Raw genomic sequence first — 57,473 nt, forward strand, 5'->3', positions numbered from 1 at the left:
ATCGCCCTTCGCTCTCAGGTACGCCAGGAACAGGCACTGATGCGTCGCCGCGTGCGCCACCTGCGCCGCGCCCGTTTGGGTGTGCGCAACGCCGAGGACGAAGAGCTAAAGATTCCGCGCAATCTGCGCCGCCCAGGCGCCGTGGTTGTGGAAATCGACGATGAAAGCCCGGACTTCGTGCACCTTCCGCTGAGCTATAGCGATGGTGAGGACGGCGACTTTGACGGCCCGCACGCCGGGCCCGATGGTTATAGCCGCCGCGATGACCTAGCGGCCCGCCGCGCTGGATAAGCGCGCAAGGCGGACTAGCTAGCAGCGCCGTGAAGCTCGTCAGCGCTCGCTGTCTGCGAGTTCGCGAGCGCGTTGTATTCCTGCGCTAAGCCATAATTCGGCACACCGCTCTCCAGCCATACCCCGGAGGTACCGCGGCGATGGGAGCCGATAAGGTGGGTATCAATCATGCCGATGGCCTCCATGAGGGCGAAACAGGTAACCGGTCCAACGAAGCGAAAGCCCTTCTTCTTGAGTTCGCGGGACATGAGCTTGGACTCGTAGCTCTTTTTCGGAATATCTTCCATCACGGTGGGGTAGAGGTTCTCCGGAGGTTGGTAGGCCCAGATGAACTCCGCCAGCCCGCCTTCCTCGCGCAGAGCGATGGTCGCCTTGGCGTTATTGATCGCGGCGCGGATTTTGGTTTCGTTGCGGATAATGGAGGCGTCGCCAAGCAAACGCTCCACGTCTGCCTCGCCGAATTGGGCGACCTTGTCCGGATCGAAGTTGCAAAAGGCTGCACGGAAGGCCTCGCGCTTCTTGAGCACCACCGCCCACGACAGGCCGGACTGGAAAGACTCGAGGCTCAAGCGCTCGTAGAGTCCAGCTTCATCGAAAATGGGCAGGCCCCATTCGGTGTCGTAATACTCCTTCAGCATCGGCGAGGACATCGCCCAAGGCGGGCGGCCCAGGCCATCATCGTCATAGACCAAGGTGGTGCGCTCTTCGGACTGCGTAGTTGGTTCGCTCATGGTGTTCTCCTTTTATCTTTTGTGCGTGGTTCCCATTGAAACAGCCCGCGCGGCCGTGGTCTTTTCCTTCCCCCGCCAAAGGGCGAATTTCCCAGGAGTATAGGTGTAGTCCATTGCCTTCGCATCGGGCGAGGGGTTCAGGGTAATCTGTTCAGCATGAATAGACCTGCCGTACGCGATGCCGCACTGCTTATTTTTCGAGCGGTCCTCGGATTGATCTTTATCGCACACGGCGTGGACAAGATGTTTATGACCGGCATGGATGAAACCGTGGGGCAGTTTTCCGCCCTAGGGGTGCCGCAGCCACAGCTTTCCGGCTATATCGCCGCCATAGGCGAGATGGCCGGCGGTGCATTCCTCGTCGTTGGTCTGCTCACCACTTTTGTAGCCGGAGCACTCGCATTGCTTATGGGGTGTGCCCTGTATTTCGTGCACTTGGGCCACGGTCTATTTGCTGCCGATGGTGGAATCGAATACCCACTGGTATTGCTGTTATCCCTGCTGATGATCGTAATTTTTGGCTCCGGTAGAGCCAGCATGGACGGGGTGCTCAGCAATGTTGACGCATAGCCAGGTCCAAGCGGCTATCTCCGCGCACATGGATGGAGAGTACTCTGATTTGTCCCAGGACGTCATTGATGCTCATCTGGAAAGCTGCGCCGAATGCCGCGCTTTCCGTGACAAGGCGGCCGCGCTATCGCGTTCATTGAGCTTTGTGGAGCCCGTGGATTCCGGCATGGCTCCGCCCACGGATCTTTCTGATGTCATCTTGGCCGGCGTGGAGCCGGAATGGCGACGTACCTCGAGCGCTCGCCAAGCCAACCTCACGGTCGCGCGCGCCGCCATGGTTCTTATGGGGGCCATCTTTGCAATCTGGGCAGTGGTGCTCATCGTGCACGCCTCCGGGCTCGTACCGTTGGGTGCGGAAGGAAAAGTTCTAGATCCCACTGCGGATCCGGAGCGAGCCAACCTGCTGATGGAGGGCGCAGCAGTGCGCTTTGGCATGGCCTGTGGTCTATTCTTCAGCGCCTGGCGCCCCGCGGCGGTCACCGGACTGCTTCCGGTATCGGCCACGATGTTTGCCTTCCTCTTTGGCTTTGGCATGCGCGATATAGCGCTGGGTACCGTAACCATTGAGCAGGTGTATTTCCTTATCGCCACCGCGCTGGCGACTCTTAGCTTGGCGTGGGCCTGGGCGGCGGAAAAGGGTTACCTCGTGCGCGCGTGGTGGAAGTCTCTTAACGCACAGCCGCAATAAACTTTCGTTCAGGCGGGGTTAGGTCCAGCTCGGCAGCCACATCATGGAGTGGTACCAGGAATCTGGAATCTTGTAGCCGTACAAAATGGGGGAGAAGTAGAAGAACATTGCCACTACCAGGGCTAGGTAGAACACGGCGGCGATGGTACCCCAACGTACGGGGCCGCCGGCCAAGCTCTTCAGCCATCCCCACCGCACAGGCCTGCCATGCCCGATGAGCTGGCCTAAAGCTAACGCAATAAGCACGATGACAAAGGGGATAAAAGCCGTGGCGTAGAAGAAGTACATTTGGCGGTCAAAGGCCGCGAGCCAGGGCAAGAAGCCTGCCGCAAAGCCCACCAAGGGGATAAGGAAGGCGCGGTTGCGGCGAATAATGAGCGACCACAGGCCCCACAATACGGCCGGGATGACCAGCCACCAGATGGCTGGGGTGCCAAAGAGGTAGAGCATCTTGCGGCATTCGTTACTGCCATCACCGCACTGCAGGTCGGTGGAGGAGTAGTACAAGATGGGGCGGGCGGCCACGAGCCAAGCCCAGGGCTTGGAATCCCACGGGTGATGGTGGCCGCCGGAAGAAGTTAGGCTGGCATGGAATTCCAAGACAGAGGAGTGATAGTAGAACCAGCCGGCCAAGGAATCAGGCAGGTTTAGCAGCCACGATCCATCCTCGATGGTGCCATCCACCTTGGCATGGCGGTACACGGCGGTTTCGGAGGCAAACCAAGCCCGCCAGGTCCAGGCGTAGAGCAGTACCGGCACGAGCACGAGGGAGGCCAGGGCAGCAGGGGTATCGCGCACCAGTGTGCCGAGGATATAGCGGCGTACCCCATAGCGCTTGCGCAAGGCAAGGTCGCTAAAGACGGACATCAGGCCAAAGAACATAATGAAGTACAGGCCGGACCACTTGACACCCAGGGAAAGGCCAAGGCAGGCACCTGCGAGGAGGCGCCACCAGCGGAATCCAAAGCGCGGACCGAAGGCGGAAGAGCCCATCCGGTCCTTCACAAACGCGTTGTGGAGGCGCTCGCGCATCTGATTATGATCGCGGGCGAGCGCCCAGGCGGCGGCTACCACGAAAAAGACTTGGAAGATATCCAGCATGCCGAACTTGGAGGAGACCAAGAGCACGCCATCAAATACGGCGATGAGGCCGGCTAGGGTTGCTACCTGCCAGGATGAAGAGACTCGGCGGGCCAGGGACATCGTCAAGAGCACGGTGGCTGCACCGAAAAGAGCCGTCATAAAACGCCAGCCCAGAGGGGAGTAACCAAAGATCCATTCGGCAAGTGCCACGATCTGCTTGCCCAGTGGTGGGTGTACCACCAGCCCATAGCCGGGGTTGGTTTCAATGCCGCCGATAAATAGGTTATCCCAGCTTCGTACCATGTCCCAGGCTTGGGGAACGTAGTGCTTTTCATCAAAGACGGGCGTGCCCTTGGAAACGGGCGCGGTAAGTCCGACAAAGCGGGTAATGAGCGCAAGGACGCCGACGACGCTAGTGCTTATCCAGTCAGCCTTGCCCCACTGATAGGCGCGGGGAGCTGGCGGAGCCACGATGTCGTGCGTGGTGCGCGATGGGGCAGCGGTAGCAATAGTCACTTGGTTGAGTCTAGGCGACAACGTAGCGCGACCGCGCATTAGAGAGTATGGAATGCTAGAGGCATGTCTGTTTTAGGTCTGGATCCACTACCGCGCGGGGTAATCCTCGCCGCCACGCCGCTGGGAAACGTAGGAGATGCCTCCGCGCGTTTAATGCATGCCTTGCAGCATGCGGACGTCATCGCGGCCGAAGATACGCGGCGCGTGCGTAATCTGGCCCAGGCCTTAGGGATCGAGATTTCCGGGCGGGTGGTGTCCAATTTTGATCACAATGAAAAGGACCGAGCCCAGCAGCTTATCGACGCCGCCGCGTCAGGCACCGTCCTCGTCGTCACCGATGCCGGCATGCCGATTATTTCTGATCCAGGCCTGTCCCTTGTGGCCGCGGCGGCCGAGCGCGATATTCCCGTGACCTGTTTTCCTGGCCCCTCCGCAGTGCCGACGGCCCTGGCGCTTTCGGGCCTGGGCGTGGGGCACTTCCTTTTCGACGCCTTTCCTCCTCGCAAGCCCGGTCCCCGCAAGGCGTGGCTGGAGTCACTGCGTAACGAAAAGCGAGCCATCGTCTTCTTTGAATCTCCTCACCGCGTGGCCGAAACCCTGGCCGAGGCAGCGGAAATTCTCGGCGCCGACCGCCCGGCCGCGGTGTGCAGGGAACTGACCAAGACCTATGAGGAAATCCGCCGCGGGAATTTGGGCGAGCTTGCCGAGTGGGCAGTAGACGGCGCTCGGGGAGAGATCACCGTGGTGATCGAGGGCGGTACGGCCGCTGCCGCTACCGCCGCGGACTTGGTGCCCAAGGCGCTCGAGCTAGCGGAGGCAGGGATGCGGCTGAAGGACGCGTGTAAGCAGGTCGCCAAAGGCACCGAGGTCTCTAATCGCGAGCTTTATGATGCCGCTTTAGCAGCCCGCAAGGACTAGTCCCCACCGTTTATTCGATTACGTCACACCCAGTAGCACTCGTAGAAGGCTTCACTAACGGGGGCTTTGTAATTGAATTGTTATAGTACTCGGGCGTGTGGGCGACTTAAAGCGGTATTTACATGGGGAAACGAAGCGTAAAATCCTTTCAAATTATCGTGGAAAATCCCTGGGAAACGGTGTTGAGCAGCGAAGTTTCTACGTGCTTCGTTTGATAATTGAGTAGTTCCGCACCACTGTATAGCTCATGACAAACTCGGAAAACATGGGCACAGGCGTGCCAGAAGAAGGAAAGGAACCGGTCGGCGCCCAGGCGCAGCCGGCCTCTGCTTCTTCGAGCGGGCAGCCTATTGAGAATTATCAGACTGTAGACGAACAGCTGGACGCACAATCTGCCACCGGCCAGCTTCAGGATATGATTCACTCCGATGGTTTCCACCCGGAGCGCTATGACGATCCTGAAGTGGAAATCGCGGCCGATCGTGACAATATGCCAATCGATTGGTCCATCGTCGGCATTGCCGGCGTACTGATTGCCGCGATCGTCGTGTGGGGCCTGGCCGCCCCGGATAACTTTGCCAACTTCTCCTCTTCGGCCCTGACCTGGGTCGTGGATAACTTCGGTTGGGCCTATATCCTCTTCGGCACCGTCTTCGTGGTGTTCGTTGTCTTTATTGCCGCCTCCAAGTTCGGCTCCATCAAGTTGGGCCACATTAATGAGGAGCCAGAATTTTCCACCCCATCGTGGATTGCCATGATGTTCGCCGCCGGCATGGGCATTGGCCTGATGTTCTACGGCGCTTCCGAGCCGTTGGCCAACTACCGTGACGGCACCCCGGGCGAGGGCACTGGCAACGTGGGTTCGTCCATGGCCTATGCCATGTTCCACTGGACGCTGCATCCCTGGGCGGTCTACGCCATCGTTGGCTTGGCCATCGCGTACTCCACCTTCCGCATTGGCCGCAAGCAGCTATTAAGCCAGGCCTTCGTGCCGCTTATCGGCGAGCGTAACGCCAACGGTGCGGTGGGCAAGTTCATCGATGTCCTGTCCATCTTCGCCACCGTCTTCGGTACCGCCTGCTCCCTGGGCCTGGGTGCCCTGCAGATTCAGGCCGGCCTGAAGGCATCCGGAATCATCGATAACCCCACCAATTCCGTGGTTATCGGCATCGTGCTGGTCCTTACCCTCGCATTCCTCCTGTCCGCGATGTCCGGTGTGGGCAAGGGCATTCAGTACATTTCCAATGCGAATATGGTCCTCGCCGCAGTGTTGGCGATCTTCGTGTTCATTTTGGGCCCGACCGTTACCATCCTGAATCAGATTCCTGGCTCCATTGGTAATTACCTCAACTACTTCACCGAGATGATCGGCCGCACCGCCGAGTCCGAAAACGGCACCGCCGGTGAGTGGCTGTCCGGCTACACCATCTTCTACTGGGCATGGTGGGTTTCCTGGTCCCCATTCGTGGGTATGTTCCTGGCGCGCATCTCCCGTGGCCGTTCCGTCCGCGAGTTCTGCCTGGGCGTCCTGCTCATCCCAGCCGGCGTATCCACCCTGTGGTTCGCTATCTTCGGCGGCACCGCTATCCACATGGAGCAAAACGGCGAATCCATTACCGGCGAGTCGGCTGAGGAAGAGCTGTTTAATCTCCTGCAGTCCATGCCCGGCGGCTTCGTTGCCGGTATTGTTGCAGCGGTCCTTCTGGCTACCTTCTTCGTCACCTCTGCAGACTCCGCGTCCACGGTGATGGGCTCCATGTCCCAAAATGGTGCTTCTACCGCTAAGCCGTGGCTCTCCGCGGCATGGGGCGCACTGACTGCCTTGGTAGGCCTGACCCTGCTCTTGGCTAATGAAGACGCGCTGTCTAACCTGCAAAACGTCACCATCGTCGCTGCACTGCCGTTCCTGTTCATTGTCGTTGGCCTGATGTTCGCCATCTACAAGGCTCTGAGCGAGGATGTCATTTACCTCGAGTACCGCGAGGCACAGCAGTTCCAGCGCAAGATGGCCCGCGAGCGCCGCCTGCACCGCGAATACCAGCGCACGCAGGTACTTAAGAAGCGCCGCAACGAGCGTCTCAAGCACCCGATGAAGCGCAAGTAATTCGCGTCCTTTGCGGTTGCTTTCATAGCGCCCATCGTTTCCTCAGCAGTGGGGAAGCGGTGGGCGCTTTGTTCTGAAAATGCGGTTCACCTGCGGGGTAATTGTCTGCCCTAATCGTGTGGGCACGAGCTGGCTTCGATACAGTAGAACCCATGACTGAGTCTGTAGTAGTAAATGTTGCCTGGCCCTATGCCAACGGCCCGCGCCACATCGGCCATGTGGCCGGCTTTGGTGTTCCTTCTGACGTCTTCGCACGTTTCCAGCGAATGCGTGGCCGCAACGTACTCATGGTCTCCGGTACGGACGAGCACGGCACTCCGCTATTGGTTCAAGCGGACAAAGAAGGCGTGTCCGTTCGCGAGCTCGCAGACCGCTACAACCGCCAGATCGTCACTGACCTAGCCAACCTCGGCCTGTCCTACGATCTCTTTACTCGGACCACCACCCGTAACCACTACTCCGTGGTACAGGAACTCTTCAAAGGCCTGTATGCCAATGGCTACATGCTCAAAGAGACCACCCAGGGTGCTATTTCGCCGTCTACCGGGCGCACCCTGCCGGACCGCTATATTGAGGGCACCTGCCCCATCTGCGGCGCGGATGGCGCCCGCGGTGACCAGTGCGATGAGTGTGGAAACCAGCTCGACCCGGTGGACCTGATCAACCCCGTATCCAAGATCAACGGCGAGACCCCAAAGTTCATTGAAACCGAGCACTTCCTACTGGATCTGCCCTCCATCAAGGATGAGCTGCAAAAGTGGCTGTCCACCCGTGAGGACTGGCGCCCGAACGTCCTGAAGTTCTCCCTAAACCTGTTGGAGGATATGCGCCCGCGCACCATGACGCGCGATATTGACTGGGGCATTCCGATCCCCGTTGAGGGCTGGCAGGACAATAACGCCAAGAAGCTCTACGTGTGGTTCGATGCGGTCATCGGTTACCTGTCTTCCTCTATCGAGTGGGCATACCGCACTGGTCAGACTGAAGCCTGGAAGGACTTCTGGCAGAACCCGGAGGCCCGCCACTATTACTTCCAGGGCAAGGACAACATCACCTTCCACTCTCAGATCTGGCCGGCTGAGCTTTTGGGCTATGCAGGCAAGGGCAACAAGGGCGGTGAGCTTCACCAGTACGGCGAGCTGAATTTGCCAACGGAAATTGTCTCCTCTGAGTACTTGACCATGTCTGGTTCCAAGTTCTCCTCGTCCAAGGGCGTTGTCATCTATGTCAAGGATTTCTTGGCGGAATTTGGCCCAGATGCCCTGCGTTACTTCATCGCCGTGGCCGGTCCGGAAAACAACGACACGGACTTTACCTGGGATGAATTCGTTCGCCGTATCAATAATGAGCTGGCCAATGGCTGGGGCAATCTGGTCAACCGCACCGTTTCTATGGCGTTTAAGAACTTCGGTGAGGTTCCAGCACCAGCAGCGCTGGAAGAAAAGGATAAGAAAATCCTGCAGCTGGCGGAAGAGACTTTCGAGACCGCCGGTTCTTTGCTGGAACAGTCCAAGTTCAAGCAGGCGATTACCGCTATCATGCACGTCGTCGGCGAAGCCAACGCTTATATTGCAGACCAAGAGCCATGGAAGTTGGCTAAGGATGAGACCCAGCGCGAGCGCCTAGCTACCGTGCTGTGGACTGCTCTCCAGGTGGTTTCTGACTGCAATGTCATGCTCACGCCGTACCTGCCGTTTACCGCGCAAAAGGTCCATGAAACCTTGGGCCGCAGCGGTGTGTGGGCAGCCCAGCCGGAGGTCCATGATGTCAAGGACGATATCCCGGTAGAGCTCGTTGGTGCTGGCTTGCCGCCAGAGGGCCATGAGTATCCGGTCATCATGGGTGACTACACCCAGCAGCAGGCAAAGTGGGAGCGCATCCAGGTAGAGCCGGGCACTGCCTTGGCCAAGCCGAAGCCGCTCATCTCTAAGCTCGACCCAGAGTTGGGCGAGACAGGCCCAGAGTGGGCGCCTGTTACTAAGTAACAGCACCTAAAACGGCCGCGTTATTGTCTCTTTTCAACAAAGAAAAGGGCATAACGCGGCCATTTCTGCATTCCGGTCAAGAAAAGGAGCACGAAATACCCGAATCCTTGCCGGGAAGGGTGGTTTAGCGCTCGAAATCGCGCTGGAGGTGCACCAAGCCGAGGCGGACGCCATCCTTGGTATGGATATTCGGCATGCGGCCGGTCTCGGTAAAGCCGAACTTCTTGTGCAGGGCAATAGAACCCTCGTTGGTATCGACGATATAGGTGATCATCGTCTGCACGTAGGCATCGTCGGCGGCAAAGTCCATGAGGGCGTCGAGAAGCTCGGAGCCCACGCCCTTGCCCTGAGCGGAGGGGGCAATGTAGACGGAATCTTCCACGGTGCCGTAATAGATGGCGGGGGTCACGAACTGGAAGTAGGCCGCCCAGCCAATGACCTCATCATCGTGCACGGCTACAAAGACCGGCGAGCCGGCCTGAAACATCTCCTTGAGCCACTCTTCGCGGTCAGAGACATCTTCTTGCCACGTGACCAGGTTAGCGGCGGGTTTCGCTGCGGAGCCGGCGTTGTAGATAGCGGTGAGTGCGGGGGCGTCGGCAAGCTCAGCAGGACGGATATGCATAGAAATTCCTTTACACCAGAAGTTGTAGGTGGGTGAGGCTCAACCAGTGATCGAACTTGTAGCAAACCTCTTTAAGAGTACCCACGTTTTCAAATCCGAACTTTTCATGCAACTTTAGTGATGCCGCATTGGTGGAAACGATGAGGGCGAGCAAGGAATGGACCTTATCATCGGCGCGGGCCGTATTTACCAAGGCGCCAAGCAACGCAGTGCCCACTCCCTGGCCCTGAGCGGCGGGGGAGAGATAGATGGTCGTCTCATAACAGCCCGTCCACACCTGCGGATCGCGGTAAGGATGGTAGAGAGCCCACCCCAGGTAGGCGCCGGAATCGGACTCCGCGATGAGACACGGGCAGCCCTCTTCCCAGATGTGGCGCAGGTAAGCCTCGCGCTCTGCAATGCTGGCGGGGCTCGCGCGGAAAATGACGTCGGTGTGTTCGATGGCCCAGTTGAGGGTCTCGGTCATAGCGGGCACATCCGCAAGGCCAGCGGGTCTGATCAACATGGCAGCCAATATTACAATTGCCTACATGGCTAAAAAGAAGCGACGTCCCACTCCCGTTCCAGCACCGGGCCTAAGCGGCCTCATCGATGCGCATACGCATCTGTTTTCTCACAAGGACACCGATGAGGTGCTGGTCAATCGCGCGCGTACCGCCGGTATTAGCCGCATGGTGACGGTGGGCGATGACCGCCGTGAATCGGCAGCGGCGCTGGCTACTGCACATTCCTTTCCGGATGTTTATGCCGCCTGTGCCATCCACCCAGTGCGCGCCAACGAGTTGGATGCACCCACCAAGGTGGCATTGGAGGAAATGGTGGCGGATCCGCGCTGCGTAGCGGTGGGAGAGACCGGCCTTGATGCCTACTGGGTGCAGCACGAGCCGGAGACCACCGCGACCATGGCCCAGCAGGAGGAATCCCTGCGCTGGCATATTGACCTTGCGGTGCGCCATGGCAAGACGCTGATGATTCACAACCGGGAGGCGGATGCGGACTTAATGCGCATTCTTGCCAACGCCCCCTCACCCGACACCGTCATGCTGCACTGCTTTTCCTCGCCGCTGAAAGTGGCAGAGGAAGCCCTGGAGCGCGGCTACGTACTGTCCTTTGCCGGTAACGTCACCTTCAAGCGCAACGCCGAGCTGCGGCAGGCGGCGGCGAAGGCGCCGGCCGGCCAGCTTCTGGTGGAAACCGATGCGCCATATATGACGCCAGAGCCCTACCGGGGCCAGCGCAATGAACCGGCTCTTATCGGGCACACATATGAATGCATCGCTCGCGTTCGCCACCAGACGGTGCAGGCGCTAGCGGCGGAGGTAAACGATACTTTTGATCGCGTTTACGGCCTGCGCTAACGCCTAGGTGACGGTTTTCACAAAAATAAAACCCGCAGGTCAACGGTGGCGGGGGTGCTTGGTGTGGCGGTTGTGTGCCCAGTGAGGCGTGTGGTGGATTAGTCCTCGACTTTATCTTGCTGTTATCGTATCGTTATTAATCGTTCGTTTAGGTTCTAAGGTCGTGCAGCGCCACCCTCGGTGCGGCAGCAGCGGATCTGAGCAAGGGAATTGCCTGCGTGGACTTCTTTGCTGACCTAAACTCTTGTAATTGTTGAAACCTGCACTACCGGAGATTTATTCAGCATGTCACCTCATCAGATCAAGCGCCTCAATAACTCCCGCTCGCTGCCACTGCGTCTGGCAACGGGTGGCGTATTGGGCACCCTGGCCGTCGGCGGCGTGGTAGCCGTTGCGGCACAAAAGGACGTCACTGTGGACATCAACGGTGACAAGGTGGAGTTGGCTACCTTTGCCAAGGACGTCGACGGCGCGCTGGAGGCAGCCGGCGTGCAGGTGAGCGAGGAAGACATCGTCTCCCCAGCTCCGTCCGAATCCGTGGGTGATGGCGATGAGATTTCCGTGCGCACCGCCAAGCCGGTGGCCGTGACCATCGACGGTGTGCAGCAGCAGCTGTCCACCACCGACCTCACCGTTTCTGACCTGCTGGGTAACCTCAACGGCGTGGTCAAGGGTGCTTCTGTGAAGTCTGGCGATGCCGACGTGGACGAGGACGCCCAGCTGGAAGAGGGCATGGACCTTGAGGTTGTGTCCCCGAAGATCGTCAAGATTAATGATGGCGGCAAGGTAACCTACACCAAGATTGCCGCTAAGACCGTTGAGGACGTCCTCAAGGCCCGCAATATCGACGTTGATGACGATGACCGCGTCTTCCCGTCCAAGGAGACCAAGGTTACCGAGGGCATGTCCATCAAGGTGGACCAGGTTTCTACCACCGTTTATGACTCGGAAGAAGAGTTTGACGCCGAGCCCAACTTTGTCGATGACCCGGAGCTGGAAGAGGGCACCGAAGAGGTCCGCGAGGAAGGTGTTAAGGGCAAGCGCGTTATTACCCACAAACTGGTAATGAAGGACGGCGCTAAGGAATCCAATGACGTCATCAAGGAAAAGGTGACCGTCGAGCCTAAGGCTGCCACCATCGCCCGTGGCACCAAGAAGGCCGAGGAGGAAAAGCCGGAGGAGGGCGGCAACTCCGGTGCTGCTGCTCCGGCGGTGGCCGATGGCTCCGTATGGGATTCCATTGCACAGTGTGAGGCCACCGGTAACTGGGCTATTAATACCGGCAACGGCTTCTCCGGTGGCCTGCAGTTCACCCCATCCACCTGGGCAGCATTCGGCGGTACTGAGTACGCACCGGAGGCATGGCAGGCTTCCCGCGAGCAGCAGATTGCCGTGGCAGAAAAGGTGCAGGCAGCGCAGGGCTGGGGCGCATGGCCGGCATGTACTTCCAAGCTAGGCCTGCGTTAAACCGCAGCGCTTCTTGGCCGCACACCCACTGTGGTGTGCGGCCTTTTTGTCTCTTCTACTAAGTTAGAAGGCATGACTAATTCCACCGGCGCCGCGCTTTTGGGCCCCGTAGAGATCCGCGCCCTCGCGGAGAAGCTCGACATCGTGCCCACCAAGAAGCTGGGGCAGAACTTTCTGCATGACCCGAATACCATCCGGCGCATCGTCGCTGCGGCGGAGCTGGATCCCACAGACCGCGTCCTCGAGGTGGGCCCCGGATTGGGTTCGCTGACCCTTGGCTTGGTTGAGGCCGTGGGGGACGTGACCGCGGTAGAGATCGATTCCCGCCTGGCGGTGCAGCTGCCCGATACCGTGGCAGAGCGCGCCCCTGGGTATGCGCAGCGCCTGCGCGTAGTGGAAAAGGACGCACTGCGCGTGACGGATTCTGATGTCACGGAGCCGACTGCCCTCGTGGCCAACCTGCCGTATAACGTCGCCGTACCGGTTCTACTGCATTTGCTGGAGACATTTCCCTCCATTCGCCGCGTGCTGGTGATGGTCCAGCTGGAGGTGGCGGACCGTCTCGCCGCCCAGCCGGGCAGCAAGGTTTATGGCGTGCCCTCGGTCAAGGCGGGCTTTTATGGCAAGGTCTCCAAGGCTGGCACGATTGGCAAGAACGTCTTTTGGCCCGCGCCCAATATTGAATCCGGGCTAGTGCGCATCGATGTCTTTGAAAATGCTCCCTGGCCGATCACCGATGAGTCGCGGGCTAATGTCTGGCCGGTTATCGACGCCGCCTTTGCCCAACGCCGCAAGACCCTCCGCGCGGCATTGTCTGGCCACTTTGGTTCGGGTGCCGCCGCCGAGGAAGCCCTGCGAGCGGCGGACATCGATCCGAAGCAGCGCGGTGAAAAGCTTGCCGTGGAGGATTTTGTACGATTGGCAGGAATCTAAATGAGTGCACCGCTAGATAACGAACCATTCGTCTACACTGCGCGCGCTCACTCCAAGGTCAATATCCACCTCGGCGTGGAGGAACCGCGCGAGGATGGGTTCCATGAGCTCGCCAGTGTCTTTCAGTCTTTGGAGCTCCATGACACCGTGACGCTCACGGACTTGGGTAATCCCGAGGTGGATAAGCCGCGCATTCAAGGCTTAAAGGTTACGGGCCCTCATGCACAGGGCGTGCCAGAGGACTATACAAACTTGGCGTGGACCGCGGTTAACCGCATCATGCAGTACCTATACACCACCCATGGGCCGAAGGCGCTGCCGGAGGTAGCGCTGGAAATCCACAAAGCCATCCCTACCGCCGGAGGCATGGCGGGCGGCTCTGCTGATGCGGCCGCCGCGCTGCGCTTAGCCGAGCGCTGCTATGGCGGCTACTACAACATCGACTCGGTGGGTGAGCCGATCTTGGATGCGCTAGGCGCGGCGTTGGGCTCGGATGTTCCCTTTACCCTGCTGGGTGGCACCGCACTCGGTACGGGGCGCGGCGAGCAGCTGACCCCGATGATGGCGCGCGGTACCTACCATTGGGCGCTCATCGCCTCGGACCGCGGACTATCTACCCCGCAGGTCTTTCACAAGCTGGATGAGATGCGAGAAAAGGGTCGCGGCGGCGAACCACACATGGATACCGCGGCAGTATCGCAGGCGCTTATCTCGGGCGACCCGCACCGGGTGGCACAGCACTTGCATAATGACCTGCAGCCGGCGGCGCTTTCCCTGCGCCCGGACCTGCGCAAGACGCTGGAGGCGGGTGTGGCCGCCGGAGCCCTCGCGGGCATTGTCTCCGGCAGTGGTCCGACCTGTGCCTTCCTCTGCGCTGGGGCAGAGGAGGCTAGGGAAGTGGTCTCCCAAGTGACGGTAGAGATTCCCGGAACCAAAGGTGTGGCTACCCATGGACCCGCCAGCGGCGCCGTGGTGCTGTAGCTAGAGCACCGTCATCTCGGTGGGCTCAATGTCGAGGTCGAAACGGTTGACTTCCTTTTCTTGGAGAAGGTCGATGACCACGAGCTGCTTCTTTTGGGCGTCGGTAATAAAGGCGTAGCCATCGGCAGCCTGCAGGATGGGCCCCGGCTGCTGCCATTCCTTATTTTCCTTCCACCTGGAGATGACATCGATCTGCGAGGTGATTTCGCCGGAATCTGGGTCGATGATGTTGAGTTTGCCGTCGGTAGTGAGCACCAGTGCCTCGCCCAGCGGGCCGCGGGCTAGGGAGCGGAACCAATAGGAAGCATCGAGGTCAACCTTCTTCGCGGAAAAGTCCTTAGTATCCACCAGGGTCACGGAGGTGGGGCGCTCGAGTTCTGCATCCTCGTCGGTCTTATTATCGGCCAGAATGACATCGGATTCCTCCGAACCGGCAGCATTGCCCGAGCGCTGGTAGCCGCCTGCGCCGGCATAGGCGGAGGCGTCCACCTTGTGGAACTTTGTGCCATCGAAGATTACAGGGCCGTCCTCGCAGCCGAAGAAGATATTGCCGTTTCCAGCGGCGGCCTCGCCGTGCACGCCTGGGCACTCGGTGGTTTCAGTAAGGACCTTGCCCTCCTTATCCAGATGCTGGATAGTGTGGCGTTCGTCCTCGGTTCCCTTGGTGATAACTACCGAGCCATCCTTCAGCGGTACAGCCACGCCGTGGTGTGCGGCGCCGGTGTCTACGGTATTGACCGGCTGGGCATCGTCATTGCCAATGTCTTCGGTCTTGTAAATCCGTGCTACGCCATCGCCATCTGAAAACAGTGCGGTAAAGCCGTCGTGGTGGACCACGTGGCCGGCATGGGGTGCGTTAATAGTGGCGTCGCCAAGCGAAGGCTCAGCGGTGTAGTAGTGGTTGTGATCGCCGTGGCCCTTGGTGATGCGCCCGGTGTCGTAGGTGAGGAAGCTATCGCCTTTGGTGACCATGACGTGGCGGTCGTCGCCGGCATCGCTCAGGCGCAGGAAGGCATTCATTTTGTCCTCGCCGATTACCTTGCCGGTCTTGGCGTCATAAGCTCGCAGACCCTCCGCGTGGGAAATGACAATGCGGGTGGGCAGCTGGGCTACCTCGGTCTCGCCCTCCTCGGCTTCGAAACCTTCGTGCGAGTGCCCGGCGTGGTCATGGCCGTGCTCATGCTCATGGTCGTGCTCGTGAGCGTGGTCCGCCTCGCTGTGCGCGTGGTCGTGGGAGTGCAGGGAGTCCTTTTCCTCTTCGGTGGGGGCGGAACAGGAGGTAATGGCTACTGCCGCGGCAGAGAGCACCGCGCAGAGGGAAAGTGTGTAATGCTTCATACATAGGCACACTATTGGACGTGAAAATCAATAGCAATAGGTTGGAGAAATGCGGGGGTATGTGCAGGGAGGTATTAAGATGGACACTCGTTATGGCAAACCTGATTAACCTCGAGCAAGTCAGCAAAACTTATGGATTAAAAACCCTCCTAGACGGGGTATCCCTAGGTGTGCAAAGCGGCGATCGCATCGGCATCGTCGGCGTTAATGGCGGTGGCAAAACCACCCTGCTGGAGGTGCTCACCGGCATCGAGCCGCCCGACGCTGGCCGCGTATCCCATACCTCTGATTTGCGCATGGCTGTGGTTACCCAGCGCTTTGACTTGCCCGATGAGCTGACCATCGCGCAAGTGATTATTGAGCCGCTGGAATTGGAGACCTATGAGTGGGCCTCCAATGCCAAGGTGCGCGATGTCTTAGGCGGGCTGGGCATTGTAGATCTTGGGCTCGATACTCCGGTGGGTTCGCTCTCCGGTGGCGAGCGCCGCCGCGTGAACCTGGCCGCCGCGCTAGTGCAGGACTTGGACCTCGTGGTGCTCGATGAGCCGACCAACCACCTCGACGTGGAAGGCGTCCAGTGGCTCGCGGACCACCTGCTCAAGCGCAACCTGGCCGTGGTCGTGGTTACTCACGATCGCTGGTTCCTCGATACCGTGGCCACGTGGACCTGGGAGGTACACGATGGCGTGGTCGATACTTACGAGGGCGGCTACAACGACTGGACCTTTGCCCGCGCCGAGCGTGCCCGCCAGGCCGATGCCATGGAGCAGCGCCGCAAGAACCTCGCCCGCAAGGAGCTGGCCTGGCTGCGCCGCGGCGCACCGGCGCGTACCTCCAAGCCGCGCTATCGTATCGAGGCCGCTGAGGCGCTGATCGCCGACGTGCCGGAGCCACGCAATAAGGTCGAGCTCATGGCCTTTTCCAAGCAGCGCCAAGGCCGCGTGGTTATCGAGCTAGAGGATGCCACCGTGCAGTCTCCGGACGGTCGCACCTTGGTAGATCACCTCACCTGGCGCCTAGCCCCCGGCGAACGCATTGGTTTGGTGGGCGTTAATGGCTCTGGCAAGACCACTTTGCTGCGCACCTTGGCCGGCGAGTACGAGCTGGCGGCCGGCAAGCGCATCGAGGGCCAAACCGTGCGCCTCGGTTGGTTGCGCCAGGAGCTCGATGACCTAGATCCGCAGCGCCGGCTTATCGACGCCGTCGAGGACGTCGCCACCTACGTGCAGCTCGGCAAGAAGGAGCTTTCTGCCTCCCAGCTGGCCGAGCGTCTGGGATTTTCCGCCAAGCGTCAGCGCACCCCGGTAGGTGACCTTTCTGGTGGCGAGCGCCGCCGCTTGCAGCTGACCCGCGTACTGATGGCCGAGCCCAATGTGTTGTTGCTGGACGAGCCCACCAATGATCTCGATATCGATACCCTGCAGGAACTGGAGTCCCTCCTGGACTCCTGGCCAGGCACCATGGTGGTCATTTCGCACGATCGCTACCTCATTGAGCGCATCGCGGATAACACCTACGCGCTCTTTGGCGATGGCAAGCTCACCAACCTTCCCGGCGGCATCGACGAGTACCTGCGCAAGCGCGCCGCACTTGAGGCGCAGCAGAGCTCCGGTGTGCTCAACCTGGGAGAAAAGAAGGCAGACAACGCTGCACCGAAACCAGAAAAGAAGCTCTCGTCCCAGCAAGAGCGCGAAATCACCAAGAAGATGAACGCCCTCGAGCGCAAGATGCACAAGCTGGAAAAGGCGTTCGCGCAGATTAATGAGAAGATGGCCACCGCCGCGGAAAAGGTTGATACCCAGGCCTTGACCGAATTGGACGGAGACTTAAAGGAAAACCGCAGCGCCTACGAGGAACTGGAGATGGAATGGCTGGAGTTGGGGGAGAAGCTCGAAGGGTAGAAGCCCGCATCGCCGATATTGTCAGCTACCTCGACCTGTGGGGCATTATCGGCGCCGCAGCGCTTTTTACCCTGGGGCTTACCCCATCCATTCTGCCGCGCGATTGGCTCTACCAAGGGCTCGTCTCCGGCATCGCCGCAGGACTCGGCTATACGCTGGGCATCGCCCTCAAGCTCGTGTGGTACCGGCTGGTGGTGCGCTATGTGGCGCCTCGGCATGCCTGGCTCGATGCCGCCACGTGGCCAGCTCGGCGCTACCGCCTAGCCTCCCGCATCGCCACCGCCGCTTTTGTGGTCTGGATGATAGGCTTTGCGGTCTTTGCCGTGCGGTGGCAACGCCAACTCGCAGACGCCCTGTCCGCACCGGCGCCCACCATTGCCAGCTATGTGCTGGTGGTTCCGCTGGCACTGGCGGTATTTACCGCCTTTCTTTTCCTCCTGCGCCTGCTGCGCTTTTGCGTGCGCTGGCTTTCCAGCCACTTTCCCCAGCGCTTCCGCGCCGCCTACCGCGTTGTGGGTGCGGTACTCATCGTGGCACTGGTGGGCACGTATACCGTGGAAAACCTCATCCCCGGCGCCATTGTGGGTGTGGGGGAAAGAATCTTTACCGCCCAAAATGCCGAGCCCGATCCTGCAACGCAGCGTCCCACGTCTGCTGAGCGCAGTGGATCCCCAGACTCCCGCGTGGACTGGAATGGGGTAGGGCTGCAGGGCTCGCGTTTCCTCTCCTCCGGTGCGCACCGCGCGGAATTGGAAGAGGTTACCGGAAAGCCCGCTAAAGAACCCATTCGCGCCTATGCCGGCCTGGGCAATCGCGCCTCCAATGAGGAGCGAGCGCAGCTGCTTATCGACGAACTCGAGCGCACCCACGCCCAAGACCGCAAGGCGCTGCTGCTTATTATGACTACCGGAACCGGGTGGGTGTCTTCCTATTCCGCCCAAGCCTTCGAGCTGCTCTACGGCGGGGACACCGCCATCGCGGCCGCCCAATACTCTGCCATGCCCTCAGCCCTGCATTTCCTGTCCGGCGGCGGCCAAGTAGAGCGCGCCGGGGAGGAATTCATCAACCCTATCGTGGACTGGTGGAACGGGCTGCCGGAGGATAAACGCCCGAAGCTCTACCTCTACGGCGAATCCTTGGGTACCACGGGCATTGAGGCGGCCTTTTCCGGGGTGCGCGATATCGCCAATTCCGTCGACGGCATCCTATTGACGGGGCCGCCGCACTTTAATCGCTTGCGCACCCAGTTTGTGGAGCGCCGCGACCCTGGCTCTTCTGAGATAACTCCCGAGTACGCCGGCGGCCTCGTCGTGCGCTTTGCCAACGATGACGCGCAGGTGCGCCAATGGGGCACGGTGCCAGAAGAGGAGTGGGGACGCACCCGCATGCTCTATATCCAACACCCCTCGGATCCGGTGGCCTGGTGGTCACCACAGATGGCCTTTAAGGAGCCGGATTGGATGCGCGAGCGGACACCTTATTCTGCCAAGCGCGTGATGCAGTGGATGCCCCTCATCTCTTCCCTCCAAGTTGCCGCCGATCTGCCCGGCGCAAAGGACGTACCCGATGGGCACGGTCATAACTACGGGGCATCGGTGCTCGACGGCTTTGCCGCCATCGCTGGTCCAGACGTGGCAGGAGCCATTGACCCCGATGAGCTGCAACGCCAATTTGCCGCGCTCGACGTCGGCATATACTAAGTGCGCTTTAGCCAAACCTCATAGGTGGCGGCATTGTTATACACATTCTGTGCCGTAGGCAAGGCAGCCAGAATCAATGCCGCATATAACTCCACGCCGTTTAGCCCCAGCGCTGCGCCCACGGCCAGCGTGAAAGCGGGCATGCCCACCAACTTCAATACCGTCGCGGTAAGGGTGGGCAGACGGCCCTCCTCCAGCAGCCCGTCGCCCTTTAACGAGGCACCAAAGCTCATCAGGATCATAGGAATAGAGGCGCCACCTAATATCTCCAGCGGCTTCATCACTACATCCGGTACCTGCCACTGCGCCGCGGAGACAATAAATCCCGCCACCGCAGCCAACACCACAGGCGCGGTAATCCCTGCGAGCACGGAGTTCCATATCGATCGCAGGCTCGTGCCCTGCGCATTGAGGCCCGCGATGATAAACGGGGAGAGCACCGCCATCTGGAGAACCAATGCTGGGATGACGTAGGTGGCATCACCAATGGCATAGGTGGCAATGGGCAGGCCAATATTGACCGAGCTGCAGGAGCTCGCCGCCGCAGCGATCACGGCCACCACTGGGGATGCAAACGCGGAGGTATTGGATGTAGCCACGCTGGAAAAGACGAGTCCGGAGTAGCCGCCCAGAAGGCCGTGCGATTGAATTACAAGCACGCCTCGCCCTGCCGATAACACCCCTGTGAGCCAGCACAAACCTGACGCCGATGACTATGAAAATAAGCGCGAACCCGGTCAATACGTCCAGCAGCAGTCAATAACCTTTCGCAGTACTTCAAAAGCGCGGTGAGGATATAGTCTCACCATCCGTATTCCCTCAAGACCACAGGGAGCATAACAAAGTTGTATCGAAATACCTGCGCAGCCCGGAAACTCCTTCCAGACCGCCGGCCACCTATGGCACGGTGGAGGGCATGAAGCTTTCTCACCGTGCAACCGTAGCCGCCCTGTCCACCGCTTTTGTCATTACTGGTACATCCACCGTGGCCTCTGCTCAGCAGGCCTTGCCGCCGCAGATTCAGCAGGCTTCTTCGCAAGCTCAGCAGCTTTCTTCTGATCCTTTCGCCGCTGTGCAGGATTTCCGCCTCACCTTGCCACCGCAGGCCTATGAGCTGGCCGAGAAGTACAATATCTCGCTGCCAGAATTCCTGGCCAAGCCAGCGGGCCACACACCCAAGGTCGCTGGTGAGTTGGGGGCCGCCACCACCGCCCACCTCGAGAAGGCTGGGCACCGCAAGGACTCTCACGCGACCGCCATCGCCCAGGAATGGGCCAACCAGGGTGCCGCCGGCAAGCTCGACTACAAGGGCGGGGTAGCCCACGGCCTGAATCACAAGGATGAAGGCCAGGGTTCTGTTCACCGTCTCACCGAGCAGCAGGCACAAGACCGTCTGAACTGGTTTAACCGCGATGTACCAGTCAACGCTGGTTCCCCACACGGCTTTGGTGTAGCAACTGCTTATGACGGAACCTACATTTACGTTGCGGAGTTCTTCCTCAACTAAACTGCATTCCACTAGTCCCGATTTCACCGCATTCGTGGCCTCTATCTGCAGCGATGACGAGGCTGCACGGTGCCGGTAGGATCGGGGCATGATTTTGATCAACGTACAGTTCCACGTTAAGCCCGAATACGCAGAAACCTTCCTCGAAGAAATCAATTGGTACACCGAGGCCTGCAATGCGGAGCCGGGCTGCATAGACTTCAAGTGGTTCCGCGATCCAGAAGACCGCCAGCGCTTCCTGCTGCTGGAGTCTTACGCAGACGGCAAGGACGTAGAGCACGTCCAGAGCGAGCACTTCCAGCGCTCCTGCGAGGAATTCCCGAAGTACCTCGTGGAAACCCCGGATATCATTAACGTTCACATCGATGGCCGCACCGGTTGGGACAAGATGGGTGAATTCTCCGTCGATTAATCCCAACGAATAAAGCTCGCCCTCTACCGTGATGTAGGGGGCGAGCTTTATCTATGCCTAGGCGCACCAGCGCCCTTCGCGCTCACAGCGGATGCTGCTGCTAGCGGAGCACACCTTCCGGTGAGCGCGAAGGGCGGGAGGGGAGGGAGCTAGGCGCTTTCCGACGCCCCGCCCCGCGCCGGCCTGTGCTTTTACTGCGGCACGCACTGAGAGGACACAGTCTTGTCGCCATTCGAGTACTGCTTTAGAGCATCGTAGAAGGCGTCCGAGTACTCGCCGGTGCCTTCCGGCATCGGGTGGACGCCATCGGAGTAGAGGATCTCCGGGTTGCTCTGGGCATGTCCGCACCAGTCAGCGATATATACGTTGTCGTATTCCTTGGCGGCGTCGAGGACATCCTGTTGGGATTGGGCCATCCATTCGCGGTCACCATAGGGAACAGCCATGACAACGGTGTGGTCCTCGCCGATGATGTCCAGCGCTTCCTTAATTTGGTCCGGGAAGGCAGGGCCGTTAGTACCAAACCCGAGGAAGACGGTGTCGCGCAGCTGGCCGGAATCCTTGAGCTGCTGCAGAACCTGGATACCCGCAGTGTAGTGGCGGGATACATCTGCATCGACGTAAATCTGCGGGAAGCGCTGCTTGAGGGCGCCACTAGAAGCCAGCATCACTGAGTCGCCGACAGCGGTGATGTCTTTGCCCTGCGGCATCGGGCGGGTCTTCTTATCTTTCGTGGCAGCCTTATCATCGTTGTCCTCAGCAGGCGGCTGTGGGGCAGTGTTGTTCGGCTGCGCCGAGGCATTGTTGCTGCTCTGGTTCTGCTGCTGGAGCTGCTCCAGCTGCTGTTCCAACTCGGTCTTATCGCTGGAATTGACAACGCCGTAGACTACGCCGGCTACAGAGGCAACGACCAGGAATGGGACTACCGGCCACATGGTCTTGCCAAAGCCATCGCGCAATTCGCTAAATCCTGGGCGGGAGGACCAGTAGGTCTTCCATGTCTTCTTATAGCCGCCGCGGCGGAACGGATTCTCAATGAACTGATAGGAAATCTCGGACAGGAGCAGCGAAATAGGCACGGCTACAAGGCCTAGGATCCACGATTTATCGGAGTTCTGGTTGCCCTCGAAAAGCGCCTTGAGCATCATAATGACCGGCCAGTGCCAGAGATACAGCGAGAAGGATCGCTGGCCAAACCAGCGCATGACCTTGGTCCTAAAGAGCGGGGTCATCGGGCCGTATTCGCGAACCACGCCCCACACCATCAGGACGCCAAGCACGCTAGTGAGGAAGAGCCCACCCCGGTAGGTGATCTCCGCGTCATCCGGCATGAGGAATAGCTGGGCACCGTAGCCGATGAGCGCCACAGTGCCGATAATTCCGGCGATGCGCGATTCGGCTTTGCCTGCCGCTGCCCACGAATCCGCCTGCGGGTCGGACTTGGTAGAGGTCATCAGCAAAGACAGCACGGCGCCTGTGAGCAGGCCAAAAGCATGGGTATCAGTGCCGTAGTAGACGCGCGTCGGGTCTTCACCCGGCACGTAGATGAGCGCCATGGCCACGGCGGAACCGATAGCTAAGACTGCGGCTACGAGGATAGGAAGCCGGCGCGGCTTGCGGCGAGAAATCAGGAAAACGCCGGTAATAAGAAGCGGCCAGATGACATAGAACTGCTCCTCCACGGCCAACGACCAATAGTGGGCAAAGACCTGAATCTCATTGTCCGCAAAGTAGGACTGGGAGGTGGCGATCTGGGTCCAGTTATTGACAAAGAATAGAGTACCCAAGAACTGCTGGCGCAAGCCGACCGCTAGGTCCCCGCCTATCCATGCCACCAAAGCGGTACACATGACCAGGACGGATACAGCGGCTGGGAGGATGCGCCGGAATCGACGCACCCAGAAGTCCTTCAAGCTGATTGTGCCGGAGGTACGGAATTCGCGCACCAGCAACGAGGTGATGAGGAATCCGGAGAGGACGAAGAAGAGGTCAACGCCCAAGTAACCACCGGGAAGTAGGGAAGGGAAGAAGTGGTACAGCACCACGGCAATAACTGCGAGGCCGCGCAGTCCATCCAGCCCCTTGACCTGGCGCAGACGGGCGTGGCGCTTCTTCTTAACTACCTTGCTCTCTGGCGGCGTAGCCAGCGCTTCAGGATCCTTGGCCTGCTTTTGTAGCGGATACTTAGACTTAGTATCTACCTGCGTGCTCGAGGCTTTCTGTGATGCTGGCTTTTGCGCAGCTTGTTGTGGCTGGCGCGGTGCCGCCTTTGCCTGTGGCTTTTCAAGGGCTGGATGTTGCTTCTTCGACGGTTGTGCCTTCTCCCGCTTTTTCTTAGCGGCGGCAGCGGCGGCGGCCGTACCCGCTCCAGCTGCTACGGCGCCTGTCGCAGCGGACTTGTCTGCCTTTGCAGGCTTCGTCTTCGGAGCGGCTTGAGGCTCGGCCTTCTTCGGCTGGGGTGAACCAGGCTGTTGCTTTGCCTTGGGCTTCTGGGCGGCTCGCGACGGCTTTTGCTGAGCTGGGGTTGGAGTGCCCACCTGCTGCGATTTACGAGCCAATCCGCGACTGATATCGGAGGGCTTAACCTGCGGGCGGCGCTTGGTTACCTCCTTGGCATTGTCTTGAGGCGTCGCCTCCTTTGCCTTCGGCTGCGGCTGTTGTTTCTGTGCCTGTTGCTTGGGCAGTTTGCCCTTAGCGGGTGCGCCTTGCTGCGATTTCGGCTGGACTACCTTGTTTCCATTGTGAGCAGTCTGGTTTTGCGCCGCCCCAGCTTTCTCCTGGGAAGGTTTAGATGCAGTCTTTGGCGCAGCCACCTTCGGCTTGGGGGCAGAGGTGCCCTTCTTTGGCGCTGGAGCGCTAGGAGTCGAGACCTGTGGGGCAGCCTTCTGCTTTGCAGAGCCGGGAGTACGTGCTGATCCTTGGCCCTTGGACGGTTGCGAGGGCTTCGACGGCTGCGCGTTCTTCTTCGGCGTAGGTTGCGGCTGCGGTTGCTGCTTTGCCGAGTTTGCCGGCACGCGCTTGGGGGAACGTGGGTTCTGCGCTTGCTGCTGGCCGGTGGCCGGCTTGGATTTAGCCGGCTGGGATTTCTGCGGCTTTGCCGGTTGCGGGGAAGCCTTCTTCGCGCTGGAAGAAGAGGACGGCTTGGGCGTCTGCTTCGGCTTCTGGGTAGTGGGTTGAGTCTGAGGTGCGGGCTTTACCGCGCCTTTCTGAGAGGGTTGGGTGTCAGGCTTCGCGGCCGGCTTCGGGGAAGTACTGCGGGTAGACGGAGTCTTTGGGGAGGACTTAGACGGGGTGGTGCTAAAGCTTGCGCCGCGGCGTGGTCGCTGAACCGGTTCGTGCGCTTTGCGCTGTGGCTTCTTGTCCTGAGCAGGCGAGTCTTGTTGCTTTTTAACAGCTGTTTTGGGGGAGGATTCTGCCTTGTTTTGCTGTGTGGAGGATGGCTTGGCGGCAGAACCTTGGGCTGCAGGCTTGGTCTTTGGCGCCTTGGCTGCAGGCGATGGCGAGGCGGACTTAGCCGGCTGCGGTTTTGCGGAAGTGGCCTTGCTTGCCTGGGATTTTTCAGTGCTGGGCCGTGTAGTGTCCTTAGCCGCGGGCTTGGCGGCAGGCTTCGCGACTTTCGGCTTCGCAGCAGCAGGCTTGGATTCGGAAGCCTGTGCAGCTTTTGCCGGGGTGGGCTTGCGCGCAGGTGCCTGTTTAGCTTGGTTCTTGGACTCGCCGTCCTTAGCGGTGCGGCCCTGGGGCTTGCCCTTCGGCTCGGTGGATTGGGCACCCGTGGTGGATTCGGTGTTGGCCGATTTCTGGGGCGCAGAATCCTTGTTTTTAGGGGTCTGGGGCGCACTGGTTGAGCCAGCTTTGGGCGGTATTGGCTGATAGACCGGTGTGCGTGGTTCGTTCGAACGCCCAGGTTTCTTCTTCCCCAGCAGTGAGCGCAAAATTTGCTTCACAAAAACTCCCAAAGCACTACGTATATTTTCTAAACGGACTATTTTAGCCTGCGCACCAGCACTTCTCCCCATGCAGGGGAGTAACGGTGCGGCGCGCGGGGCGGAGGCGAAAATTCGAGTCTAAGACTCTTCGCTGTCAAAAAGCTGACGCAGAACTGTCATGACCCCATATTCGGTATTGGGTGGGGCAATGCGATCGGCGATTTCCTTCAACTTTGGGTGCGCATTTTCCATGGCGATGGCGGTGCCTGCCTCGCGGAGGAGCTCGTAGTCATTGAGGAAATCGCCAAAAGCGGCGGTACGAGGCATGGGAACCGAGAGGAGCTTGGCCATGGTTTGTAGTGCTACGCCCTTATTGACGCCAGTGGCCATGACATCGAGCCATACGGCGCCAGAGATGGCGATATTGTGTTCCGGTACGGCCGCAAGAAGGGGCTGGTGTAGGTGCTTTTCGCTGCCGTCGGCGCAGTAAGCGGCGATTTTGATGATGTCCGCATCCAGTAGTGCATCGAGGTCATCTACCCATTCCACTGACCTGTAGTACTTGGCAATTTCAGCACGGGCCTGTTCATCGGCGCCTTTGTGTACATAGGCGGTATCTGGCGTGCATAGCACTACGGTATGCGGGGTCTCGACAGACTGGAGTGCGGCCATGGCGGCTCGCACGGCTGCGCTGGGCAAGGTAGTGGCGCTAATGACGCGATTATCGTGGACGACCACGGATCCGTTTTCGGCGATGAAGGTGTCCTCGTGCGGAAACATCTCTTGCAGGGTGGCGAGCTGACGGCCCGAGGCGGGTACTAGGGTGACGCCGAGCTGGTGGGCACGGGTGCTGATCGCGGCGAAATCTGGTGGAAGCTGGCCGTTGTCGTCCAGTAGGGTGCCGTCCATATCCAGGGCGATGAGCTGTGGGAGCAAAATTCCGAACCTATCTGTGAATTGGCTTATGGTGGATAGGTGCATGCGTTCTGTGTCACACTAGGGGCTATGACTACTGCTGCACCTATCGTTTCCTCAATCCGTAACCATACCGGAGTCATTGAACTCAACCGCCCCAAGGCTCTCAATTCCCTCACCCCGGAAATGATCCACCTCATTGCGGAGTCGCTGGCGCAGTGGCGCGCCAACGATGAGGTGGAACAGGTGCTGTTTACCTCGACTAGCCCCAAGGCATATTGCGCCGGCGGCGATGTTCGCTATGCCCGCGATGCGGTCAAGGAAGGCAAAGTGGATGAGGTGGATGCCTTCTTCGCCACCGAATACACGTTGAACGGTGATATCGCGGAGTATCCCAAGCCCATCGTGGCGCTCATCGATGGCATCGCTATGGGAGGAGGTCTGGGCATTTCCGCCCATGGGTCCCACCGCGTGGTTACGGAGAAAACCTTTGCCTCCATGCCAGAGATGAATATTGGCTATGTCACGGACGTAGGCATGGCCTATGCCGCCCAGCGTGCGGTGGGAACGCGCGGGAAGGCCTCGGCCGAGTTGGCGAAGTTCTGGGGGATTACCGGCTACCGCATGTATGCCGCAGACCTTGTGTGGAGCGGGCTGGCCACCCACTATGTGGCGGACGGCGAAGCCTTTGCTAGTGCGGTTATCGAGCATGGACTAGCCACGGCGCTAGCCCAGCACGCCACCGCACCTAGCGGCGAGGCCCCCTTGGCCGAGCTTATCGACGCCATCGAGGACGCCTTTTCCCACAACACCTGGCAAGACATTTCTGCGGCCCTGGATAAGTACCCAGAACTAAAGCAACTGGTAGAAAAGCTGACCGCGCAGGCGTGCCCGACCTCCATCGTGGCGGCCATGGAGCTATTCCACGCCGAGCAGGAGTGCAGCAGCATCCGCGAAGCGCTAGATATGGAGACGAACCTGGGCGCTTATATGTACCGGCGTGGGGACTTTGCCGAGGGCGTGCGAGCGGTCTTGGTGGATAAAACCAACGATGCGGCATTTGAGCCTGCCGCGCTTGCCGACGTCGACGTGGACGCCCTCCGCAGCGCCCTACACCTCCACCCCGCGAAATGATCCATAGGCGGCGCGGGCGCGATCGGCGTTGATCCATGAGGGAGGGGGCACCGCCAAAGTAGCTTCGGTGGCGGCTGGGGTCGGCTCCGGGAGGTGCAGCTGTGGAGCATCGAGCAGGACGAGGCCCACGCGGGCGTCGGCAAGCGTAGTGCCCGCCAGCGTCCAGATCCCCAAAATGGGCAAAGCTAGGTGCGGTAGCTGGTGCTCGCGCGCCAGCTGAAGCGGAAGGTGCGGGCGCACCAGTTCGGGCACGGCCTCGTCGATGCCAAAGCGCGTTAGGTTTCTTGCCAACCGCGCCGCCGCGGTGTCTTTAAACACCGGATCCGCCCAGGCCCACGTGAACTCCTCGTCCGAAATGGTCGCGATAAGCACCGCATTGGCCGCAATCTGCCCGCCGCGATAAGACACCGTGGCGGTGGCCTTATCCACATCGAGTTCTACCGTGGCATCTGGGAAGTTGCCCTGGAAAAACATCTGGTTTTCGGTGCTTAAGTAAAAGGCGTCCTCCAAGACGCGCGCGGCAGCCAAGCCCGGGGTGATGCTGGAAGTCTTGTGTACCTCGGGGCTTGGCTGTTCAAAACGCACCGTGGTGCCATCAGAAAAATGCAGGTAAGGCTCTTCTGCGGTGGAATCCATGTCTAGGTAGCGGGCGAGTGCGAGGGCCGGCCCTTTCTCGTCCATGTCCGCGTTGCTGTGTTGGAGACCGCGCAGCAAGGTCTGGCGAAAGTCCAGGTAGGGATGGAAATCTACCGCAACGATGGCCACGTGCTCGCCCTGCTGGGCGCGCAGCACCGGCATATTTCCCACGATGAGGGAGGCATAAGCAACCATGCGGTCAATGTCTGCGGTGGCCGAGCCTGTCTGTGGCAGGTCAGCAAAGTGCTCGGTCGCAGCGGTAGTCCAGTGCCAGGTGTCTGCGGCGATGACGGCGAGGCGCACGCCACGAAAATCTGCCACGTGTTGCGCGGAGCTTACCCGTACCTCCACGAGCTGGTCGGTGGCATAGCTTCCTTCGCTATCGCCAGCCGAGGGCCCGAGGAAATTGAATTCCACGTCGGTCGCCTTCCCGATGTGTTCGCGAAAAGCAGCGTTGATTCCGGCACGGATAAAGCGGGCGTCGGCCGCGGCGCGTTCAATGGAGTGGTAAGCATTCATGGTTGTTCATGATGATACGGGTGCCGGCAGGCGTATTCATAGGCGGCTACCAAAGCCTTAGTTGATTCCCGCCAAGAGTAGCGCTCCGCTTCTTCGCGCGCGGCGCGGTCCGAGTACTTCTTGGCCACCTCTTCGACCTCGTGGAGTAGGCCTTCAGACAGCGTGGTGGGATTAAGGCCGAGACCTAGAAAGGTGTCATTGGATACGTGCAACTCGTTCTCAGTCGACTCTTTGCGCGGTTTAGGAACATAGGCTACTTCGGCGCCAGAGATGTCAGCGATGAGTTCCGCATAGGCGAGAAGATGCTGGTCCAGGACCTTCGTCATGCGGTAAATCGAGCCCGGATTGGAAGGGTAACGGATTGTGCGCAAAAACCTGTGCAGTGGACCATAGGAAGCTGCTCGTGAGATACAGGTCTGGTGCCCTCGGGTGTATCGGCGATGGCGGCATGGGGCGGTAGACTGACCGGCATGCTCCACGCCGTTAGTTTTGCCCTCCTGGATTCCGTCAATGCCTTACTCATCGGAATCCTCGTGGCCATTGGCATCATTTTGCCCCGCGGGAAGTACCGGCGCATTGCCTCTTTAGTGGTGATAGGAGACTGGATGGGAGTCCTCGTCGCGGCGGCCGTGGTGATGTTTGTTTTGCTAGGGGTAAAAGACCAGATCGAGGCCATTTTGAGCTCGCCCGTTGCCGGCTGGGTACTTGTCGCAGTCGGTATCGCGGTGGGGTTCGGCTCGTGGCGCTCTCAAGGCCAGCCCAATGCCTTAGTAAATCGGCTGCTCGAGCCGTTGCGTACCCCATCGCTGCTTACCGCGATCATCGGTTTCATTATGGGCGTGGTGCAATCGTTGACCTCGGTGCCGTTTTATTACGGGCTCATGCACCTGGCTACCGAAGACATCGCTCCGGCCGCTCAGTACGGCGGCTTGGTGTGGTACGCCAGCCTGGCTCTGTCCCTGCCCACTATCTGTGGTCTTTTTATTGCGGTGGTGCGCGCCCATCCGGAATCGGCCGCCGGCCGTCTTTTTGCTGCGGCGCGCGCCAATAGCACCCAGGTGGCGCTCTTCGGCGGCTACCTCGTGGCGGTCTTCCTCATCCTTATGGGCGTGCTTTCCCTTTAATCAAAGGTGACCTCATCCAGACTCAAAGCCACATCGGATTGGCTGCGCGCGCAGTCCACGTAGCGGGCAGCATGCGCAATGAAGGCCTGTGACTCTTCTGGGCTGAGCTCGCGGCGCACCTTCGCTGGCACGCCGGCGGCAAGGCTGCGCGGTGGAATCGTGGTTCCTTCCAGCACCACGGCGCCTGCCGCGATGAGCGAGCCGGTGCCAATAGCGCAGCGCGAGAGCAGCGAAGACGACATTCCCACTAGGGAACCGGCCTCCACATGCGCGGCATGGACCATCGCCATGTGTCCCACCGTTACATCATCTTCTAGTACGCACGGCGTGTCCTCTTCTACGTGGAAGACGCAATTGTCCTGGATATTGCACCTAGCGCCAATGCGAATTGCGCCCACGTCGCCGCGCAGCACACTGCCATAAAAAACGGAGGAGTCCGGGCCGATTTCTACATCGCCAATGATGGTGGCATTAGGGGCAATCCACGCACTGCGATGGATGCGCGGCTTCTTTCCAGCACAGGGCAAAAGCAGCATGTTAGTCCTTTCCAGGCAACTATTCGACCACTACGGCTAGGGCGGGGGAAAGTTCATAGTCGCCGGGGTAGGGGAGGTTGTCTACGAGGGCGTCGGCAAGCGCGGGCGTAAGCGGAATGACCCAGCCGCGCCGGGGATCTTTGATGGGCAGGGCTTCCTTTTTCACGGCGGGAAAGTGCACCGTCGTGGTGGGGGATTCCAGCGTAGCCGACTCGCGGGCGCGGGCTACCTCCAGCAGTACCTCGGCGCCGGGCTGGTCAGTAACGACGATGATAAGCGGCCCTGCGGTGTGGATTTCCAGCCGGTCAATGTGGGCAGTGAGCGCCGCGGAATCTGGGCGGGCCAGGCGCGGGGACTGCGCGCCCGTCAGCCGGGCAAGTGCATCTTTTAATCCCATGGGAGCCCAGTCTAGTGAGCGCTCACGGTGATGGTGCGGCAGCGCTCCAAGTCGAAGTACGCACGCTGCCCGGTAGTGGCAACGCGCTCGCGGGCCACGGACTCATTGTGGGTCACGGCCGTGGCGAGGAAGACGAGCGGGCCATCCGGCTGGCGCCATGTGCCGAGATACCGCGCGCCGTGTTCCTTGGCTAAGGCCAAGGCCTTGCTCACCGCGGCTGGGGTAGGCTCCGTCACCCGCAGCAGCGCCTTCCCGGTGGGGTTATAGGCGAACCCGGTGCGGGGCTGTTGGCCGGTTTCGATATCGAAGGTGCCTTCTTCGTCCGCGAGCAATTGCCGGAAAATGCGCTTCATTGGGCCCAGCGTAGTATGGGGCACCATGATTGACGCCAGCAACACCGCACTTGTTATTGAAGGCGGCGGCATGCGCAATTCCTATACGGCTGCCTGTATGGTCAAGCTCATCGAAGAGGGCGTGGGCTTTGGCTGGGTAGGCGGGGTATCCGCCGGGGCATCGCACACCGTTAATTACTTGTCGCGCGATGCCTGGCGCGCAGAAGAGTCTTTTACGGACTTTGCTCAAAGCCCCAGCTTCGGCGGCGTGGGTTCGCTGGTGCGTGGTAGCGGGTATTTCAATGCTGAGTACATCTATGAGCGTGCCGCGGACAAGGATTTGCCCTTTGATTGGCAGGCTTACCGCGAGCATCCGGCCGATATGGTGCTCGCTGCAGCGCGCGCCGATACTGGCGAGTCCGTTTACTGGACGCGCGAGGACGTGCATACCCCCGAGGATCTCTTTGTGCGTGTGCGCGCTTCCTCCACGCTGCCGTTGATTATGCCGATGCGATTTATCGACGGCGCGCCGTACGTGGACGGTGCTTTGGGCTCTTCCGGTGGCATTACCATTGCGCAGGCAGAAGAGGCTGGATACGAGAGGTTTCTGTTTATCGGCACTAAGCCGCGTGGGTATGTGCGCCCTGAGGTGGCGCGCCCAGCCTTTGTCCGGCGCGTCTTCCGCAGGTACCCCGCTATTGCCGACGCCCTCATAGCCCGCCCCGCCCTCTATAATGCGGCCAAAGACCGGCTTTTGGAGTTGGAGCGCCAAGGCAAAGCGCAATTATTTTTTCCGGAAGATATGCAGGTGACCTCCACTGAACGCAACGTACACAAGCTGCGGGCGAACTATCAGGCGGGGAAAGCTCAGACCTATACGGAGTGGCCACGGTGGAAGGAGTTCCTCCTCGATTAGTTCACTATGTGCGTTTGCTGTGAGATGTGCCGCTGCTGGGGGTGGGTGGCCCCTGACGAAAAGGGTCTAAGCAGTAGCGATGCCATTGGTGGTCGTTAAAGAATGTGCCTTTCACGTGGCACTTTGGGGGAAAATGCCTAAAATACTCCAGCGTGTTAGCAATTTTTGATGGAAATATATGGCTGAGCATCTTTTTCATAGTGCTGCTCGGCACGCTATTTGGCATGATCCCCTTCGGTCCGCTGCGCTTTGGCGCGGCGGGCACGCTGTTTGTGGGCTTGGCCTTCGGCTCGTTTATTGACCTAGATAAAGACATCTTAAGCTCCCTACAAGAGCTGGGCTTGGGACTCTTTATTTATATGCAAGGCCTGTCCGCCGGTGAGCGCTTCTTCAAGGGCTTTTCCAAGCAGATGAAGCACATGCTCACCGCAGCCATTGCGATTGTGGTGGCCGCGGGCGCAGCCCTCCTCTTTGGTGGCATGCTGGGGTTGGATACCTTGGCCTCCGTTGGCGTATTCGCCGGCGCCACGACCTCGACGCCGTCGCTGGCCGTTGCCCAGCAACAAACTGGTGAAGAGCTACCCGCCGTGGGCTACTCGCTGGGCTATCCCGTGGGTGTGGCGGTGGCCATTTTGGTTGTGGCATTCCTGCTCAAGCAGAATTGGCCCGCCAAGCACGATAAGGACAATTCGGCCTCCAAGATCTTCCGCTCCCGCACCATTCGCGTTACCAAAGACGTGAACTACGATGATTTGGAAGAACAGTTCAAGGATCACTTTGTTATCGCTACAATTCGCCGCGGTAATAAGGTCCGTGTTGCCGGCGATCGCCCCGAATTGCACAAGGGCGATATCCTGCGCGTTATGGTCACCAAGGCTAAGGCTCGTGAACTGACCCAAATGCTGGGCAAGCGCCAGCCGCAAACTCCGTTCGTGGATAAGCGCCTGGTCATCGAAACCGTGGCTATTTCTAACCAAGATATCGCCGGCCGCACCGTTGAGGAGCTCAACCTGTTCTCCCGCTATGGCGGTCGCATCGTGCGCGTGCAGCGCGGCGATGAGGAATTCTTGGCCAATAATGAAACCCACTTGGCTTCTGGCGATATGCTGGAGCTCATCGTGAAGTTTGACCGCTTGGGCGACATCAAGGATTACTTCGGTGACTCAATTAAGTCCTACTCCGAGCTCAACTGGGTGGCCTTGGGTGGTGGCCTGTTCCTGGGTTACCTGCTGGGCCAGGTCGTGGTTCCGATGCCGGGTGGCGCTTCCTTCGAGCTGGGCTTTGCGCTTGGCCCGCTGATTACGGGTCTTATCCTGGGCGCGCTGCACCGTACCCGCCGCATTCCGTGGCAGGTGCCGGCCTCCATTAATACTGCCTTCCAGCAGTGGGGCCTCGTCATCTTCTTGGCCTCTGTGGGCCTCTCGTCCGGCGAGGCATTCCTGTCCACCGCCTTCTCCTGGATGGGTCTGAAGTGCATGATCCTCGCCGCTATTGTCACCGTGGTGGTTGCGGTCCTATTCGCTGTAGCGAATCGCTTCATGGGTCAGTCCGAAACCCGTACCTCCGGCGGACTCTCTGGCATCTTCGCTCAGCCCGCCGTGGTCAACTACGCCACGGGGCTGAGCTCCGACTCGCGCATCATGACCGGTTATGCCGCCACCATTGTGGTGGCGCAGGTGGTCAAGATTGCCGTTGTCCCTGTGATGTTGATGGTCTAACACTCAACGGAAAAGGCCGCTTCCCAGAACGGGAAGCGGCCATTTTGTTTGCCGTGTGAAACTGTGTGGTTTCTAATCCGCCACGAGGGTTTCCATGGTCAGCTCTGGGTGTTCCTTCTCAATGAAAGCGAGCTTCCACTTATCGCCAAAGAGCGCGATGAGCTCGCCATCTTGGCGGGTAAAGATTTCCACGCCACGCTGACGGCCGAGCTCTGGGGCGGATTCGGCATCGGTGCGGCGAGCCACGGAATAGGGGATTGGCTCGGTGACAGTTTCCACGTTGTATTCGAACTCCATGCGGGCCTGCATGACCTCGAACTGCATGGGGCCCACCGCCGCCATGACCGGGGAGGCATCGCCACGCGCCTCGTTCTTGAGGATCTGGACCACGCCTTCGGCCGCCAGTTGCTCCAGTCCCTTACGGAAGGCCTTGTACTTGCCCAGCGACTTCGCTCGCAGAATACGGAAGGCCTCCGGCGCGAACTGTGGCATGGGTTTAAATTGCACCTTCTTGCCGGAATAGATGGTGTCACCAGGGGCAAGCGAGCCTGCGTTGACCAAACCCACGATATCGCCTGGATAGGCGGTATCCACGGTATCGCGCGTGCGGCCAAAGACGGTCAGGGCGTACTTGGTGGAAAAGCTGCGGCCGGACTGGGCGTGGTTGACCTGCATGCCGCGCTCGAATTCACCGGAGACCACGCGCATAAAGGCCAAATTGTCGCGGTGCTTTTGGTCCATGCCCGCCTGGACCTTAAAGACGACGCCAGAGAAGTCATCGCTAACCTCGCGGACCTCATCAATGGCGCTGGTGGCAGCCTCAACTGCCTTCGGATCGGAGTCGCGCGAGTGCGGAGCCGGGGCAATGGCGCACAGAGTGTCCAAAATCTGGTGCACACCAAAGTTCAGCATCGCAGAGGCAAAGATGAGTGGGGAGGTAACGCACTGTTCAAAAAGCTCCTGGTCATGCAGGGCACCATCGGCGGCAAGTAACTCGGCTTCCTCGACAGCGGTCTCCCACACGTCTTCTTCCTTCTCACCGGCGGCATCCGGATCGAAGTGTTCCTCCGGGGCGATAGTGGAACCACCGGCAGTGCGGATGAAGTGGATATACTCATCGGCCTCGCCGTCATCGTTGATATGCGCCAGACCGCGGAAGTCACCGGCAATGCCGACCGGCCAGTACAGGGGAGTGGGCTGCAACTGGATTTCGTTGACAATTTCGTCGACAAGCTCCAAAGGCTCGCGGCCCACGCGGTCCCACTTATTGATGACGGTGACGATAGGCAGGCCGCGGGCCTTGCACACGCGGAAGAGCTTGAGCGTCTGGGGCTCGAGGCCCTTGGCGGCGTCGATAAGCATGACTGCCGCATCCACCGCGGTGAGTACGCGGTAGGTATCCTCCGAGAAGTCCGCGTGGCCCGGGGTATCGACCAGGTTGATCATGTAGGGATCGCCCTCGTGGCCCTCCGGTGCATACTCGAACTGCAGCGCCGAGGACGCCACGGAAATGCCGCGGTCCTTTTCCATATCCATCCAGTCGGACACGGTGGACTTGCGGTTGCCCTTGCCGTGGACCGCGCCGGCCTCATTAATAACGTGTGCGTGCAGCGCCAGCGCCTCCGTCAGCGTGGACTTACCAGCATCCGGGTGGGCGATAACGGCAAACGTGCGGCGGCGCGAGGCCTCAGAAACGACAGAACTCATGCGCCATAGTCTAGTGGTTTCGCGCTACCACTCCACATTGAGGCGGCGCCCCAAATCATCAAAGACGCGGCGAGCCACCGATAGCTTCTTCGCAATGGGGCGCTGCAGGCCAGGTTTGCGCTTGTCGTTGTAGTATTCGCCGGATTCAAAGTGGATTCCCTCGGTGCCGGTCAAATAGTAGGCGAGGTTTTCGCCGCCGTCGGCAGGCTTGCCAAAGGTCTTGCCAATCAGCCCGGAATACAGCTTGGACATCATGCCGGTTGAAGACTTGGAAAAGTCAGTGGCAAGCACGCCAGGGTGGAAGGACACCGCGGAAAGCCCGTGGGCATCAAAATAACGGGTGAGCAGGATATCGCCCAGCTTGGCGTTGCCGTAGGCGCGCTCGGGGCTGAAGTGATCCAGAGTATTGGGATCACTGGGGTCGAATTGAGACATAAGGAAATTGGCTAGGGAAGCTGTTTGCACCACGTTCGCGTTATCCGCGCGCAGCTTGTCCCGTAGCAGCGAGGTTAAGAGGAAGGGCGCGACCACGTTGACCTGCCAGGTGCGCTCAAAGCCATCGGCGGTGGTGGAGGGGCCGTCGAAAATGCCGCCAGCGTTATTGCCTAGGGCGTGGATGTGCTCTAGGCCCTCCAAGTCCTGTGCCAAGCGGCGTACCTGGCCCAGGGATTCGAAGTCCGCCAGGAAGTACTGGCCGCCCACTTCCTTTGCCACCGCGCGAGTCTTCTCCGGATTGCGGCCGATGATAACCAGATTGTCCTGAGGCCGAGTGCGGTGCAACTGGCGTGCGGCCGCGGCGCCCAGCCCGCCCGATGCGCCCGTAATCACAATCGTCTTGGCAGTGCTATGTGGCGAAGTCATAGCTCCAATCTTAACTTCGTGGCGGGGGTAGTGCTCGCTAGCAGTTTCCTTGTACCCCAAGCAGGTCTATACTTCCGCTCGTGAAACATCTGTTTTCCATACGGCAGTGGGGACCGGCGCGCTTAACCGCAGCCGGCTTTCTTTTGCTCATTTTGTTGGGAACGGTTTTGCTCATGCTGCCGTTCGCTGAGGCCGGCACCGCCCGTGCATCATTTCTGTCTGCCCTTTTTACCGCTACGTCTGCGGTATCGCTCACCGGACTTATCGTGGTGGATACCGGTAGTTTTTGGAGCCCGGCCGGCCAAGTGGTCATCTTGGCACTCATCCAATTGGGTGGCTTGGGCATCATGTCCCTGGCCTCGCTATCCGGCCTGCTTTTTACCGGCCGGATTAGCTTCAAAGCACGCAAGACGGGGGCCTATGAGGGGCGCCCCATTGCTCCTGGCGGAATCCGCAAGACGCTGCTCTTTACCTTTGCGTTTACCGCGGCAGCAGAGACCATCATTGCCATCATTGTGGCTGCGCGGTTGATGATTGGCTATGGTCATTCCTTTCCGCGTGCGGTATGGGAAGGCATCTTTCACGCCATTTCTGCATTCAATAACGCGGGTTTTAGCACCAATAGCGATAACCTGGTGCCCTTTGTTGCAGATGCCTGGATTCTGCTGCCCTTAGCCGCCGCGCTGATCGGTGGCGGCTTGGGATTTCCGGTATGGGCGGAGTTGGTACGCCTCGTGCGCCGCAACCGTTTCGTGGTCCACCGCATCTCCATTACCGCGCGCATGACTTTGGTTGCTACGACCGTGCTTTTGGTAGCGGGTGCGGTCTTTTTCGCCTGCATGGAATGGACCGGGCTGTTGTCGTCCATGTCGCTGGGAGAAAAACTGCTCAACTCTTTCTTTGCCAGTGCATCCCCGCGCACGGCCGGCTTTAATGCCATCGATTACGGGCAGGCTCACCCCATTACCCTGATGGGCACCGATATTTTGATGTTTATCGGCGGCGGGTCTGCCGGTACCGCCGGCGGCATTAAAGTCACCACCGCGTGCGTGCTCTTGGCGGCGATGGCGGCTGAGTTCACTGGGCGCGAAACCACGACCATCGGGCACCGCAGCCTTCCGCGCTCGGTAACCCGCCAGGCCCTAGCCTTGAGCTTTGCCGGAGTCATGGTGGTCACGCTGGGAGTGGCGGCCCTGCGCTTTTTCGATCCGGAGTTTAGCGGTGACCAAGTCTCTTTCGAAGTACTCTCTGCATTCGCTACGGTGGGCTTGTCCACCGGAATTACCGCCAGCCTATCTGCACCCTCGCAGATAGTGCTTTGCCTCATCATGTACCTGGGCCGTGTTGGCCCAACCACCTTGGTAGCGGCGCTGGCTGCAAAAACCGTAAGTCGGCGTTTTAGTTATCCCGAAGAAAGGCCGTTCCTTGGCTAATATTCTCAAGGCGCTGGGACGCTCCCGCGCCGGCATCGATATTCCACCCGTCGTCGTTATTGGATTAGGCCGATTTGGCTCCTCGCTTGCTCATGAGCTGATGGCCAATGGGGTTGAGGTCCTCGGCATCGACTCCAGCGAAAAGCGCGTGCGCGAAGAAGCGCCCTACCTCACCGAGACCATTGCAGCCGATACCACCGACCCAGAGGCCTTGCGCCAGCTGGGCGTGGAGGAGGTCGAGCGCGTCATTGTTGCCATCGGCTCCCATTTGGAAGATTCCATCCTCACCGCGTCCAATCTGGTGGAGTTGGGGGTCAAAGACATCTGGGCCAAGGCTGATTCGGAGGCACACGCGCGTATTCTCAGCCAGATTGGTACCCACCATGTCATCCGGCCAGAGCGTGATACCGGCCGCCGCGTGGCTTACCTTTTGGGCGGGCGTTTCCGTGATTTTGCGGAGATTGCCACCGATTATGGCGTGACCCAGATGGCCGTTCCTAGCTCTTTGGTGGGCCGGCCGCTCGACCTTTCTGCCATCTGGCGCACGCACCGCGTGCAATTGGTTTCCGTGCGCCGCGCGGAAGGGGAGTGGGCCCCGCTTGCCGACGCCACCGAGCTCACCCCCACCGATTTCATCGTCGCCGCCGGCAGCCCCAAGGCGCTAGAAAAATTTTCCCAGTGCTAGCGCGAGTGGATCTGGTTCTGGGCCTTGCCTAGCCCGTCTGTCACGATGAGGCGGGCGGCCTCGGCCGCGGTGGCGATGGCGTCATCAAAGCCAGCGCCCGCATCCACGGGGCCCAATACGTAATCCGGAATGGACGAACCCTTTGGCGGCCGGGCAATACCAATGCGCACGCGCAGATAGTCGCGGGTGCCCAAGCGCTCGGTGAGCGACTTGAGGCCGTTGTGCCCGTTTTCATTTCCGCCCTGCTTGATCCGGATCTTATTGGCCGGAAGGTCCAGCTCATCGTGGAGAACAATGACGTGATCTGGGGCGATGCCTAGCTTCTGTGCCAGCGGCGCTACTGGATCGCCAGAAAGATTCATAAACGTGCCCGAACGAACGGCCAGCACGTGGTTGCCCTCCCAGCTAAGTGGCGCGACCTGTACATCCATCCCACGAACCGGCTCCAGCACGTCTCCGCCTGCGGCTAACAGATCATCGATGGCCATATAGCCCACATTGTGGCGGGTAGCGGCATACTTCGCGCCGGGATTGCCCAAGCCCACAATAAGCCACTCCGCCTCTAGCTCGTCCGGATTGAGGCCTGGTGTGGGTTTATTCTTCGAGCCAAAGAACCGCGCGAAAAAATCTCCTAAAGGTGCCACTGCACTAGCTTCCTCTCTCAGTAAGGTGGGGTGCTATGAGTCAGGTTATAAGCTCCCTTTCCCGTAGCGTAATCCCCGCGCCCATGGCCGGCGGTCCCACCACCCCGGAACTGGTGCGCGCCGCCCATGCCGCCGGTTCCTTTGGCACTCTAGGCTTGGGCTCTGCCAGCCTAGACACTGCCCGCACACAGATTGACCAGTGTGCCGGTATTCCGTTTGGAGTAAACCTCTTTTGCCCACAACAACCGCTTTCCGGGGTGCAACGTGCCGCCGCACGCGAGCTGGCGCAAGCAGAAAACCAGCCACTGCCTGATCCCGATTACTCCTTTGGCTTTGCAGAGAAGCTGGACCTAGCGTTGCGCGGCGGTGCCCGCGTGGTGTGGTCCATGTTTGGAACCTTTACGCCCGAACAGATAGAGCGAATCCACGCCACGGGCGCAGAGGCCTGGACCACCGTCACCACTTCTGCGGAGGCAACCGCCGCCGCACGTCGGGGCGTCGACGTGCTCTGCGTCCAAGGCCCCGCCGCCGGTGGCCATCGCGGCACCTGGGACTTAGCCGCGACTCCCGATTCCCGGGCCTTGGAAGAGTTGGTGTCCGACGTGCATACCGCAGCCCCAGAAGTTCCCCTCATTGCCGCCGGCGGCCTGCGCACCGCAGACGATATAGCCACCGCTATGTCCTGGGATGGCGTCGCCGCATGTTCCTGTGGTTCCGCATTTTTGCTCACTGAAGAGGCGGGAACGAGTGACTACAACCGGCAGCTACTGCGCCGTGGTGGGCAAACCGTGTCTACCCGTGCTTTCTCGGGCCGCTTTGCTCGTGGACTAGAAACTCAGTACACCCGCAGTCACCCCAACCTTCCACCGGTTTATCCGCTCTTGAACCCTGTGCTTAAGGAACGCCGTGCGCAGCACGATGATGCCGTAGCTTACTGCCTCGTAGGTACCGACGTGGCAAAAATTAACGGGGGTACTGTGGCCAACATCCTGAACGATCTATGCCAAAACCCACACTAGTAAGCGCTAATATTTATGTTTGAAGATTTAATGCCACCCCCGTGACAGAAAAGGAATGAATTACGTGACTGCGAACGCACATGTTGGCCATGATGATTGGAACGAGCGCCTCGAGCTGGCGCAGCAGATGATTCCGCTCATCCACCAGCTGCACCGCAACAATAACGTCGTCACCACCATCTTCGGCCGCCCACTGGTGGGACAGACCGATATCGACATCATCAAGTCTCATCGCTACGGCCGCCGCATTGCGCAGCGCCACCTGTCCACGGCGGAGACCCTGCCTATCTTGGTGGAATTGGCAGACATGAATCTGGGTGCCGCTAGTGTGGACCTCGGCCGCTTGGTCCTGGGGTGGGAAGAATCCAACGAGGAAAACCTCCGCATGTACTTGGAAGGCGAGCTGTGCGAGATCGTCGGTGCTGGCGTTGACCTAGAGACCACTGACGTCGTCCTTTACGGCTTCGGCCGCATCGGACGTCTGCTGGCACGTCTGCTCGTCGCCCGCGAGGCAGCATACGGTGGCGTCCGCCTGCGCGGCATTGTCCTGCGCAAGAAGGGCGATGGTGACATCCTCAAGCGCGCTTCCTTGCTGCGCCGCGATTCCGTTCACGGTGCTTTCAACGGCACCATCTCTGTCGACGAGGAAAACGAGGTTATCTGGGCTAACGGCACCAAGATCCAGATGATCTATGCCAATGATCCCGCCGAGATCGATTACACCTCCTATGGCATCAATAACGCCATCTTGGTGGACAACACTGGCGCATGGCGCGACCGCGAGGGTCTGTCTCAGCACCTCAAGGCCAAGGGCATCTCCCGCGTGCTGCTGACCGCACCGGGCAAGGGCGATATCAAGAACATCGTCTACGGCATCAATAACGACAACATCAGCGATGAGGATCAGATTCTCTCCGCTGCATCCTGCACCACCAACGGCATTACCCCTGTTCTCAAGGTCATCAATGACCGCTACGGTGTAAACCACGGCCACGTGGAGACCGCGCACTCATTCACCAATGACCAGAACCTCATCGATAACTACCACAAGGGCGATCGTCGCGGCCGCGCTGCAGGCCTGAACATGGTGCTTACCGCTACCGGCGCAGCCAAGGCTGTGGCTAAGGCTCTGCCGGAATTTGAGGGCAAGCTCACCGGCAACGCCATCCGCGTTCCTACCCCGGACGTGTCCATGGCCGTGCTCAACCTCGAGCTGTCCAAGGAAGTAGAGCGCGATGAGGTCAACGACTTCCTCCGCAACGTTTCCCTGCACTCGGACCTGCGCCAGCAGATTTCCTATATTGCCTCCCCAGAGGTTGTTTCCTCTGACTTCATCGGCAATACCCACGCCGGCATTGTCGACGGCGTTGCTACCATCGCCTCCGGCAAGCACCTGGTGCTCTACGTGTGGTACGACAACGAGTATGGTTACTCCAACCAGGTAGTACGCATCGTAGAAGAGCTGGCGCACACCCGCCCGGTTGTTCTGCCGAAGCGCGTATCTCCGTCTGAGCTTTAAGCTCATAAAGCTCTGGCCCGCGGTTTCCGCGGGCTTTTGCCGTTTTCCCTGCTCCAATCACCCAACCCCGAAAAGCAGCCACGCTATCGGCCTGGAAGCACGCCAATGGCGTTGAAACGTGGCCGCTTTATGTGGTTAATCCGTTGGCTGCAGTGCCTTTGTCCGCAGCAGTCGTTTCGCCGTCCATGAACCAGCAGCGGCGATAAGCAGTGTTAAGAATGCTGCGACAGCGTAGCGTGCAGGAGTATCGGCATTTATTGGCCACGCCGAAAAGGCAACTAGCCACAGGTAAGTCTTGGCGAGGACATCACCGCCGAGAGTTACGGAAACAATGGTGCCCATTATGGTGACGGCGAGTGCACTTATAATCCTGAAGCGCACTACGATGCACAGGGAAATCACCGCAATACTGAAACCCACACCTACGGCCAGCGGCAGTCGTCCCAAGACAGCAGGAGCAGAAGAACCGGCGCTGATTGAAGCGAGCGATGCAGCCGTGCACACGAGTACTATTGCCCCAAAGATCCAGATGAGAAGGGCGTTAGGGCTATGACGTGATTCGCTGTAGCTTAGCGGCCACGCCGCCTCTAGCAGTGGCCACACTAGGCAAGGGAGGACTCCCGCGCCCACAGGCAGGAGCGCAAAGACGAAGAAGCCGTGGACATAATCGGCAGGGTAGGTGAGGGCAATGACGGCTAAAGCCACGATGCTCAGCACTAGACACCCGATCAGCAAGGGGCTCAACGCCGCACGGTGCAGCCCGATCAGCGCGCCAGATAGTGTGGACCGAGCGGCAGCTCTCGGTGTAGCAGTAGGGATCCACACCCCACCAGTGGTGATTGCGGCCGCACCTTCAGCGGTACCGCCCTGGCGCAGACGCAACCTAAGAGGTCGTATGCGGCGAGGAGTAAAGATTGCCGCGCACGTACCTACAGCCGCAAGAACTAGGCATAGTAGTGCGGCGGGCAGTGGACCTTCTTGCAGTAGCGGATCACCTGGATCGAGAGGAACAGAGTTCTGATGAATCCGCAGGGCAGGAAGCAATAACCTCATCGGCCACGCAGGTGGGAACGCCCACCACGCGTTGCCCTCGACAGTGCTCGGTAGAATTCCAATTCCTTGCCAGACAATGCTTCCAGCCAACGCGGCGACGAGGCCGCAGCGGCGCGCACACCCTGCAGCGAGCCCGGCGATCCCTATAGCCCCTAGGAAGGAAAAGAGCCCAGCCACTACTAATAGCTGATGGTTGGCACGGCCCTGAAGAGCCACGATTGCCCAAGAAAGTCCGAAATTGAGGACATGGAAGATCGCCAGGCTAGAAATTATGACAAGAAAGCGCGAGGTCTGTTCATAGTGGGCGTTGATCCGGCGCCACAGGGTACCGCCGCCGCGCGTACGGGCTTCTCGACGCTCGGGAATGGCGGCAAAAAGCGCAATGAGAGGTGCATACATGCCCGTGATGAACATGGACTGCCATCCCAATACGCCGGTGGCGTCCTGCGTGGGAGAAGCAAGCGCGGAAAACAACGCTGTCATTACCACTAATGGTACGGCCAGTAGAGGGAGCCATTGCAGCGCGCTCCCGCGGCTGCGAAGGACTTCGGCGGAAAGGTAGCGATTAAACATGAGCCTCACCATCCGGGGAGGTCAAGCGGAAAAACTCGGCTTCTAGCTGACCACTGGGAGCCAAATTCTTAAGCGAACCAGAATAGCGAATGGTGCCCTCGGCAAGGATGGTGATGTCTTGGGCTAAGTGGACAATCTCGCCAAGCTGATGGGAGCTGACGATGACGGTATGACCGGCGCCAGCCAGGTTCTGCAGGAGCTCACGAAGCTCTACGATGCCCTGCGGATCAAGGCCATTTTGTGGTTCATCGAGAACGAGGATTTCGGGATCGCCAAGCAGTGCTTGGGCTAGGGCGAGCCGTGCCTTCATACCAGTAGAAAATGACTTAGCCTTTTTCTTCCCAGCCCCGTTGAGGCCCACGATGGCAAGCACTCGCTCTATCTCGGATTCTGGTAGACCAAGCAACCGCGTATGGACGCGAAGATTGGCTGCTGCAGAAAGGTGCCCATAAAAAGCTGGACCGTTGACGGAAGCCCCCACGTGGTCGAGAACCCCGCGTGACCAGGGCGCACCAGCCACGCGAATAGTCCCGGAATCGGCGGTAAGCAGGCCTAAAAAGATGGAAAAGAGCGTAGATTTACCGGCACCGTTACGCCCTAAAAGAGCATGGACGCGACCAGGGGTGATGCGAAAATCTACGTCCCGCAAAACTGTGTGGGAGCCAAAAGACTTCGAGACGCGCTCAAAGGAGATTTCATAATTCATACTGTGAAGTCTCGCGTGCCGGGGCGCGAAAATCTTCCGCCTACAAGACGGACTTCGCAGTGAATGTCTCCTACCGTCGTAGGAGACTAGGCAATTTCAGCGCGCTGGGCGAACAGCACCAGCGCCACGCGGTCGCGCGCCGCAAGCTTAGACATGAGTGAAGAGACGTGCGTCTTTACCGTCGTTTCCGCAATGACCATCTCGGCGGCGATTTCAGAATTCGTGGCCCCTCGGGCGATGAGCGAAAGTACCTCCATTTCGCGCCGGGTAACCAGGCTAAGCCCTTGGCGTTCCTGCGCGCTCAATTGTCCACGGGTAAGGGCGGTGCGGTAGGTCTCCAGGACCGGTCCAGTTACCTGAGCAGCCAGTACCGATGCGCCCTTGGCGACGTCCCGGACAGCCTCCGCCAGCACCTCCGGATCGGCATCTTTGAGCAGAAATCCATGTGCGCCAGCGGCGATAGATTGAGCCACCAAATCGTCTTCATTAAACGTGGTGAGCATGATGATTCGGCACTCGGGGACGCGGGAAAGGATCGCTTGGGCCGCAGCGATGCCATCCATGCCGGGCATTCGGATATCCAGGATGGCTACGTCAGTGCGGTGGCTCAACGCTGCGGTGACGGCCTCTGAGCCAGTAGTGGCGGTGGCCACGACCTCAATATCATCCTGAGCGTTAAGGATGGTAGACAATGCGGCAACTAGCATCGCTTGGTCATCGGCAAGCAGGACACGAATCTTAGACACGGCTTTCCTTCCACAAGGGTAGTTCGGCACGCAGGATGAACTTTTTTGCATCACCCGAGCGCTCTAGTCTTCCACCCAACGCGTGGGCGCGCTCTTCGACGCCAATGAGACCAACTCCGCTGCCAGTAACTTCGCTGGGAGTCGGGGAGGGATTGGTAGAGGTTAGGGTGATCCGGGCGGCGTCGACAAGCGCGAGCTCTACTTCGATGTGCGTGCCGGGGCCTTGGTGGCGCAGAGCATTGGTCAGGCCTTCAGAAATGATACGTACCAAGGCCAATTGCGTAAGTGCAGGCGCCTCATAGGTCTCCGGTAAGCCCGCTGTAATTTCTAGGCCCGCCGCGCGGAAACCATCGATAATGCCCTCGATGTGCTCAAGCTGCTCTGTCGGCTTGAGCGCGGAAGGACCGGTACTCCGCAGTGCCGTGACAATGCCGCGAACCTCTTCCAATGCAGAATCCGCGCCCTCACGAATAGTGGCAAGAGCATCCTGGGCAGCCTCACTATCTACACGCCCGGCAATGATCCCGGCATTCGCCTGAACTTTGATCAAAGTAAGAGAATGAGCGAGTACATCGTGCAATTCCCTAGCAATGAGCAGGCGCTCTTCTTCTTGGGCTTGGTGGAAACGCTCCTGGGCCAGCCGCTCCTGCTGGCGCGCCAAGTCAAAGTAGCGCGCGGCTATGAAATAGGTGCTGCCCAAAACTGCCCAGTGCACCACCAGCATGGCCAGGAAGCGGCGGTCTAGCTGGTAGTGCAGCAGGAAAGACTCCGGATCAATGCGCCACATGACGGGCGAGATGAAGGAGCCAAGAATCGCCAGCGCCAGTACCGTGCGGGGAATAACGCGGCGCGTGACATAGCGGGAGGTGGCATACACCGCCATGGGTGCAGTCAGGGCCCAAGGGGTAAGCCCTAGATTGGTGGGCAGCTGGCTCATCCAAGCCACGGCCCATGCCGCGAGCAGCACAATAAAGCCCGTGGCACTGAGCACGGGACGGCTCCGCCAGACCCACATAAATGGCAGGAATAGCAACGATAGACCTGCCTGAATAATCTCAATTATGCTGGGATTCTTCGCGGCAGAAATCACATAAAACAGCGCAATGAGCACCGCCACCGCGGTGAGGATTTTATCCCCTAAGCGCGCTCGCGCGGCGGTGTCAGTGCTCATAAAAGAAGATAGTAATACAGCCCTGACTGCTACTTCTTCTTATCCTTCTTCTTGCCCTTCTTGGACGTCTTCTTCGCTGTCTTCTGTTCGGACTTGCGCTCAAGCTTTGCAGCGACGTCCGGAACGTAGCGGAACTCTTCGCGGGCAGGGCGTTCATAGGTTTTGCCATCGGAATCCGGGCGCTGCGGAATTTCCGGCATCTCGTGCTCGAGCTTCTCGTACGGAATGGTGCTCAGAAGGTGCGAAATGACGTTAATGCGGGAGCGCTTCTTGTCTTCTGATTCCACGGTGTACCACGGCGCGGTTGGGGTATCGGTGTGGATGAACATCGCATCCTTGGCACGTGAGTAGTCCTCCCAGCGGGTAATGGACTGCAGATCCATAGGGGAGAGCTTCCAACGGCGCAGCGGATCGTTGCGGCGGGATTCAAAGCGCTTAATCTGCTCTTCATCGGAGACGGAGAACCAGTACTTGCGCAGCATGATGCCGTCTTCGACCAACATCTGCTCAAAGGTGGGTGCTTGGTGCAGGAAGCGGACGTATTCCTGATCGGTGCAAAAGCCCATGACGCGCTCGACACCGGCGCGGTTGTACCAGGAGCGGTCAAAGATGACGATTTCGCCCTTGGTGGGAAGCTTTTCCACGTAGCGCTGGAAGTACCACTGGCCCTGTTCGCGAGAGTTGGGAGCGGGCAGCGCCTCGATGCGGCAGGTGCGCGGGTTGAGGTACTGGGTGATGCGCTTGATCGCGGAGCCCTTGCCGGCGGCGTCGCGGCCCTCCATGATGATGACTACGCGGGCGCCGGTTTCAACGACCCACTGCTGCATGTCCACGAGCTCTGCTTGGAGGCGCTCGAGCTCCTTTTCGTAGGCCTTCTTGTTGAGTTTCTTAGGGGCTTTACTGCTTTTTGTGCTCATTAATCCAGCTTAACCGGTACAAGCGGCTGGGATGAAAACGCTACCGCCCACGTTGGAGTGAGAACCTCGGCACAGCTTAGGAACAAGTACAGCCGGGGCCGCAGCCGGGCTCGCCATAGCGGGTGGTATTGGAAATATGTCCCAAGCCTTCGATGGCGATGGTGACGTTCTGACCGTCCTCGATAAATTGCTGCGGGGTGCGGGCAAAGCCCACGCCCTCCGGCGTGCCGGTAACGATGACGTCGCCCGGATTGAGCGGATAGAGCTGTGAGCAGAATTCGATGAGCTCAGCTACGGAAAAGATGAGGTCATCGGTATTATCGCGCTGCCTTTCCTCACCGTCTACGGTCGTGGTGAGGACAGCTTCGGACCCCGGTGACCACTCATCCGCGGTGGTAAGCCAAGGGCCGAAGCCGGCGGTGCGATAAAAGGATTTACCGGCATGGAACTGGCTAGTTTGGCGCTGGAAGTCACGCAGCGTGTAGTCATTCATGATGGCGTAGCCGGCCACATAATCTAGGGCCTCGTCGCGGTTGACGCGGTGGGCGCGCTCGCCGATGATGACCGCCAATTCACCTTCATAATCCAGCTTCTGTGTGCCATATTCGGGAATGAAGACATCATCATAGGGGCCGGTGAGGGCATCGGCGAACTTGATGAACAAGGTGGGATGTTCGGGGAACTCGCGTCCCATCTCGCGGATGTGCTTGGCGTAATTGAGTCCCACGCAGATGACTTTGCCGGGAGTTGGTACGACGGCTTCCAAGTCGGCGTGGTCGAAGACCACAGGCTCGCCGGAAAGCTGGGCGGCCTTGCGCCAATCCTCGCTGCGCAGCAGCTGGCCCACGTCCTCATAATCCAACTCAACGCCCACGTTATCGCCGTCGATGCGGATAGCGGAAGTGCCAAAGCCAGTGCGTAGGGTAGCCAATTTCATGGCGACTATCCTACGCGCAAGATTTCCTCGACCGCGTCGGCGCAAAGGATGGGGATTTCTGCCTTTTCCTGTTTTGCCCAAGGCTTGAGCACAAACGACGCCGGGTCCATGCGCCCCGGTGGTCGCCCGATTCCTACCGAAAGGCGCTGATAGTCTTTGGTGCCCAGAGACTTTGTGGTTGAGCGCAGTCCATTGTGGCCATGATCGCCTCCGCCTGTGCGGAGCTTTATAGTGCCGAAATCGAGCTCTAGCTCATCGTGGACAACGATGATGTCGGCGGCGGAGAGATGAAAGTATTGGGCCAAAGCTTTGATCGGCCCGCCGGAAAGGTTCATAAAGGACCGTGGCTTTGCGCAGATAATCTTGCGGCCGCCAGCTATGCCCTCGGCGACTTCGGTGTTGGTCTTTTTGTGTACCGAAAAGACGCTCATGAGCTCTCCCGCGAGTTCATCTGCCACATCGAAGCCGATATTGTGTCGAGTGCCTGCGTACTTGGGGCCGGGGTTGCCAAGGCCTACAACGAGAAGTGGAGTCACGCGCTCAATTGTCTCATAGGCCGAGAGAAAAACGGCAAGGCCGCCGTGAGAAGCGAATCTCACGGCGGCCTTGCGTGTGAAGGGGAGGGGATTACTCCTCGGAGTCGGAGGACTCTGCGCCCTCGTCGACGGACTCGGCGCCAGCGTCAGCGCCGCCTTCCTCAGCAGCCTCGGCTGCTTCCTCGAGCTCTTCATCAACCTCAGGCAGGGAGATGGAGACGATAACGGTGTCTTCCTCTGCCACCAGGGTGGTGTCTTCCGGCATGGTGATGTCGGCAGCGGTGACAACTGCGCCGTCCTCGAGGCCCTCGATGGAAACCTCGATCTCCTCCGGAATGTTCAGTACGTCTGCCTCAACCAGCAGTACGTCAGCATCCTGGATGTGCATGGTGCCTGGGGCCGGCTCGCCGGTCAGGGTCAGCGGAACCTCAACCTCAACCTTCTCGCCGCGCTTAATAGCCAGCAGGTCAACGTGGTCGATGTCGAAGGTCAGGACGTTCTGGTCAACGTGCTTAACCATGGTCAGGTACTGCTCGCCGTCAATCTCCAGCTCCAGAACGGCGTTGACGCCGTTGTTGCGGACGAGGGACTGGATGTCCAGCAGCGGAACTGCGAAGTGGACCGGCTCCTGGTGGGAACCGTAGATGACGCCTGGAACCTTCCACTCGCGGCGCAGGCGGCGTGCGACACCCTTGCCAAATTCGGTACGTGCTTCAGCCTTAATTACTGGGCGCTGTGCCATGCTTCATTCTCCTTAGTTAAAGTAGTGCGGCGCGGCCAACGCGACAAAAACGACGAAAGCCTGCCGATGGACGTCTTGGACGAGTCATCGCAGGCGTATATAAAAAGCAACATGCTCTAACTTCAATCGCGTCGATAACGGCTTCCTCATCCTGAGGTCGCCCTCGCCGAGACTGAGTTAGATTAGCACGTGCACCAGAAGCAAATCAAAAGCCGCCGAGGGAAATCTCGGCGGCCCTGCGCTTAGGCGCGGTCGAAAAGGGTGGTCACGGAACCATTCTCAAAGATCTCGTGGATGGTCTGTGCCAATAGCGGTGCAATGGACAGCACCGTGAGGTTGGACCAGCCCTCGGTGGACTGCGGGAGGGTATCGGTGGTGATAACTTCCTCCGCGCCGCACTCGGACAGGCGCTCGCGGGCTGGGTCAGAGAAAACGCCGTGGGTGCAGGCGATGATGACCTTCTTCGCACCGGCGTCCTTCAGAACGCGCACGGCGCCGGCGATGGTGCCACCGGTGTCAATCATGTCGTCGAGAAGCACGCAGTCCTTGCCCTCTACATCGCCGACCACGCGGTTGGATACCGTCTTATTAGCCTCAGTGTTGGAGCGGGTCTTGTGCACGAAGGCCAGCGGGGCATCGCCCAAGTCGTGGGCCCACTTTTCTGCCACCTTCACGCGGCCAGCATCCGGGGAGACCACGGTGATGTTATCGGTGGCGTACTTGGACTTGATGTAATCGGTCAGGATGGGCTGAGCGTGCATGTGATCGACCGGGCCATCGAAGAAGCCCTGGATCTGATCGGTGTGCAGGTCCACGGACACGATGCGGTCCGCACCAGCAGTTTGCAGAAGGTCTGCCACCAGGCGGGCGGAAATTGGCTCGCGGCCCAGGTGCTTCTTGTCCTGGCGTGCATATGGGTAGAAGGGCAGGATGGCGGTGATGCGCTTTGCGGAGCCGCGCTTCAAAGCATCGATCATGATGAGCTGCTCCATTAGCCACTTGTTGAGCGGCTGGGTGTGAGACTGCATTACGAAGCAGTCGGCGCCACGCACGGACTCTTCAAAGCGAATGAAGATTTCGCCGTTGGCGAAGTCGCGGGCGGTGGTAGGAACCAGATCAGTCTTGAGCTCCTTAGCCACAGCCTCCGCCAACTCTGGGTGTGCCCGCCCAGAGAAGAGCTTCATGTTCTTGCTGCTACCAGTTACCTTGCCAGTCATGGGAGAATATGCCCCTTACTTTTCGTTGTCCTGCGCACGGGCTGCGGCCTCAGCCGCGGGAGTACCCGGACGCTTCTTTTGAACCCAGCCCTCGATGTTGCGCTGTTTGCCACCGGAGACTGCGAGTGCTCCCGCAGGAACATCGTCTTTAATTACTGTACCCGCACCGGAGTATGCGCCATCACCGACATTGACCGGAGCGATAAACATTGTGTCAGAACCGGTGCGCACGTGGCTGCCGATGGTGGTGTGGTGCTTGTTCACGCCGTCGTAGTTCACAAAGACGGAGGAGGCGCCGATATTGGACTGCTCGCCCACGGTGGCATCGCCGATATAGGTCAGGTGCGGAACCTTGGAGCCGCGGCCAATCTGGGCGTTCTTTGCCTCTACGAAGCCACCGAGCTTTCCGTCCTCTCCCACCACGGTCTTCGGGCGGATATAGGTAAACGGGCCGACCTTAGCGTTGGTACCAATGACGGAATCGCTGCCATGGGTGCGTACGACAGAAGCGCCCTCGCCCACCTGCATATTGGTCAAGGTGGTGTCGGGGCCAATCTCGGCGTTATCGGCGATGCTGGTAGTGCCCCACAGCTGCGTTCCTGGGTGAATAATGACATCGGAGCCCACGGTGACGTTGACACCAATCCAGGTGGTTTCCGGATCCACGATGGTGGCGCCGCCGCGCATCGCCTTTTCTACCATGCGGCGGTTGAGCTCTCGGCCGGCAGAGGCGAGCTGCACGCGGTCATTGACGCCTGCGAGTTCGTCCGGATCCGCTGCTACATGCGCGCCGACGCCGTGTCCTGCGGTGCGGGCAATCTCGAGGACATCGGTGATATACAGCTCGCCTTGGGCGTTATTGGAGTCGAGCTTCTGGAGGGCTGCGGCAAGCACGCGCCCATCAAACGCGAAAACGCCAGAGTTGACCTCGTCGACCTTGCGCTGCTCTTCGGTGGCATCCTTTTGCTCCACGATGGCAGACACGCTGCCGTCCTCGCCGCGAATGATGCGGCCGTAACCGGTCGGGTCATCGAGGCGCATCGAGAGCACAGTGACCGCGTTGCCCTGCTCGGTGTGGGTGGCGCGCAGGCCCTCGATGGTCTCTGGGGTAAGCAGTGGGACATCGCCGTTGGTGACAATGACGGTTCCCTCGAAGTCCGGAATCGGCTCCAAGCCGCAGGCCACGGCATGACCGGTACCTAGCTGCTCCTCCTGCACCGCCTGGAGTACCTCGCAGTCCAGCTCCTGGGCGATGGCATCCACGGCGGGGGAGACCTGATCGCGCTGGTGGCCCACCACCGTCACGATGCGCTCCGGGTTGATCCCGGCCGCAGCGTGCAGAGCGTGGCCGAGCAAGGTGCGCCCGCCAATCTCATGCAAGGTCTTCTGCTTGGTGGACTTCATGCGGGTGCCGGCGCCAGCCGCAAGGACGACGACAGCACACGAGGTTGTTGCTACCACGGGTTATTGAGCTCCTGGGGGTCGAGTCTGATTCTTATCCGGACTACATCCTATAGCCCAAGTGCGATTTATGTGTGAGAAACCTCTTTCAGGCCGCAGGCGCGCCACACGCCGAGGAAACCAATGAGGGCAAGGAAAAGCAGCGCTGCCTCGGGGCCGGCCAGTGCCACCACGGAGGAAATGCCACCGACGATGAGGAGGATAATGCCCATCATCGTATTGGCCGCACCTACATACTGGGTGCGCTTATCGCCGCCGGCCATATCCACCACGTAGGTCTTTCGCGCCACGCGAATGGCCGTGTGCGCCAAGTTCACAGCAAAGAAACCAATCGGCATGACCCAGGCATTGACCGCATCCGGTGCCCAGTGCGAGCTGGCGACCAAAAGCACCAGCACGACGGAAGCCACGGCCGCGCCCACGGCCATGGTGTTTTTAGAGGACTTATCCGAATACACCCCGGAGATGCGCCCGCCCACCAGGGAGGCTAGGCCTGAAGCAAGCACAAATCCGTAGAGCCCGGAAAGGTTGCTGCTGAGCAGCACAATAAAAGAGGTAGATAGCGCTGAAACGAGCAGCAGCGCGCGGACGATGACAAAGTTGCGAAATTGGCCGTCGCTAGTAAAAAGCTGCCAGGTATCTTGCCACCACTGCTTATCGATGCCCCCTTCGGTTTCCTCTGGCACCGGCTCATCCACGCCCGAAAAGACCCACGCGGCAATGGCCCACGTGGCCGCACCAATGGCGAGGACCGTGCCCATCATGGGAATGCTGAGCTCGCCCAAAAAGTAGAGGATAATGCCGGTCAGCAAAGTAGCACCGCCACCGAGGGCTGCCGCGCTACCGGTCACCTGGCCGCGCGCGCCCTTGGAAATGGTGCGCGCCTGCACGTCCTTGCCCGCAATCGAGCACAGCGCGCGGAAAAGCGAGAGCGCGGCCAGCGCCAGCAGCACAATGATGCCTAGAATTGCCCCGCGGGTAAAAAATGCCGCGAGCGCGATGACCGCGGCGGATACCGCTTGTCCCAGCGAACCGATAATCCATAGGCGCTTGCGCGCCCTATGCGTAGTCACCCACGGGGTCAGCGCCGCCTGCGGCAGCATCGAACCGGACTCGCGGATAGGGGTGAGCAGACCGGTAAAGAACGCAGGCACTCCGGCCGCACTAAAGAGCGCGGGCAGCACCGTCTTGGCAGCAACAATCTGATCGCCCAAATTTTGCAGGCCATTGGACCAGATGAAATACCGGGCATTGGATTTAGACATGAGAAATGCGATCTTTCAGAGAAACGAGTTGGTTAAATAAGAGCCATGCTGACGCGCCGGAGAGTAAAACACGGCCGCAGTCACGCCGAAATTCTACCCGCGCGGCAGGAGGCCTAAGAATCATGCACGATGTCGATCCCCTCATCAATTCGCTGTACCAAGCCTTCGATCTTCTCGGCGTGGTTTTGAATGGCATCATTGGCGGCACCCTTGCCCGCCGCCGTGAATTCGACATCGTGGGCTTCGTGTTCCTCGCCCTCTTTTCTGGGTTGGCCGGTGGCATGATCCGTGACATGCTCATCGGGGATGGAGCAGCGGCAGCGATCTCAGACCCGTGGTATCTCGGCCTTGCTTGCTGCGGTGCACTCATCGCATTCCTCATTGATCTCAAGGGCAAGGCGTGGGAGCTATTCCGCGAACACGGCGATGCCATCATCCTCGGCGTGTGGTCCACCACCGGCTGCGTTAAGGCGCTCACCCACGGCATGCCACTTATTCCCTGTGTCTTCCTGGGCGTGCTTACCGCAGTGGGCGGGGGAATGGTCCGCGATATTGCCTCCGGGGAAATCCCGTCCATCTTTGGCGGCAGCCCCCTGTATGCCGTCCCCTCTATCCTCACCGGCATCGTCATGGTTACCTTTGCCGATTACGGACAGTTTGCTCTCGGCATGGTGGTCGCACCGATCGTCGGCAGTGGCATGGCCATCGTGTCCTATTGGCGCGGCTGGGTCCTGCCCCGCGCCGGTGTAGCCCCCGTTAACTACACCGCCGCCCAAGTGGCGGCGATTGCGAAGAAGGCCGAGCTGAAAGGCTTTCGACGCGGCAGGAAGAAAAACTAAAAAAGCTTCCCCACCAGGACTCGAACCTAGAATGACGGTACCAAAAACCGTAGTGTTGCCGATTACACCATGGGGAACCACAGCAAAAGCTGTAGGCATAGCGTACCTGACGCCCCCGGGTAAATCACAAATTGCGGGGCAAAGGATAGGGTAGAGGGCATGGCTCGACAAAGGATGACCGGCCGGGAACGCCGCGAACAACTCATTTCCATCGGACGCGCCGCATTCGCTGAACTAGGGTTTGAAGGAACCAGCGTCGAAGAAATTGCGGCACGCGCCGGGGTATCCAAACCCGTGGTCTATGAGCACTTCGGGGGCAAGGAAGGCCTCTACGCGGTGGTCGTGGACCGCGAGATGCTAGCACTGGAAAAGGTTATTACTGATTCCTTGGAGACCGGAAGCTGGCGCGAGCGCATCGAGCAGGCCGTCATGGCCATTTTGACCTATGTCGAGGAAGAAACTGATGGCTTTCTCATCCTGGTGCGCGATGCCAAGCCCGGCGATGAACGCAGCTTCTCCACGCTGTTGAATTCCGCGGTGGGTCAGGTTTCCTATATCCTGCGAGAAGCATTCGAGCACCGTGGCATTGACCCAGATTTGGCGGATATTTACGGCCAAGCGCTGGTGGGAATGGTATCGACCACCGCGCAATGGTGGCTGGATGAGCGCACCCCGGACAAGGAAGTCGTCGCCACACATATTGTCAATCTATGCTGGAATGGTTTGTCCGGTATGGAAGTAAAGCCCAAGCTAGGAGGCAAATAAATGGCGACCCCAATGCTGGCCGGCCTGCTTAAGGTAGCGGCCTCAGATCCCAAGCTCAAGGGCATGATTTCTCATGTGGGCGAAGACCTCCACATCACAGGCTTGGATCAGTCCCGGCCGTGGGCCTTGGGCACCTTGGCTCATCATGCCCCAGTGCTCGTGGTAACCGCTACGAGCCGCGAGGCTGAGGACCTCACGGCGGAGCTTACGGCGATGCTGGGGGAGAAGGTAGCCATGTTCCCCGCCTGGGAGACCCTGCCGCACGAGCGCCTAAGCCCCGGCGTAGACATCATCGGCCGCCGCGCCGAGGTTTTGCACAACCTCGATAGCCTGCAGGTCATCGTCACCGCTGCCCGCGGCTTATCCCAACCCATCCTCAAAGAGGTAGAAGGCCGAGCTCCCGTCCACCTTGAAGAAGATCAAGAATATGACTTTGATGAGGTGGTCCGCGAGCTTGAATTCCGCGCCTACAAGCACGTAGACATGGTGGCTAAGCGCGGCGAGTACGCTACGCGCGGTGGCATTATCGATATTTTCCCCACCACGCTGGACTATCCGGTCCGCGTGGAGTTTTGGGGCGATGAGATAACCGATATCCGCCAATTCTCCGTAGCTGACCAGCGCACCATTCCGGAAATCGAGGTGGGCCGTGTAGACATTTTCCCTGCCCGAGAGCTGCCTATTACGGACGCCATTGCCAAGCGCGCGGCTGATCTCGCCGTTAAGCACCCCGGCAATCCCGCCTTGGTGGAGCTGCTGACCAAGGTAAGCGAGCACATCCCTGCCGAAGGTATGGAGGCGCTCCTACCCGCGCTTTCCGACGCCCCCATGATCACCCTCCCCGAAATCCTGCGCCCCACCACCCACGTGGTGATGGTCGGCCCAGAAAAAATTCGCCGCCGCGTGGCAGATCTAGAAAAGACCGATGCGGAATTCCTCGCCGCCGGCTGGGAGGCCGCAGCCATGGGTGCTGATGGCCCGCTGGCTACCGAAGGACTCGATACCGAGGCATCCAGCTACCGCTCCTATGAGTCGCTCGAGGTCTCCATTAGCGAGTCCGGCCTGCCTTTGTGGACTTTCTCCCCACCGGGAATGCTCGCCGCGCCGGAAGAGGAGACCCTCCCGCTCGAATTCGAACCAGGGCCCACCCCGCGCGGCAACATCGAAGAAATCGACGCCATGATGGCCCAGCTCCTCGCGCACACCAACGCCGGCGGCCGGGCAGCCTTCATCGCGCCGGCGCAAGGTGCTATCAAGCGCATGGTGGATCGCTTTGCAGAAAAGGGCATCCGCACCAAGGTAGCTACCCCTGGCTGGGAACCCACCGCCGGTGAAGTCACCCTCTACCAAGCACTAAGCCACGCCGGCCTGGTATTTCCCAAGGTGAAAAAGCCTAAGGATGCCGAGGCCCTCCCACTGGTCGTTGTGACCGAGACGGACCTGACCGGTAACCGCGTAGGCGATATCGCCGAAGCAAAGCGCCGGCCCGCCAAACGCCGCAATAAGGTTGATCCGCTTGCCCTCAGGCAGGGCGATTTTGTGGTGCACGAGACCCACGGCATCGGTAAGTTTCTCAAGATGGCGGAGCGCACCATCCAGTCCGGCGATGAAACCAGCCGCCGCGAATACATCGTGCTCGAGTACGCGCCCTCCAAGCGTGGTCAGCCCGCCGATCAGCTCTGGGTCCCCATGGACTCGCTGGATCTCCTCAGCAAGTACACCGGTGGCGAATCGCCTCACCTGTCCAAGATGGGCGGTTCCGACTGGAAGAACACCAAGAAGAAGGCGCGCGCCGCCGTGCGCGAAATCGCCGGCGAGCTCGTCGAGCTCTACGCCAAGCGCCAGGCTGCGCCGGGGCACCAGTTCTCCCCGGATAATCCGTGGCAGGCGGAGATGGAGGATAATTTCCCCTTCGTCGAAACCGAAGACCAGATGCTGGCCATCGATGCCGTCAAGCAGGACATGGAATCCACGGTGCCGATGGACCGCGTCGTCGTCGGCGATGTGGGCTATGGCAAAACCGAGGTGGCCATCCGCGCCGCCTTCAAGGCCGTGCAAGACGGCATGCAGGTGGCCGTCCTCGTTCCCACCACGCTGCTGGCGCAGCAGCACTTTGATACCTTCAGCGAGCGCATGACCGGCTTCCCCGTCAAGATTGAGGTGCTTTCGCGCTTTACCTCACAGAAGGAAGCCAAGAACATCTTCAAGGGCCTGGCCGATGGCAGCGTCGATATCGTCGTCGGCACCCACCGCCTCCTCCAGACCGGTGTGCACTGGAAGAACCTCGGCCTCATCGTCGTGGACGAGGAGCAGCGCTTCGGCGTGGAGCACAAGGAACACATTAAGGCGCTTAAGGCCAGCGTGGATGTGCTCACCATGTCCGCAACACCTATCCCGCGCACCTTGGAGATGTCCATGGCTGGCATCCGCGAGATGTCCACCATCTTGACCCCGCCGGAAGACCGCCACCCGGTGCTGACCTACGTCGGCGCTTATGAGGACAAGCAGGTAGCCGCGGCCATCCGCCGCGAGCTGCTGCGCGATGGTCAAACCTTTTTCATCCACAACAAAGTCTCTGATATCGAAAAGAAGGCCCGCGAGCTGCGTGACCTGGTACCGGAGGCCCGCGTCGTCGTCGCGCACGGACAGATGAACGAGGAGGTGCTCGAACAGACCGTCCAAGGGTTCTGGGATCGCGAGTATGACGTTTTGGTATGTACCACCATCGTGGAGACTGGCCTGGATATCGCTAACGCGAATACCCTCATTGTGGAAAACGCCCACCATATGGGCTTGTCCCAGCTGCACCAGCTGCGCGGGCGCGTGGGACGCTCCCGCGAGCGCGGCTATGCCTACTTCCTGTACCCCAAGGGAGCTACGCTCACGGAAACCTCCTATGACCGCCTGGCAACTATCGCTCAAAACAATGACCTTGGTGCTGGCATGGCCGTAGCCATGAAGGACTTGGAGATGCGCGGTGCCGGTAACGTGCTCGGTGCCCAACAGTCCGGCCACATTGCCGGTGTGGGCTTCGATCTCTACGTGCGGCTCGTTGGCGAGGCGGTCGAGACCTTCAAATCGCTCGCCCGCGGCGAAGCACCCACCGTTACCGATGAGGGCCCGAAGGAAATCCGCATCGATCTCCCCGTGGATGCGCATATTCCGGAAGGCTATATCGACTCCGAGCGCCTGCGCCTGGAGGTCTATCGCAAGCTTGCGGCTTCGCAGAATGACGATGATCTCAAGGCCGTTATCGAGGAAATGGAAGACCGCTTCGGCCCACTGCCACAGGAGGTGTTGCGCCTGCTGTCCGTTGCCCGCCTGCGCCACCAGGCGCGCCGCGCCGGCATTTCCGATATCACCGTGCAGGGCACCCGCGTCAAGTTCCACCCAGTGGAGCTGCCGGATTCCAAGCA

The 57,473-nt window shown here is 59.7% G+C and carries 51 protein-coding genes and 1 pseudogene (2 of these 52 only partly in view); 25 read left to right on the forward strand and 27 right to left on the reverse strand.

The features are described 5' to 3' along the window. Positions 1–291 carry the 3' portion of a divisome protein SepX/GlpR gene (gene sepX / locus QP909_RS08140; protein WP_284766857.1) on the forward strand. Its footprint begins 1,086 nt before the window's first position, so the window shows 291 of its 1,377 coding nt (coding positions 1,087–1,377); the start codon falls outside the window, past its left edge; it ends in the stop codon at positions 289–291. A 14-nt stretch (positions 292–305) separates the two neighbouring features. Here the strand turns inward: sepX and QP909_RS08145 are convergent, their stop codons facing one another. Next, positions 306–1,022 carry a DNA-3-methyladenine glycosylase I gene (locus QP909_RS08145; protein WP_005329130.1) on the reverse strand — a complete coding sequence of 239 codons (717 nt, stop codon included), beginning with the start codon at positions 1,020–1,022 and terminating at the stop codon, positions 306–308. 156 nt (positions 1,023–1,178) lie between these two features. On the opposite strand from QP909_RS08145, the gene QP909_RS08150 reads away from it, so the two are divergent. Both QP909_RS08150 and QP909_RS08155 read left to right on the forward strand, forming a co-directional pair. Then, a complete protein-coding gene (locus QP909_RS08150) occupies positions 1,179–1,592 on the forward strand; it encodes a DoxX family protein (RefSeq protein ID WP_049379053.1) in 414 nt (137 codons plus the stop codon). After that, entirely contained in the window at positions 1,579–2,280 is a 702-nt protein-coding gene (locus QP909_RS08155) for a zf-HC2 domain-containing protein (protein ID WP_284766858.1), read from the forward strand. The genes QP909_RS08150 and QP909_RS08155 overlap by 14 nt, the downstream gene beginning before the upstream one ends. 18 nt (positions 2,281–2,298) lie before the next feature. Here the strand turns inward: QP909_RS08155 and pmt are convergent, their stop codons facing one another. Then, a complete protein-coding gene (gene pmt / locus QP909_RS08160) occupies positions 2,299–3,918 on the reverse strand; it encodes a protein O-mannosyltransferase (protein WP_284766859.1) in 1,620 nt (539 codons plus the stop codon). A gap of 24 nt (positions 3,919–3,942) precedes the next feature. Between pmt and rsmI the strand changes: the two genes are divergently transcribed. The 3 genes from rsmI (at position 3,943) to metG (ending at position 8,886) form a co-directional block, all read left to right on the forward strand. Further along, on the forward strand, positions 3,943–4,797 hold the full coding sequence (gene rsmI, locus QP909_RS08165) for a 16S rRNA (cytidine(1402)-2'-O)-methyltransferase (RefSeq protein ID WP_284766860.1): 855 nt from the start codon (positions 3,943–3,945) through the stop codon (positions 4,795–4,797). 247 nt (positions 4,798–5,044) lie between these two features. Further along, positions 5,045–6,901, forward strand: coding sequence for a BCCT family transporter (locus QP909_RS08170; protein WP_284766861.1), 1,857 nt, complete (start codon positions 5,045–5,047; stop codon positions 6,899–6,901). Positions 6,902–7,053: 152 nt separating this feature from the next. Further along, complete coding sequence (metG, locus tag QP909_RS08175) at positions 7,054–8,886, forward strand: methionine--tRNA ligase (protein ID WP_284766862.1); 1,833 nt, start codon at positions 7,054–7,056, stop codon at positions 8,884–8,886. Positions 8,887–9,010: 124 nt separating this feature from the next. On the opposite strand, the gene QP909_RS08180 is transcribed toward metG, so the two are convergent. Together QP909_RS08180 and QP909_RS08185 are read right to left on the reverse strand one after the other, a co-directional pair. Beyond that, complete coding sequence (locus tag QP909_RS08180; RefSeq protein WP_284766863.1) at positions 9,011–9,511, reverse strand: GNAT family N-acetyltransferase; 501 nt, start codon at positions 9,509–9,511, stop codon at positions 9,011–9,013. 10 nt (positions 9,512–9,521) lie between these two features. Next, positions 9,522–10,016, reverse strand: coding sequence for a GNAT family N-acetyltransferase (locus tag QP909_RS08185; protein ID WP_284766864.1), 495 nt, complete (start codon positions 10,014–10,016; stop codon positions 9,522–9,524). Between QP909_RS08185 and QP909_RS08190 the strand changes: the two genes are divergently transcribed. The 4 genes from QP909_RS08190 to QP909_RS08205 all read left to right on the forward strand — a co-directional run bounded on the left by QP909_RS08190 (position 10,015) and on the right by QP909_RS08205 (position 14,250). Further along, positions 10,015–10,869, forward strand: coding sequence for a TatD family hydrolase (locus tag QP909_RS08190; RefSeq protein ID WP_284766865.1), 855 nt, complete (start codon positions 10,015–10,017; stop codon positions 10,867–10,869). The genes QP909_RS08185 and QP909_RS08190 overlap by 2 nt on opposite strands. A gap of 285 nt (positions 10,870–11,154) precedes the next feature. Then, entirely contained in the window at positions 11,155–12,336 is a 1,182-nt protein-coding gene (locus QP909_RS08195; RefSeq protein ID WP_284766866.1) for a resuscitation-promoting factor, read from the forward strand. A 72-nt stretch (positions 12,337–12,408) separates the two neighbouring features. Further along, positions 12,409–13,269 carry a 16S rRNA (adenine(1518)-N(6)/adenine(1519)-N(6))-dimethyltransferase RsmA gene (gene rsmA / locus QP909_RS08200; RefSeq protein ID WP_284766867.1) on the forward strand — a complete coding sequence of 287 codons (861 nt, stop codon included), beginning with the start codon at positions 12,409–12,411 and terminating at the stop codon, positions 13,267–13,269. After that, positions 13,270–14,250: a 4-(cytidine 5'-diphospho)-2-C-methyl-D-erythritol kinase gene (locus tag QP909_RS08205; RefSeq protein WP_284766868.1), complete on the forward strand. Its 981-nt coding sequence runs from the start codon at positions 13,270–13,272 to the stop codon at positions 14,248–14,250. Here QP909_RS08205 and QP909_RS08210 read toward each other — a convergent pair whose 3' ends face one another. Then, complete coding sequence (locus QP909_RS08210) at positions 14,251–15,588, reverse strand: hypothetical protein (protein WP_284766869.1); 1,338 nt, start codon at positions 15,586–15,588, stop codon at positions 14,251–14,253. A 92-nt stretch (positions 15,589–15,680) separates the two neighbouring features. On the opposite strand from QP909_RS08210, the gene QP909_RS08215 reads away from it, so the two are divergent. Next, positions 15,681–17,489, forward strand: coding sequence for an ABC-F family ATP-binding cassette domain-containing protein (locus tag QP909_RS08215; RefSeq protein WP_284766870.1), 1,809 nt, complete (start codon positions 15,681–15,683; stop codon positions 17,487–17,489). After that, positions 17,456–19,189: an alpha/beta-hydrolase family protein gene (locus tag QP909_RS08220; protein ID WP_284766871.1), complete on the forward strand. Its 1,734-nt coding sequence runs from the start codon at positions 17,456–17,458 to the stop codon at positions 19,187–19,189. Before QP909_RS08215 ends, QP909_RS08220 begins: the two co-directional genes overlap by 34 nt. Here QP909_RS08220 and QP909_RS08225 read toward each other — a convergent pair. Continuing rightward, positions 19,186–19,848, reverse strand: a complete 663-nt coding sequence (locus QP909_RS08225) for an AEC family transporter (protein WP_502868637.1) — start codon at positions 19,846–19,848, stop codon at positions 19,186–19,188. The two genes, QP909_RS08220 and QP909_RS08225, sit on opposite strands and share 4 nt — an antisense overlap. Before the next feature lie 257 nt (positions 19,849–20,105). Between QP909_RS08225 and QP909_RS08230 the strand changes: the two genes are divergently transcribed. Beyond that, positions 20,106–20,696 (forward strand): hypothetical protein, encoded by a 591-nt coding sequence (locus QP909_RS08230; RefSeq protein WP_284766872.1) that lies wholly within the window; start codon positions 20,106–20,108, stop codon positions 20,694–20,696. 88 nt (positions 20,697–20,784) lie between these two features. Continuing rightward, positions 20,785–21,108 carry a putative quinol monooxygenase gene (locus tag QP909_RS08235; protein WP_284766873.1) on the forward strand — a complete coding sequence of 108 codons (324 nt, stop codon included), beginning with the start codon at positions 20,785–20,787 and terminating at the stop codon, positions 21,106–21,108. Between the two features lie 191 nt (positions 21,109–21,299). On the opposite strand, the gene QP909_RS08240 is transcribed toward QP909_RS08235, so the two are convergent. Beyond that, positions 21,300–25,052, reverse strand: coding sequence for an acyltransferase family protein (locus tag QP909_RS08240; protein WP_284766874.1), 3,753 nt, complete (start codon positions 25,050–25,052; stop codon positions 21,300–21,302). Between the two features lie 120 nt (positions 25,053–25,172). After that, complete coding sequence (locus QP909_RS08245) at positions 25,173–26,015, reverse strand: HAD family hydrolase (RefSeq protein WP_284766875.1); 843 nt, start codon at positions 26,013–26,015, stop codon at positions 25,173–25,175. 24 nt (positions 26,016–26,039) lie between these two features. Between QP909_RS08245 and QP909_RS08250 the strand changes: the two genes are divergently transcribed. Further along, on the forward strand, positions 26,040–27,083 hold the full coding sequence (locus tag QP909_RS08250; protein WP_284766876.1) for a 3-hydroxyisobutyryl-CoA hydrolase: 1,044 nt from the start codon (positions 26,040–26,042) through the stop codon (positions 27,081–27,083). Here the strand turns inward: QP909_RS08250 and QP909_RS08255 are convergent. Then, complete coding sequence (locus QP909_RS08255; protein WP_284766877.1) at positions 27,060–28,238, reverse strand: DUF6882 domain-containing protein; 1,179 nt, start codon at positions 28,236–28,238, stop codon at positions 27,060–27,062. The two genes, QP909_RS08250 and QP909_RS08255, sit on opposite strands and share 24 nt — an antisense overlap. Continuing rightward, positions 28,235–28,528: pseudogene (locus tag QP909_RS08260) on the reverse strand (NAD-dependent epimerase/dehydratase family protein); the annotation flags it as partial. The pseudogene QP909_RS08260 and the gene QP909_RS08255, both read right to left, overlap by 4 nt. Positions 28,529–28,708: 180 nt before the next feature. Here QP909_RS08260 and QP909_RS08265 point away from each other — a divergent pair. Further along, the gene (locus QP909_RS08265) at positions 28,709–29,362 is read left to right on the forward strand and encodes a hypothetical protein (RefSeq protein WP_284766878.1); all 654 of its coding nucleotides are present in this window, start codon (positions 28,709–28,711) and stop codon (positions 29,360–29,362) included. Here the strand turns inward: QP909_RS08265 and QP909_RS08270 are convergent. The 3 genes from QP909_RS08270 to QP909_RS08280 are packed head-to-tail and all read right to left on the reverse strand — an operon-like array spanning position 29,359 to position 30,648. After that, positions 29,359–29,898, reverse strand: coding sequence for a gamma carbonic anhydrase family protein (locus QP909_RS08270; RefSeq protein WP_284766879.1), 540 nt, complete (start codon positions 29,896–29,898; stop codon positions 29,359–29,361). The genes QP909_RS08265 and QP909_RS08270 overlap by 4 nt on opposite strands. A gap of 19 nt (positions 29,899–29,917) precedes the next feature. Continuing rightward, positions 29,918–30,295, reverse strand: coding sequence for a hypothetical protein (locus QP909_RS08275; RefSeq protein ID WP_284766880.1), 378 nt, complete (start codon positions 30,293–30,295; stop codon positions 29,918–29,920). A gap of 11 nt (positions 30,296–30,306) precedes the next feature. Next, complete coding sequence (locus QP909_RS08280; protein WP_284766881.1) at positions 30,307–30,648, reverse strand: hypothetical protein; 342 nt, start codon at positions 30,646–30,648, stop codon at positions 30,307–30,309. Between the two features lie 25 nt (positions 30,649–30,673). On the opposite strand from QP909_RS08280, the gene QP909_RS08285 reads away from it, so the two are divergent. Both QP909_RS08285 and QP909_RS08290 read left to right on the forward strand, forming a co-directional pair. Beyond that, the gene (locus QP909_RS08285) at positions 30,674–31,543 is read left to right on the forward strand and encodes a patatin-like phospholipase family protein (RefSeq protein WP_284766882.1); all 870 of its coding nucleotides are present in this window, start codon (positions 30,674–30,676) and stop codon (positions 31,541–31,543) included. 152 nt (positions 31,544–31,695) lie between these two features. Then, the gene (locus QP909_RS08290) at positions 31,696–33,261 is read left to right on the forward strand and encodes an aspartate-alanine antiporter-like transporter (RefSeq protein WP_284766883.1); all 1,566 of its coding nucleotides are present in this window, start codon (positions 31,696–31,698) and stop codon (positions 33,259–33,261) included. Positions 33,262–33,333: 72 nt separating this feature from the next. Here QP909_RS08290 and QP909_RS08295 read toward each other — a convergent pair whose 3' ends face one another. Together QP909_RS08295 and QP909_RS08300 are read right to left on the reverse strand one after the other, a co-directional pair. After that, positions 33,334–34,968, reverse strand: coding sequence for a peptide chain release factor 3 (locus QP909_RS08295; RefSeq protein ID WP_284766884.1), 1,635 nt, complete (start codon positions 34,966–34,968; stop codon positions 33,334–33,336). A 24-nt stretch (positions 34,969–34,992) separates the two neighbouring features. Next, positions 34,993–35,829, reverse strand: a complete 837-nt coding sequence (locus QP909_RS08300; protein WP_284766885.1) for an SDR family NAD(P)-dependent oxidoreductase — start codon at positions 35,827–35,829, stop codon at positions 34,993–34,995. An 80-nt stretch (positions 35,830–35,909) separates the two neighbouring features. On the opposite strand from QP909_RS08300, the gene QP909_RS08305 reads away from it, so the two are divergent. Together QP909_RS08305 and QP909_RS08310 are read left to right on the forward strand one after the other, a co-directional pair. After that, complete coding sequence (locus QP909_RS08305; protein WP_284766887.1) at positions 35,910–37,262, forward strand: TrkH family potassium uptake protein; 1,353 nt, start codon at positions 35,910–35,912, stop codon at positions 37,260–37,262. Then, positions 37,255–37,947, forward strand: coding sequence for a potassium channel family protein (locus QP909_RS08310; protein WP_005329053.1), 693 nt, complete (start codon positions 37,255–37,257; stop codon positions 37,945–37,947). The genes QP909_RS08305 and QP909_RS08310 overlap by 8 nt, the downstream gene beginning before the upstream one ends. Here QP909_RS08310 and pth (QP909_RS08315) read toward each other — a convergent pair. Beyond that, positions 37,944–38,591, reverse strand: coding sequence for an aminoacyl-tRNA hydrolase (gene pth / locus QP909_RS08315; protein ID WP_284766888.1), 648 nt, complete (start codon positions 38,589–38,591; stop codon positions 37,944–37,946). The genes QP909_RS08310 and pth (QP909_RS08315) overlap by 4 nt on opposite strands. A gap of 35 nt (positions 38,592–38,626) precedes the next feature. On the opposite strand from pth (QP909_RS08315), the gene QP909_RS08320 reads away from it, so the two are divergent. Further along, positions 38,627–39,610 (forward strand): nitronate monooxygenase, encoded by a 984-nt coding sequence (locus tag QP909_RS08320; RefSeq protein WP_284766889.1) that lies wholly within the window; start codon positions 38,627–38,629, stop codon positions 39,608–39,610. A gap of 64 nt (positions 39,611–39,674) precedes the next feature. Next, positions 39,675–41,129: a glyceraldehyde-3-phosphate dehydrogenase gene (locus QP909_RS08325; protein WP_371744497.1), complete on the forward strand. Its 1,455-nt coding sequence runs from the start codon at positions 39,675–39,677 to the stop codon at positions 41,127–41,129. 135 nt (positions 41,130–41,264) lie between these two features. Here the strand turns inward: QP909_RS08325 and QP909_RS08330 are convergent, their stop codons facing one another. The 11 genes from QP909_RS08330 to QP909_RS08380 form a co-directional block, all read right to left on the reverse strand. Next, entirely contained in the window at positions 41,265–42,665 is a 1,401-nt protein-coding gene (locus QP909_RS08330; protein ID WP_284766891.1) for an ABC-2 family transporter permease, read from the reverse strand. An 82-nt stretch (positions 42,666–42,747) separates the two neighbouring features. Next, on the reverse strand, positions 42,748–43,461 hold the full coding sequence (locus tag QP909_RS08335) for an ATP-binding cassette domain-containing protein (protein WP_284766892.1): 714 nt from the start codon (positions 43,459–43,461) through the stop codon (positions 42,748–42,750). 86 nt (positions 43,462–43,547) lie between these two features. Then, positions 43,548–44,207 carry a response regulator transcription factor gene (locus tag QP909_RS08340; RefSeq protein WP_284766893.1) on the reverse strand — a complete coding sequence of 220 codons (660 nt, stop codon included), beginning with the start codon at positions 44,205–44,207 and terminating at the stop codon, positions 43,548–43,550. Then, positions 44,200–45,378, reverse strand: a complete 1,179-nt coding sequence (locus QP909_RS08345) for a sensor histidine kinase (RefSeq protein ID WP_284766894.1) — start codon at positions 45,376–45,378, stop codon at positions 44,200–44,202. The genes QP909_RS08340 and QP909_RS08345 overlap by 8 nt, the downstream gene beginning before the upstream one ends. A 29-nt stretch (positions 45,379–45,407) precedes the next feature. Beyond that, a complete protein-coding gene (gene ppk2 / locus QP909_RS08350) occupies positions 45,408–46,295 on the reverse strand; it encodes a polyphosphate kinase 2 (protein ID WP_284766895.1) in 888 nt (295 codons plus the stop codon). A gap of 76 nt (positions 46,296–46,371) precedes the next feature. Next, a complete protein-coding gene (locus tag QP909_RS08355; RefSeq protein WP_284766896.1) occupies positions 46,372–47,232 on the reverse strand; it encodes a fumarylacetoacetate hydrolase family protein in 861 nt (286 codons plus the stop codon). Positions 47,233–47,237: 5 nt separating this feature from the next. Beyond that, positions 47,238–47,768, reverse strand: coding sequence for an aminoacyl-tRNA hydrolase (gene pth, locus QP909_RS08360; protein ID WP_284766897.1), 531 nt, complete (start codon positions 47,766–47,768; stop codon positions 47,238–47,240). Between the two features lie 91 nt (positions 47,769–47,859). Further along, complete coding sequence (locus tag QP909_RS08365; protein WP_284766898.1) at positions 47,860–48,510, reverse strand: 50S ribosomal protein L25/general stress protein Ctc; 651 nt, start codon at positions 48,508–48,510, stop codon at positions 47,860–47,862. Between the two features lie 242 nt (positions 48,511–48,752). After that, positions 48,753–49,727: a ribose-phosphate diphosphokinase gene (locus QP909_RS08370; RefSeq protein ID WP_239277820.1), complete on the reverse strand. Its 975-nt coding sequence runs from the start codon at positions 49,725–49,727 to the stop codon at positions 48,753–48,755. Between the two features lie 15 nt (positions 49,728–49,742). After that, complete coding sequence (glmU, locus tag QP909_RS08375; protein ID WP_284766899.1) at positions 49,743–51,188, reverse strand: bifunctional UDP-N-acetylglucosamine diphosphorylase/glucosamine-1-phosphate N-acetyltransferase GlmU; 1,446 nt, start codon at positions 51,186–51,188, stop codon at positions 49,743–49,745. Positions 51,189–51,256: 68 nt separating this feature from the next. After that, positions 51,257–52,453: an MFS transporter gene (locus QP909_RS08380; protein WP_284766900.1), complete on the reverse strand. Its 1,197-nt coding sequence runs from the start codon at positions 52,451–52,453 to the stop codon at positions 51,257–51,259. A 122-nt stretch (positions 52,454–52,575) separates the two neighbouring features. On the opposite strand from QP909_RS08380, the gene QP909_RS08385 reads away from it, so the two are divergent. From QP909_RS08385 to mfd, 3 genes are all read left to right on the forward strand, one after another. After that, a complete protein-coding gene (locus tag QP909_RS08385) occupies positions 52,576–53,292 on the forward strand; it encodes a trimeric intracellular cation channel family protein (protein ID WP_225747260.1) in 717 nt (238 codons plus the stop codon). Positions 53,293–53,451: 159 nt separating this feature from the next. Beyond that, entirely contained in the window at positions 53,452–54,057 is a 606-nt protein-coding gene (locus tag QP909_RS08390) for a TetR/AcrR family transcriptional regulator (RefSeq protein ID WP_239277823.1), read from the forward strand. Then, positions 54,058–57,473 carry the 5' portion of a transcription-repair coupling factor gene (mfd, locus tag QP909_RS08395; protein WP_284766901.1) on the forward strand. 223 nt of this gene lie beyond the right edge of the window, so the window shows 3,416 of its 3,639 coding nt (coding positions 1–3,416); its start codon is at positions 54,058–54,060; its stop codon lies beyond the right edge, outside the window. It begins immediately after the preceding gene.

Source organism: Corynebacterium sp. MSK195 (assembly GCF_030228885.1).
In the GTDB taxonomy this organism is placed as follows: Bacteria; Actinomycetota; Actinomycetes; order Mycobacteriales; family Mycobacteriaceae; genus Corynebacterium.

Excerpts from the sequence above, each read along its gene's own strand:
- QP909_RS08365 (WP_284766898.1), bottom strand. The coding sequence starts at position 48,510 with ATGGCACAGCGCCCAGTAATTAAGGCTGAAGCACGTACCGAATTTGGC.
- QP909_RS08250 (WP_284766876.1), top strand. The coding sequence starts at position 26,040 with ATGACTACTGCTGCACCTATCGTTTCCTCAATCCGTAACCATACCGGA.
- QP909_RS08145 (WP_005329130.1), bottom strand. The coding sequence starts at position 1,022 with ATGAGCGAACCAACTACGCAGTCCGAAGAGCGCACCACCTTGGTCTAT.
- QP909_RS08220 (WP_284766871.1), top strand. The coding sequence starts at position 17,456 with ATGGCTGGAGTTGGGGGAGAAGCTCGAAGGGTAGAAGCCCGCATCGCC.
- QP909_RS08230 (WP_284766872.1), top strand. The coding sequence starts at position 20,106 with ATGAAGCTTTCTCACCGTGCAACCGTAGCCGCCCTGTCCACCGCTTTT.
- rsmI (WP_284766860.1), top strand. The coding sequence starts at position 3,943 with ATGTCTGTTTTAGGTCTGGATCCACTACCGCGCGGGGTAATCCTCGCC.
- QP909_RS08215 (WP_284766870.1), top strand. The coding sequence starts at position 15,681 with ATGGCAAACCTGATTAACCTCGAGCAAGTCAGCAAAACTTATGGATTA.
- QP909_RS08385 (WP_225747260.1), top strand. The coding sequence starts at position 52,576 with ATGCACGATGTCGATCCCCTCATCAATTCGCTGTACCAAGCCTTCGAT.
- pmt (WP_284766859.1), bottom strand. The coding sequence starts at position 3,918 with ATGCGCGGTCGCGCTACGTTGTCGCCTAGACTCAACCAAGTGACTATT.
- QP909_RS08235 (WP_284766873.1), top strand. The coding sequence starts at position 20,785 with ATGATTTTGATCAACGTACAGTTCCACGTTAAGCCCGAATACGCAGAA.
- QP909_RS08320 (WP_284766889.1), top strand. The coding sequence starts at position 38,627 with ATGAGTCAGGTTATAAGCTCCCTTTCCCGTAGCGTAATCCCCGCGCCC.
- QP909_RS08155 (WP_284766858.1), top strand. The coding sequence starts at position 1,579 with ATGTTGACGCATAGCCAGGTCCAAGCGGCTATCTCCGCGCACATGGAT.
- QP909_RS08185 (WP_284766864.1), bottom strand. The coding sequence starts at position 10,016 with ATGTTGATCAGACCCGCTGGCCTTGCGGATGTGCCCGCTATGACCGAG.
- QP909_RS08355 (WP_284766896.1), bottom strand. The coding sequence starts at position 47,232 with ATGAAATTGGCTACCCTACGCACTGGCTTTGGCACTTCCGCTATCCGC.
- QP909_RS08390 (WP_239277823.1), top strand. The coding sequence starts at position 53,452 with ATGGCTCGACAAAGGATGACCGGCCGGGAACGCCGCGAACAACTCATT.
- QP909_RS08195 (WP_284766866.1), top strand. The coding sequence starts at position 11,155 with ATGTCACCTCATCAGATCAAGCGCCTCAATAACTCCCGCTCGCTGCCA.
- QP909_RS08380 (WP_284766900.1), bottom strand. The coding sequence starts at position 52,453 with ATGTCTAAATCCAATGCCCGGTATTTCATCTGGTCCAATGGCCTGCAA.
- ppk2 (WP_284766895.1), bottom strand. The coding sequence starts at position 46,295 with ATGAGCACAAAAAGCAGTAAAGCCCCTAAGAAACTCAACAAGAAGGCC.
- QP909_RS08270 (WP_284766879.1), bottom strand. The coding sequence starts at position 29,898 with ATGCTGCTTTTGCCCTGTGCTGGAAAGAAGCCGCGCATCCATCGCAGT.
- QP909_RS08300 (WP_284766885.1), bottom strand. The coding sequence starts at position 35,829 with ATGACTTCGCCACATAGCACTGCCAAGACGATTGTGATTACGGGCGCA.
- QP909_RS08170 (WP_284766861.1), top strand. The coding sequence starts at position 5,045 with ATGACAAACTCGGAAAACATGGGCACAGGCGTGCCAGAAGAAGGAAAG.
- QP909_RS08245 (WP_284766875.1), bottom strand. The coding sequence starts at position 26,015 with ATGCACCTATCCACCATAAGCCAATTCACAGATAGGTTCGGAATTTTG.
- rsmA (WP_284766867.1), top strand. The coding sequence starts at position 12,409 with ATGACTAATTCCACCGGCGCCGCGCTTTTGGGCCCCGTAGAGATCCGC.
- QP909_RS08275 (WP_284766880.1), bottom strand. The coding sequence starts at position 30,295 with ATGGGATTAAAAGATGCACTTGCCCGGCTGACGGGCGCGCAGTCCCCG.
- metG (WP_284766862.1), top strand. The coding sequence starts at position 7,054 with ATGACTGAGTCTGTAGTAGTAAATGTTGCCTGGCCCTATGCCAACGGC.
- QP909_RS08265 (WP_284766878.1), top strand. The coding sequence starts at position 28,709 with ATGCTCCACGCCGTTAGTTTTGCCCTCCTGGATTCCGTCAATGCCTTA.
- QP909_RS08190 (WP_284766865.1), top strand. The coding sequence starts at position 10,015 with ATGGCAGCCAATATTACAATTGCCTACATGGCTAAAAAGAAGCGACGT.
- QP909_RS08295 (WP_284766884.1), bottom strand. The coding sequence starts at position 34,968 with ATGAGTTCTGTCGTTTCTGAGGCCTCGCGCCGCCGCACGTTTGCCGTT.
- QP909_RS08150 (WP_049379053.1), top strand. The coding sequence starts at position 1,179 with ATGAATAGACCTGCCGTACGCGATGCCGCACTGCTTATTTTTCGAGCG.
- QP909_RS08370 (WP_239277820.1), bottom strand. The coding sequence starts at position 49,727 with ATGACTGGCAAGGTAACTGGTAGCAGCAAGAACATGAAGCTCTTCTCT.
- QP909_RS08205 (WP_284766868.1), top strand. The coding sequence starts at position 13,270 with ATGAGTGCACCGCTAGATAACGAACCATTCGTCTACACTGCGCGCGCT.
- QP909_RS08335 (WP_284766892.1), bottom strand. The coding sequence starts at position 43,461 with ATGAATTATGAAATCTCCTTTGAGCGCGTCTCGAAGTCTTTTGGCTCC.
- QP909_RS08280 (WP_284766881.1), bottom strand. The coding sequence starts at position 30,648 with ATGAAGCGCATTTTCCGGCAATTGCTCGCGGACGAAGAAGGCACCTTC.
- QP909_RS08180 (WP_284766863.1), bottom strand. The coding sequence starts at position 9,511 with ATGCATATCCGTCCTGCTGAGCTTGCCGACGCCCCCGCACTCACCGCT.
- QP909_RS08285 (WP_284766882.1), top strand. The coding sequence starts at position 30,674 with ATGATTGACGCCAGCAACACCGCACTTGTTATTGAAGGCGGCGGCATG.
- QP909_RS08345 (WP_284766894.1), bottom strand. The coding sequence starts at position 45,378 with ATGAGCACTGACACCGCCGCGCGAGCGCGCTTAGGGGATAAAATCCTC.
- QP909_RS08255 (WP_284766877.1), bottom strand. The coding sequence starts at position 28,238 with ATGAATGCTTACCACTCCATTGAACGCGCCGCGGCCGACGCCCGCTTT.
- QP909_RS08210 (WP_284766869.1), bottom strand. The coding sequence starts at position 15,588 with ATGAAGCATTACACACTTTCCCTCTGCGCGGTGCTCTCTGCCGCGGCA.
- QP909_RS08330 (WP_284766891.1), bottom strand. The coding sequence starts at position 42,665 with ATGACAGCGTTGTTTTCCGCGCTTGCTTCTCCCACGCAGGACGCCACC.